Raw genomic sequence first — 45,353 nt, forward strand, 5'->3', positions numbered from 1 at the left:
GTACGAGCGTGAGCAGGCCGCTTGGAGCCGTCTGACCTCGACCATCTCCATGGGCGCCACCATCGGCACCCTGGTCGGCGGCCTGTCCGGCGGCGCGGTGGGTTGTGTCCTCGGCGGTATCGCCGGCGGCACCCTGGCCGCGGGCACCATCGGTGGCCTGTTCGGTCCGTTCATTCCGGCGGCCGCTGTCGGCTGCCTGGTGGGCATCGCCGCCGTCGGCGCGCTTGGCACCATCACCGGCCAGATCCTGATCACCGCCCCGGTGGCCATCGCGGCGGCGATCCAGTACTTCACCACCATCAACCAGCCCTCCCTGAAGCAGGCCCCCGCGAAGTAATTTCGTCGGTCGAGAAGGCAACGCCGGGGGTGGTTCGTCGCGAGACGAGCCGCCCCCGAGCGGGTTCCGCGTATGGAACCGAAGTACAGGCGCAGCGGTCCATCGGAAGGGACGCCGTAAAGCTCTGACTGTGAGAGTGGGACGGCTGCGCCATTTTCGGGGCGAAATCCGTTGGCGCGAAATCTAATCCGTGCGGCGGAAGTCGCCCGGTCTCCAGGTGCCCTCGAACGCGGCTCGACGTGGACCGTAGACGCGCAGGTAGGCGAACCAACCCCGGCCGGGTACGGTCTGGAGCCAACGGTGGTGCGCGTGGTCGGGGGCGGCGGGGCCGAAATGCAGGCGCAGCGGTTGGTGGGTCGGCACGCCATTGAGTTCGAATTGTGAGCGCAGTGCCGCGATGCCCGTCTCCGTTCGCACCTGTGACCTGGTGGCGGCGTCGTAGATGGTGATCGACCAGAAGAGTTCGGCGGGCACCGGCTGGGGGATCTCCACGGTATAGGAGGCGCCGCCGTCGAGATAGTCGCCCTCCGCGTCGCGCACACCGAGCCAGTACAGCGATCCGGTTCCGGCCCGGCGGCCGAACATGGCCGGGGAGGCGATGATCGCCTGGGCGAACCAACGGTCGCGGGCTTCGAGATCGATACCGGACGCGGTGCGGAAGTCGCCGTTGTCCTCCACGAGCCCCACCCATTCCCACCGGCGGTCCGGCCAGGCGAGCCGATCCGGGCGGGCGCTGGCGAAGGCCGAGACGAGCATGGCGTCACGGCCGGTGCGCGCGGCGTCGGTGAGCAGTGCCGCCAGACGGTCCTCGGGGGCGAATGGCGTTCCGCGGCCGATGCCGAGATCGGTGAGCAGACCGTACATCGGCGCGAATTCCTCGACGACCGGCTCCGATTCGAGCACGGTGTGCAGCACCCGCCAGAATTCGAGCCCGTCCTCCCAGTCCAGACAACTCCAGTCCATCTCGGATCGGGTGGCGTCGACGAAATCGAGTGCGGTGCCGAGCGCGCCGAGTGGATGTATGCGCACTCGGCGCAGTGCCGCCAGCCCGTTGTCGAGGCCGCCGATGGGCAGTGCGCGCAAGGCGAGCAAGACCTTGTGGGAACCCGATCGAGCGAGGTGGGCGTCGGCGGGCAACTCGCCGTCGTATTCGGGCGGGACTATGACGTATGTGCCGCCGGAGCCGCCGTCCGGGCCGGGAATGCCGAGATCGGTGACCCAGCGTTGGTGGTGGTCGTCGACGAGCCCGAGGTAGGGCCCTTTGGGCAGGCCGATGACCATGGGGCCGCCCGAGAGGTCCAGGACGGCCGCTCCGTAGGGGGTGTCGGAGTTGAGGGTGAAGCCCACGTGCCGCGGCCCGGTGGCGGCGATACCCATCGAGGCGTTGTCGGGCATACCCGCCGCCCGGTTGCCGTGGAAGATGCCCTCCATCGAGACCGTCGGATACCAGAACCGGTAGGCGAGAACGGCGCGCTGGAAATCGGTGTCCGCGCGTGCCCGCCGCGCTGCTTCCGGCGTCGGATATCCGTCGTGGAACGGGTATCGGGTGTCGGTGGATATGCCCGTGGTCATCGGCGGCCCTTCCGTGGCGTATGCGGGAGGTCGCCGAGTACATTCGCATCGTGGCGGCCGGTCCGCGTCATCCGAATCGGGTGATCGTGGTGAATGCACCGGGGCGAGGGGATCAGGGGTGCTCGGGAAAGCTCCTCGCCCCGGTGCGATTCCAGCGCGTCGGCGGTCGACGTATGCGTGCCGTCCGCCGGTGGCTTGATTCGGACGAACATGATCGAGTGTACGAAACCGATCGGTCTGCGCGGTCGATTCGCCAGAAGTTCGCGGAAGACACCCGGGTGGTCGCGGTGGTGCCCGAATTGTCCGATGCTTAGAGTCGGCTGAGAAGGCGGCGCCGCGGACACTCCGGGACGCGGCGAGTCGTTGACATCGGTAGGACGGCCGCCCGGCCGACATCGAAGGAGTTGGTCATGAGCCTCATCGCAACGGTGATCGGCTACGCCCTGACGCTGTTCATCATCGTGCTGATCGCGCGGATGATCCTGGACTGGGCCGTACTGCTCGGACGCACCACGACGCCCTGGGTGCTGCGCGCCCGCGACCTCGCGCAACGGGTCACCGAACCCGTCATCGCACCGGTGCGCAAGGTGCTGCCGCCGGTGCGCGCGGGCGGGCTCGCCATCGACCTGGCGTTCACGATCGTGTTCATCCTTGCGCTGGTGCTACGGTCGATCGCCTTCAGCCTCTGAGGCCGGATCGGGCGGCGCCCGCCGTTCAGACGGGCAGGCCCTTGGCCGCCAGCGGCTCGCCGACGATGAGTTCGGCCCCGGCGATGAGTTCGCCCAGCACCGGGGTGGCCGCCGACATGGCCGCGCTGTCGCGGTGCGAGGCGAAGGCGTCCTCGTCGGCGTAGATCTCCGAGATCCAGAACAGTTCGGGATCGTCCTTGGAGCGGTTCAGTACGTACAGCAGCGTGCCCGGTTCGCCTGCGACCTGCTCGAATACCGGGCCGAAGGCGGCCACGAGTTCATCGGCTCGCCCTTGCTTCGCTTTGACCCGGGAGACCAAGGCAACCTGCGGCATTCACGCGCTCCTTCGAAAGGTGCTGACGGGATGTCGGATTCGCGCTCCGACCGACCGCGACAGACTAGCACCGGAGAAGTACGCGTCCACCTCGGGCGGAAGTCCCGTGTCCGGCGCGGATTCGCGGGTGGGGCAACCTGTTTCAGTCCGGCGGATCGTTGCGCGGCACGCGGCCGTCGATATCGGTGAATCCGTACTCGTCGGCGAGATCGGCCACCCGCCACGAGGTTCCGGTACGGGTCCGACGCGCGGGGTCGGTGGCGAGGGCGACCACCGCGCGGCCCGGGAAGTGTGGACTCTCGGCCGCGTTCAGGTCGAAGGTGCCTTCGCCCGGTAGGCGGACCAGTCTCCGTCCCTCGGCATCGGCGGGCACCATCGCGAGCAGTTCGGTGTTCACGATGCCCGGCCACAGCGAGACCACCGTGACCTCGGTGTCGGTGAGGTCGCGGGACAGATCGGCGGTGAGCCGGTCCAGCGCGCACTTGGCCACCCCGTACACCGCGTTGTGCATATAGCGCCGCGCGCCCGGTGAGGAGACATTGACCAGCAGGCCGCTCGACTCGATCAGCAGCGGTGCGGCGAATACCGCGGCGGCGTAATGGGACCGGACGCCGACGTCGAAGGTTTCGTCCCAGGCGGCGGGTGGCACCTCCCAGAACGGTTTGCCGAGCCACCGTGCGGCCGCTGGCGCGTTGTAGACATTGTTGACCAGGACATCGAGGCGGCCGTATTCGTCGCGCACGCGCTCGAACAGTCGCGCGACCGCGTCGTCGTCGCGGTGATCGCAGACGAAGGGGATGCCGGTGCCGCCGAGTTCGTCGATCTCGGCGGCGGTGCCGTGCACGGTTCCGGGCAGGCGACCGGGGGTGACCGTGCGACCGGTCACGAATACCGTGGCCCCCGCCGCTCCCAATTCCAGGGCGATGCCCTTGCCGATTCCGCGGCTCGCGCCGGTCACGACGGCGACGCTGCCGCCAAGTTCCTGAGGTATTCCGCTCACGACTTCGGGACATTACCGTGAAATAGGAACACGTTCTAAAGTTTTGGAGGCGCTCGTGGAAATGACGCATCGGTTCGTGAGGTCCGGCGGGGTGCGGATGCACATCGCCGAACAGGGCGAGGGATATCCGGTGGTCTTCTGCCACGGCTTCCCGCACACCTGGTACATATGGCACCGCCAACTGTCTGCCGTTGCCGCCGCCGGATACCGGGCAATCGCTCCCGACCTGCGCGGATACGGTCGTACCGAGACCGCCGACGAGCCGGATGCCTACACCAATCGCGCCGTCGTCGGCGACCTGCTGGCGCTGCTCGACGATATCGGCGCCGAGCGCGCCGTATTCGTCGGCCTCGATTTCGGCGCGGCCCTGGTGTGGGAGTTGGCGCTGCGGGCGCCCGAACGTCTCGGGGGAGTCGTCGTACTCAACAATCCGTACGCGCCGCGTCCGCCGCGCGCCCCCTCACAACTGTGGGCCAAAGCGGCGCAACGCCACTTCCTGCACCTGGACTACTTCCAGCGGCCCGGACCCGCCGATGTCGAACTCGACGCGAATCCGCGCGAATTCCTGGCCCGGGTCTATTACGCGCTCAGCGGCGAATACCACTATCTCGACACCTGGAGTCACCCGGCCGAGGGCACCGGATATCTCGACGTGCTGCCCCAGGCGCCCGCCCTGCCGTGGAGCTGGCTCACCGCCGCCGAACTCGACGTGCTCGCGGCGGAATTCGACCGCACCGGATTCACCGGCGGACTCGCTTGGTACCGGGCGCTGGATCGCAACTGGGAACTCACCGCCGCCTACGCCGATGCGAAGGTCACGGTGCCCGCGTATTTCCTCCACGGCGAACACGACACCGATATGGAAGGCTTCAGCGGACGTGATCCGCTCGGTGTGCTCCGCGCCTACCTCACCGACCTGCGCGGGGTCACCGAAATCGCCGGGGCCGGACATCTCGTGCAACTGGAACGCACCGAACAGGTCAACGCCCTGCTCATCGAGCACCTGCGCGATCTGGTCTAGCGGTAGTCGCGCGCCGGCTCCGTATAGTCCGACCACCGCGGCAGCGGCCGGTATTCGAGATAGGCGTCGAGCCGGTCGAGCAGGTACTGCCACCGCGGGCCGAGGATGGCGGCCTGTGGACGGCTCAGATGGCGGCGCACGAGTTCTACCGTGGTGACCACGCCGACCTGGCCGAGCCGCATCTCCAGCAGCGACCCGTCGAGGTGCAGCACCAGTTCGTGCGGGGCCAGACAGTGCTCGACCCGCACCGCCACGGGCCCGTTCACCGGACCGTCGAGCAGATCCACGGACAGATTGCCATTGCCGCCGCGCACCGTGCCGAGCCAGCGTCCGAGCTGGCCGCGATCGGTGCACGCCGACCAGACATCGAGTACCGGCTTACGGTAGGACCGTTGGTAGTGCAGCAGGACCCGCTCACCGCCCGCGGTGTCGTCGTGTTCGGGGCGGACCTCGCCGAGTGTGGACATCGTGGTCATGTCGCATCCTTCCGCCGCTGGTCAGGAATTGTCCTCCACTGTATTTCCACCTTCGCGCCGACCGAATCCGAATCGCCGTAGGAAAGGACGGCGGGTGTCCGGTCGCGCGGCGTCGCCCGGTGCGGTGTCGGTCTCCCGGGTGTCCGTCCGCTCGATGTCGCCGAGAACGGGATCGAGGGCGGTCGGCGCGGCGTCGGAGCGGGCGGTGTCGCCGCGGGCGGGATCGGGCCGCGGCGTCGCGCGGGGTTCTCGATCGAGCAGCGCGCGGGCGGCGGCTTCGATCGCGGCTTCGTCCATGAGCACGGTCGCGGCGGCGGGGCCGAGCGGGACGAAACTGTCCGCGCTGGTGACGCGGGTGATCATCCCGTCGAATCCGGCGTCGACGAGTGCGGCGAGCACCGAATCCGAGACCGCGCCGCTGTGTCTGGTCTCGTCGGCGACGAGCACCCGTCCGGTCGCGCGCGCGTGCCGAAGCAGGTCGGCGACGGGGAGCGGGTTGAGCCAGCGCAGATCGAGCACGCGCGTTCCCACGCCATCGGCCGCGAGCCGATCGGCCACGCGCATACTCATCGGCACGCCGTTGCCGAAACTCACCACGGTCAGATCCTCGCCGTCGCCGTACACTCGTGCCCGACCGACCTCGATATGGTCGACCCCCGACGCGGGCGCGCACCACGCACCGTCGCCCGGATGCAGGTCGCGCGTGTGGTAGAGCGCGATCGGCTCGAGGAACACACAGACCCGGCCGTCGACCCGCGCCGCCGACACGCAGGTCCGCAACATGGCCGCGGCATCGTCCGCGCGCGCGGGCACCGCGACGATCACCCCGGGGATATCCCGCAGTGCCGCAACGGAATTGTCATTGTGGAAGTGCCCACCGAAACCCTTCTGGTACGCGAGGCCCGCGACGCGCACCACCATCGGGTTGCGATAGCGCCCGGACGAGAAGAACGACAGCGTGGCCGCCTCCCCGCGAATCTGGTCGAGCGCATTGTGTACGTAGGCCAGATACTGGATTTCCGGAATCGGCACGAACCCCGCGAGCCCCGCTCCGAGCGCCGTCCCCAGAATGCTCTGCTCATCGAGCAAGGTATCGAATACCCGACGCGCTCCGAACCGCTTCCGCAGCCCCTTGGTCACGCCGTACACCCCGCCCTTGCGCCCGACGTCCTCCCCGAAGACCAGGACGTCGGCATCACGCGCCAGAAGTTCGGCGAGCGTGTGATCGACCGCCTGCGCCAATGTCATGGGTTCGCTCGCGCCGCGGAGGTTCGGCTCGGCCTTGTCGGCGCCGCGCGTCGCCGATTCCGAGCGAGAAGCCGGTGGCACCGCTTCGGGGCGTGCGCACGGGCGCAGCACGTCGGCGCGAACGGCGTCGGGGTGCGCGGGTGCGAGCGTGGCGGTCACGGCGGCGGCGGAATCCTGAGTCGGTGCGCCGAGGACGGATTCGGTCGCGTCGGCCACCGCGCGGGCGATGTCGTCGTAGCGTCGCACGACGTCGCTCACGGTGGTGATGCCGGAGGCGACGAGCAGCCGCGCGGTGGCCGTGACCGGGTCGCGGGCGAGGTCCGCCGCTATCCGGGCGGGCGCGCGGTAGGCGGATTCGACATCGGAGCCCGCGTGGCCGAGCAGGCGCACGGTGCGAAGGCGGAGGAAGGCGGGTCGGCGGTTCGCGCGGACCCAGTCGGCGGCGCGAGCGGATTCGGTGAGGGCGTCGAGCGGGTCGCAGCCGTCGGCGTCGAAGTAGCGCAGCCCGGGGCGGTTGCCGTAGGCGGCCTCGATCCAGTCGGGCGGGGTGGGGACGCTGATGCCTATGCCATTGTCCTCGCACACGAACAGCACCGGCACCGCGATGCCCTGGTGGGCGGTGTGCACGGCGGTATTGATCGCGCCCGCGGCGGTGCTGTGATTGGCCGAGGCGTCACCGAAACTGCACAGCACCACCGAATCCGGGGGCCAGGTACTCGTAATCCCCAGTCGCGCCGCACGTTCGAGTGCGAAGGCGAGTCCGACCGCGCGCGGCAGATGCGAGGCGATGGTCGAGGTCTGCGGAATGACGTGCGCCGGCGCGCTGCCGAAAACCTTGTGCCTGCCACCGGATATCGGGTCCGCGGCCGCGGCGACCACGCCGAGCAATACCGCGCGTATCGGATCGAGTCCGCCCACCCGCCGTGTGCGGTGCACGAAGAACGCGCCCGAACGATAGTGCAGCAGTGCGGGATCGGTGACCCGCAGCGCCGCCGACAATGCCGCGTTGCCCTCGTGCCCGGACGATCCGATGCTGTAGTACCCCTTCCGCTGTTCCCCGAGTCGCCACGCCGCCAGGTCGAGATGCCGACTGGTCACCTGCGCCTCGAACAATTCCAGCAGCGTCGCCCCCGACAAGCCCGGCGCCACATCCTCCCGCCGCGAGCGCGGCGCGAGTACGGAAAGCGCCGACACCTCCGCCCGCCACCGTCGATCGAGCTCACCGTGCAGATCGATCACCCCACACCCCTTCGTGACACATTCCCGGACGCAGCGCCCGACCACGGCACACGAGGTCGAATGGTATCCGGCGAGTCGTGACCGATACCGCCGACGCGCGTGACTCCGCGGGTCGTCCGCTGCCTCGATCCGATGTCGACACTCGCGCGTCCGATTCCTCGCGCACCGCCCGCGCCGCCGCGTCCGTGGTCCGAGGACCGGTCGCCGGATGCGCAACCCTCCTCGGGGCCTACCGCTACTTCAGGGCGGAGGCGGCCGGTTCATCGAGCAGCCAGGTGGTCGACTCGGTGCCGACGGCGCCCGCGGCGGGTATATCGACGGCCGCCGCGCCGCCGAGGGCCGCCGCCACCGCGTCGGCCTTGGCCGCGCCGCCGACGACCAGTACCACGTGGCGGGTTCGGCGGATGGCGGGGATGGTCAGCGTGACACGGACCGGGGGCGGTTTGGGGGAGTCGGTGATCGCCACCACCAGTTCGTGTGCTTCCCGGACCGCGTCGGTGTCCGGGAACAGCGAATTGACATGTCCCTCGCCGCCCATGCCGAGCAGATGCAGGTCGAAGACGCCCGCGGTGGCCAGGTGGGCGTGGACGGCGGCCGAGTACTGCGCTGCCGCCACGGTCGGATCGGGATACTCGCCGTCGGAGGTGGCCACGGCGCGCACGCGGGCCGGGTCGACCGGCACGTGGTCGAGCAGGGCCCGGCGCGCCTGCAACTCGTTGCGCTCGGGATCGCCCGCGGGGACGAAACGTTCGTCGCCCCAGAAGATGTCGAGCGCCGACCAGTCGATATCACCGGGACTCTCGCGCACCAGTTCCAGCAGCCCGATCCCTGTTCCGCCACCGGTCAGCACCACCGAGGCCGATCCGCGCGCGGCCTGCGCCGCCGTCACGACCTCGACGAATCGGGTGGCCGCGGCGGCGACCAGCGCCTCGGTGTCGGGATGGACCTCGACGGTGTCGGCGCGGAACTCGCTGGTGATCCGGCGCACCTGATCGCCGTACTCCTGCCCCGGTGTCTCACTCATAGGTGACCCTCTCGATTCCGGCGAGTGCCTCGGCGTAGATCTCGTCGGCGTCGAGCCGCCGCAGTTCCTCGGCCAGGCAGTCGCGAGTTTCCCTGCGCGCCAGCGCGATCCGCTGATCGGGATCGCCGGTGCGGGTGAGCGTCGCGGTGCGCCCGGTCTGCGGCCGCTCGATGGCGATGGACACCGACGGGCGGTGCAACCGCACCGTGAGCGCCCCGGAACGGCGGCGCACGGGACAGTCGAGCCGGGCGGCCAGCCAGCCCGCCAGCATGTCGAGGGCGGGCTCGTTGCGCAGACCCGACACCGTGACCGACTCGACGGGCTCGAACGGCGGTTCGTCCATGGCCGCGGCCAGCAGTGCCCGCCAATAGGTGATGCGGCTCCAGGCCAGATCGGTGTCGCCGGGGGCGTAGGAGCCGAAACGCTTCTTGATGGTCGCCTGCGGATCCGCCGCGAAGGTCGCGTCGGTGATCCGCCGGGTCGCCAGTTTGCCCACCGAATCCTTGGACGGGAACTCCGGTGCGCCGCGCGGCCACCATGCCACCACGGGCGTATCCGGCAGCAGGAACGGGATGACCACACTGCTCTCGTGGTTGATCAACTCGCCGAGCAACCGCAGCACGATCACCTCGGCCGCGCCCGCGTCGCCGCCGACGCGGATCTGGGCGTCGAGTCTGGTGCTCGCCGAACGGTCGCCGCGGGCGAGAACCACCACGCGACATGGATGTTCGCGGCTCGCGTCGTTGGCCGCGTCGATGGCGTCCTCCGCCTCGGAACTGTCGAGGGTGCACACCACCAGGGTGAGCACCCGCCCCATGGCGATGACCCCATTGCTCTCGCGCAGTTGGAGCAGGCGTTTGGTGACGGCGCCGGTGGTGGTGTCGGGCATGTCGACGATCACGGGCGCCGCCATTCCCGGCCCGTGCGTTCGAGCATCTCGTCGGCCGATTCCGGCCCCCAGGTGCCCGCCTCGTACGACTGCGGCCTGCCCTCGGTTGCCCAGTGCGCCAGCACCGGATCGAGGATGCTCCAGGACAATTCGACCTCCGCGTTCACCGGGAACAGCGACGGCTCGCCGAGCAGCATGTCCAGGATCAGACGTTCGTATGCCTCGGGCGATGACTCGGTGAACGATTCGCCGTAGCTGAAATCCATGTTCACATCGCGTACTTCCATACTCGATCCGGGAACCTTGGAACCGAATCGCATGGTGATGCCCTCATCCGGCTGTACTCGGATGACCAGTGCGTTCTGGCCGAGATCCTCGGTCATGGTCTGGTCGAAGGGCAGATGCGGCGCACGCTTGAACACCACCGCGATCTCGGTCACCCTGCGGCCGAGGCGTTTTCCGGTGCGCAGGTAGAACGGCACGCCCGCCCAGCGCCGGGTGTCGACCTCGAGTGTGATCGCGGCGTAGGTCTCGGTCGTGGACTGCGGATCGAAACCCTCTTCCTCGAGCAGGCCGACCACGTGTTCGCCGCCCTGCCAACCCTGCGCGTACTGTCCGCGCGCGGTGGTCTCGTCCAGCGGTTCCACCAGTTTCGTCGCCGAGAGCACCTTGATCTTCTCGGTCTGCAACTGTTTGGGCTGGAAGCTGATCGGCTCCTCCATGGCGGTGAGCGCGAGCAGTTGCAGCAGATGGTTCTGGATCACGTCGCGGGCCGCGCCGATGCCGTCGTAATAGCCCGCGCGCCCGCCCAATCCGATGTCCTCGGCCATGGTGATCTGGACGTGGTCGACGTAGTTGGCGTTCCAGATCGGGTCGAACAGCTGGTTGGCGAAGCGCAGCGCCAGGATGTTCTGCACCGTCTCCTTGCCGAGATAGTGGTCGATGCGGAAGACGGTCTCCTCCGGGAACACCCGGTTCACCAGCGTGTTGAGTTCGACGGCGCTTTCCAGATCGTGGCCGAACGGCTTCTCGATGACCACCCGCCGCCACGGGGCGCGGCCCCGCGAATCGGTGTTCTGCGGCTTGGCCAGCTCGTGTGCGGAGAGCTGATCGAGTACGAGCGGGAACATATCCGGCGGAATCGACAGGTAGAAGGCGTGATTGCCGCCGGTGCCGCGTTCTTTGTCCAGTGCGGCGAGTGTGTCGGAGAGTCTGTCGAAGGCGGCGTCGTCGTCGAAACTGCCCTGCACGAACCGGATGCCCTCGGCCAGATGGTCCCAGACCTCCTGGCGGAAGGGTGTGCGCGCGTTCGCCTTCACGGCATCGAGGACGACCTGGGCGAAATCCTCGTCGGCGTAGTCGCGGCGGGCGAATCCGACCAGACCGAAACCGGGGGGCAGCAGCCCCCGGTTGGCCAGATCGTAGATGGCCGGCATCAGTTTCTTACGGGACAGATCGCCGGTGACCCCGAAGATCACCATGCCGCACGGTCCCGCGATGCGCGGAACCCGCTTGTCCCGCTCATCGCGCAGTGGATTGCCGGAGACCTCTGCTGTGCCGGCCATCGGTCAGTTGCTTCCGCTTCCGGCCGCGCGCAATTCCGCCGCCGTCGCCGTCAGCAGTTCCTCCCATGACTTCTCGAACTTCTCCACACCCTCGCGTTCGAGCACCGCGAACACGTCGTCGAGGTCGATGCCGACCGCGCTGAGCTTGTCGAACAGCTCCCGCGATTCGGCCGCGGTGCCGCTGAGGGTGTCCCCGTGCACCTCGCCGTGGTCGGCGACGGCTTCGAGGGTCTTCTCCGGCAGCGTGTTCACCGTGTTCCTCGCGACCAGTTCGGTGACATAGAGGGTGTCGGGGTAGTCGGGATTCTTGACCCCGGTCGAAGCCCACAGCGGCCGTTGGCGATTCGCGCCCGCGGAGGCGAGGTTGTCGTAGGTCGAGGTGTGCGCGCCGCCGTCGAACACGTCCTGGTACTCCGCGTAGGCGAGGCGGGCGTTGGCGACACCGGCCTTGCCGCGCAGCTCCAGCGCCTCCGGCGTGCCGATGGCCTCGAGCCGCTTGTCGATCTCGGTGTCGACGCGGGAGACGAAGAACGAGGCCACCGAGTGGATGCGCGCGGGATCGTGGCCCGCGATCTTCGCCCTGCGGATGCCGTCGAGATAGGCGCCCATGACCGCGCGGTAGCGCGCCACCGAGAAGATCAGCGTGACATTGACGCTGATGCCCTCGGCCAGCACCGCCGTGATGGCGGGCAGGCCCTCCTCGGTGGCCGGGATCTTGATGAACAGGTTCGGCCGGTCGACGATCTTCCACAGCTCGACCGCCTGCGCGGCGGTCTTGTCCGCGTCGAAGGCCAGACGCGGGTCGACCTCGATGGAGACGCGGCCGTCCACGCCGTCGGTCGCCTCGAAGACCGGCGCGAAGACGTCACAGGCGGCGCGCACGTCGTCGGTGGTGATGGTGCGCACCGCGGCGTCGGCGTCCGCGCCGCGCGCGGCGAGGTCCTTGACTTGTCCGTCGTAGGCGTGGCCCTTGCTCAGCGCGCCCTGGAAGATCGTCGGATTCGTGGTGACGCCGACGACGCCGCGGGTGGCGATGAGTTCGGCCAGGTTGCCCGACTGTATGCGGTCGCGCGACAGATCGTCGAGCCAGACCGACACGCCCTCCGCGGACAGCGAGGCGATGTTGGGGTTCTGCGTCATGGCGGTTATCCCTTCACGTTTTCGAGCGTGCGCGCCGCCGCGGCGACAACGGCTTCGGCGGTGATCCCGAACTCGCGGAACAAGGTCTTGAAGTCGGCGGAGGCGCCGAAATGCTCGATCGACACGATCTCGCCCGCGTCACCCGCGAACCGGTGCCACGGCATGCCGATGCCGGCTTCGACAGTGACCCGAGCGCGCACCGACGGGGGCAGCACCTCGTCCCGATAGGCCTTGTCCTGCGCGTCGAACCACTCGACACACGGCATCGACACCACGCGGGTTCCGATGCCCTGCTCCTCCAGCGTAGTGCGGGCCGCCACGGCGAGTTGGAGCTCGGAACCGGTAGCGATCAGGATCACGTGCGGCGTGCCGGTGGATGCCTCGGCCAGTACGTATCCGCCGCGCTTGACGCCCTCGTAGCTGGTGCCCTCGAGCACCGGCACGTCCTGGCGGGTCAGCGCCAGCGCCGACGGTCCGTCCTGATGCGGCGCGTCCGAGGGCACGAAATGCGATGTGCGCTCGCTGGAATCGCGTTCCAGTATGGTGCGCCAGGCGTAGGTGGTCTCGTTGGCGTCGCCGGGACGGACCACGTTCAGGCCGGGGATGGCGCGCAGCGCGGCCAGGTGCTCGATCGGCTGGTGGGTCGGGCCGTCCTCGCCGAGGCCGATGGAGTCGTGGGTCCAGACGTAGATCGCGGGCACCCGCATGAGCGAGGCGAGTCGCACGGCCGGGCGCATGTAATCGGAGAACACCAGGAAGGTGCCGCCGTATGGGCGAGTCGGGCCGTGCAGGGCGATGCCGTTGAGGATCGAGCCCATAGCGTGCTCGCGCACGCCGAAGTGCAGGGTGCGGCCGTACGGGTTCGCCTTCCACATGCCGGTGGAGATCGTCTCCGGGCCGAAGCTGCCCGCGTCGGGCATGGTGGTGTTGTTGGATTCGGCGAGGTCGGCCGAACCGCCCCACAGCTCGGGCAGCACCGGCGCGAGCGCGGCCAGCACCTTGCCCGACGCCTTCCGGGTCGAGGTGCCCTTCGGATCCGGTGCGTGGACAGGCAGATTCGCGGTCCAGCCCGCGGGCAGGTCGCGGGCGACCAGCCGGTCGAACAGCGCCTTGTTGGCCGGATTGGCCTGCGCCCATGCGTCGAAGCCCTGCTGCCAATCGCGGTGGGCCCGCTGTCCGCGGGTGATCGCCTCGCGGGTGTGCGCGATGACGGCCGGGTCGACCTCGAAGCTCTGTTCGGGATCGAAGCCGAGCGCCTTCTTGGTGGCGGCCACCTCGTCGGCGCCGAGCGCGGCGCCGTGCGCCGCACCGGTGTTCATCTTGGTGGGGGCCGGATAGCCGATGATGGTGCGCAGCACGATGAGCGAGGGCTTGCCGGTCTCGGCCTTGGCCGCGGCGATGGCCGCCTCGATGGCCACCACGTCCTCGCCGCCCTCGACCACCTGCACGTGCCAGTCGTATGCGCGGTAGCGCGCGGCCACGTCCTCGGTGAAGGCGATGGTGGTGTCGTCCTCGATGGAGATCTTGTTGTCGTCGTAGACCACCACGAGGTTGCCGAGCTGCTGGGTGCCCGCGAGCGAGGACGCCTCGGCGGTGACGCCCTCCTCCATGTCACCGTCGGAAGCGATGACGTAGATGAAGTGGTCGAACGGGCTCGTGCCGGGCGCGGCGTCAGGATCGAACAGACCCCGTTCGCGGCGCGCGGCCATCGCCATGCCGACCGCCGACGCCAGACCCTGGCCAAGCGGACCGGTGGTGATCTCGACGCCGTCGGTGTGGCGGTACTCCGGGTGACCGGGGGTCAGCGAACCCCACTTGCGCAGGGTCTTCAGATCCTCGAGTTCGAGTCCGAAGCCCGCCAGATACAGCTGGATGTACTGGGTCACGCTGGAATGACCGCACGACAGCACGAAGCGGTCGCGGCCGACCCAGTGCGGATCGCTCGGATCGTGGCGCATCGTGCGCTGGTAGAGGGAATAGGCCAGCGGTGCGAGACTCATCGCGGTGCCAGGGTGACCGTTGCCCGCGTTCTGCACCGCGTCTGCGGCGAGTACGCGCACGGTGTCGACGGCCTTGGTGTCCAGATCCGTCCAGTCGTCCGGGTGGTTCGGCTGAGTGAGTGCGCGGATGTCGTCTGTGACTGACACGACCGAGGTTCTCCTGACATGGTCGACGGCGGTGTGTTCGGGCGGCTGGTGATTCGACCGCGAGACTTCCGGCGGCTGCGCGGCGCGTGCCGGATGTCACCACCACCCTAGATGTGCCCGCTGAGCGGGATCGCGGTAACCCGGCTTACACGGACCGTGTCGCCGTGACCGGACCGGGCGGCGTGGCGAAAGTGTCCGACTCGTGGCCGTTCGGTGACCGGATGCGGTCGATTTCGGTGGACGGCGGCCGGGGGCGAGGCGCGGCGCGCCCGCGCCGAGGGTCTACCATCCTCTGTAGTAGTAGCGGCGATGCACGGCGTGCGAGGAGAGACAGTGCGGATTGGGCAACTGCCGGGGGGCCACGGCGCGCAGGGCTCCTCCGCGATGGCGCAGGCCGATCGCCTACCGGGCGACGGATTCCTCACCCGGCTGTTGCGCGCACCGCTGGCCTACATCGCCCTGACCAAACCGCGGGTCATCGAGCTGTTGCTGGTGGCGACGATCCCCACGATGCTGCTGGCCGATCGCGGCGCGGTCGACATCCGCCTCATCCTGGCCACCCTGTTCGGCGGTTGGATGGGCGCGGCCAGCGCCAACACCCTCAACTGCGTGGCCGACGCCGATATCGACAAGGTCATGAAGCGCACCGCCAAGCGGCCGCTGGCCCGCGCGGCGGTGCCCACCTCGCACGCGGCGGTCTTCGGCATCGTGCTCGGTCTGGCCTCCTTCGCCTGGTTGTGGTGGCAGGCGAATCTGCTCAGCGGCGTACTCGTGGTCACGACCATCCTGTTCTACGTCTTCGTCTACACCCTCGGCCTGAAGCGCCGGACCTCGCAGAACGTGGTGTGGGGCGGTGCGGCCGGATGTATGCCCGCCCTCGTCGGCTGGTCGGCGGTGACCGGCACCATCGGCTGGCCGGCGATCGCACTGTTCGGCGTGATCTTCTTCTGGACACCGCCGCACACCTGGGCGCTGGCCATGCGCTACAAGGAGGACTACCGCGCGGCCGGGGTGCCGATGCTGCCGGTGGTGGCCACTGAGCAGACGGTGACCAAGCAGATCGTCGTCTACACCTGGCTCACCGTGCTCACCACGCTCGCGCTGGTACCCGCGACCGGCGTCGTCTACGCCGCGGTCGCGCTGGTGGCGGGCGCGTGGTTCCTGCTCATGGCCCATCAGCTCTACGCCGGGGTGCGTCGCGGCGAATCGGTGAAGCCGCTGCGGCTGTTCCTCCAGTCGAACAACTACCTGGCCGTGGTGTTCTGCGGTCTCGCGGTCGATTCGGTGCTCGGCTGGGACACCGTCGGCAGCTTCTTCGGCTGAGCGCGAACCGGTTGGCGGCGAAGGGATTGCGCCATCCGCCGCCGTCGGCGCGTCTCGCGCCGATCATTCCTCGACACGAGGTGATCGTTCGCCGTGACGGAGAACCGGCGGAACTCGCCGACGCCGAGGGATCGACGCGCTGCCCCGTTTCGGCTACCGCCCGTCGCGCCCGCTAGTGCCGCGAATCCGCCGAGCGCTCGGGCAGCAGCACCAGCGACCCGGTCGTCGCGCGCGCCTCGAGGTCGGTGTGCGCGCGGGCGGCCTCGGCAAGGGGATAGGTGGCGCCGATGCGCACGTACAGCGTGCCCTCGGCGACCGCCGAGAGGATATCGCCCGCGCGCCATAGCAATTCGTCCCGGTCGCGGGTGTAATGGGCCAGTGTCGGCCTCGTCACGAACAACGATCCGGCGGCATTGAGCCGTTGCAGGTCGAACGGCGGCACCGGTCCGCCCGCCGCCCCGAACAGTGCCAGCATGCCGCGCACCCGTAGCGCGGCCAGACTCGCCTCGAAGGTCGGCGCGCCCACGCCGTCGTATACCGCCGCGACCCCGACGCCGTCGGTGAGCGCGCGCACCCGCTCGGCCAGATCGTCGCCGTAGCGCAGCACTTCGGCAGCGCCCGCCGCCCGCGAGAGCCGTTCCTTCTCATCGGTGGACACGGTCGTGAGGACCCGCACGCCGCGCGCGGCGGCCCACTGGGTCAGTAGCAGGCCGACCCCGCCCGCGCCCGCGTGCACCAGGATCGTCTCGCCGGATGCGGGGCGGTACACCGACTCCAGCAGATAGTGCGCCGTCATGCCCTGGAGCAACGACGAGGCCGCGACCGGTGTGGGCACCGCGTCGGGCACCGGCACCGCGACCGCGGCGTCGACGGCGACCCGTTGGGCGTAGCTGCCCGCCGCCGCGGCCCAGGCGACCCGGTCACCGACCGAGAATTCCGTCACATTCGCGCCGACCTCGGCGACCACGCCCGCGCCCTCCGCGCCCGGAATGTAGGGCAGCGGACCGGGATACCGTCCGGTGCGGACATAGGTGTCGATGTAGTTGATACCGATGGCCTCGGTGTCGACGAGCAGCTGATCGGGCCCGATCGAGGGTTGCGGAACCTCCGCGGGGACGAGGACCTCGGGACCGCCGTGTTCGCTTACCTGGATGGCGCGCATGGGTTCAGTTCTACACCCGGGGGTCTCGACTCTCGCCTACCCGTCGGTAAACTCGGCGGAATGAGCGTTGAAGCTGCCGCACGGGCCGATATCCGGCTGTCGTCCGCCGTCGTGGATTCGGTCAAGGGATTCGTCACCGAGCACGGCGGGTCCGCGACCGCGGTTCTCCAGCCGATCGGCCGGATGGGTGTGCGCGTCACCCTGGTCGGCGGCGACGGCGTCCTCGGCGATCGGGTCGTCGACGATCTGGCGAGTGCGAAGAAGTTGGTCGCGATGGTCGACGGCCTGAGCGAGACCGAGGAATGGGATCGCGAGCTGACCTCGGTGGTCACCCCGCGCCGCGGGCACTGGGCGCGAATGGCGGGCTGGGTGGCCCGGCAGCGCCGTTTTCCCAAGGCGCGCAACGAGAAGTAGTCCGGCGGCCCCGCCGCTCGCGGGGCCTCAGCCGCGGCCGTCGGCCGGGTCGAGCAGTTCGCCGATGCCCCAGTGCAGGATGCGCGCCGCGACGGCCAGATAGGTCAGCACCGCCATCGCGGTGAGCAGTGTGCCGTAGTCGGCCGCCCAGCACGCCACGCGATCGGATTCGCTCACCCCCGCGAGCACCATGATCGACCCGAGCAGGATCGCCAGTGCGGCCAGCGGGGTCATATTCGGCTGGGGTGGGCGGTTCGTCATCGGACGGCCTTCCTGCTCATACGAGATCGCGCGACCCGTCCGTCGCGGTCTCATCAATGAATCGCAATACGTCACCGTTTCGTTACCGGCCACGAAAGACGGCCGGGTTCTTCGTGATGTCCGCGCACGCGGTGATAGGTGTCACCATCCTCTGATAGTTGCTTACTGCAAGCAATAAGAATAAAGTTGTGTTCTGCAAGTAAGTAATCTCGTGTGGGGAGTGACCGATGGCGGTGTCGCCCGATACGGCCCAGGACCTCATCAAGGAGCTCTATCTGATGGGGCGGGCCATGCGCTTCGTCCTGCTGCATCCCGAAGAGGGACAGCTGCTTCCGGGTGGCGTCGGCGTACTCGGCACCTTGGAGACCAAGGGGCCGTGCCGTCAGGTGGATCTGGCGGTCGACCTCTGCATCAGCCCGTCGGCGCTGAGCCGCCACGTCACCGAACTGGTCGCCGAGGGCTACATCAGCCGTCACGCCGACCCGGTCGACGGACGCGCGAGCCTGATCCACATCACCGGGGAGGGCGTCGAATTGCTGCGCCGCGTTCGCAATTCACGGGCACGGGGACTGCAATCGGCGCTGGCCGACTGGAGCGAGGACGACGCCGAACACGCCTACCTCGCGATTCAGCGGCTCAGAACCGCCCTCACCGCCCACGCACACCAGTCCGTACCGGCGCATCGCTCCGATGCGCGACAGAGTCAGGAAGACAGAGTCAGGAAGTAGATGTCCAGTTCAGTCGAGACGGTGACACCGCGTGATCCGTTCGCGATGACTCACCGCGAGATACTCGAGGCGATGACCGGACTGCTGGCGGCGCTGTTCACGGCGTTGCTGAGCACCACGATCGTCGCGACCGCATTGCCGACCATCATCGGCGACCTGCACGGGTCCCAGACCGCTTACGCCTGGGTCATCACCACGGCGCTGCTTGCCAACGCTGCCTCCACGCCGATCTGGGGCAAGTTCGCCGACCTGTTCAACAAGAAGACGCTGGTCCAGTCGGCCATCGTCATCTTCGTCATCGGCTCCGTCGTCGCGGGCTTCGCGCACACGGTGTCGCTGCTGCTGGTGGCCCGCGTCATCCAGGGCATCGGCATGGGCGGTCTGACCGCGCTGGTCGTGGCCATCATCGGCTCGATCGTGGCGCCCCGTGAACGCGGCCGCTACTCCGGTTACATGGGCGCGGTGATGGCGGTGTCCATGTCCGGCGGTCCGATCCTCGGCGGCGTCATCGTCGACAGCCCGCTCGGATGGCGCTGGTGCTTCTTCGTCTGCGTGCCGCTGGCGGTCATCGCCCTGCTGCTGTTGCAGCGGACGCTGCGACTGCCCACCGAACGCAAGGCGGGCGTATCCATCGACTGGCTCGGCGCGGCGCTGCTCACCGCAGGCGTCTCGGTCCTGCTGATCTGGGTGTCCTTCGCGGGCAAAGCGGGCCACTACGACTGGATCTCGCGCGAGTCGGCGCTCTACGTCGGCGCGGGCGTGGCGCTGCTGGCGGCCACGCTGTGGGTGGAGGCCAGGGCCGCGTCACCGATCATCCCGCTGCCCATCGTCACCGAGCGCACCACGGGTCTTGCGATCATCGCCTCGATCGCGGTCGGTGTCGGCATGTTCGGCGCGACCACCTTCCTGGGCCAGTACTTCCAGACCGCGCGCGGCTATTCGCCGACGGCGGCCGGTGTGCTGACCATTCCACTGGTCGCGGGCATGCTGACCGGTTCGGTCGGGTCGGGACAGCTGATCACCCGTTTCGGCAAGTGGAAGGGATTCGTCGTGACCGGCGGCGCGCTGCTCGTGATCGGATTCGGCCTGCTCTCCACCATCGACCACGCCACCGATCTGTGGCTGGTCGGCGCCTACATCACCGTGGTCGGCCTCGGCGTCGGCATGATGATGCAGAACCTGGTCCTGGCCGTGCAGAACACCGTGAGCGTGCACAATATCGGCGCGGCGTCGAGCAGTGTCGCGTTCTTCCGTACCTTCGGCGGCGCGATCGGCGTCTCGGTACTGGGTTCGGTGCTGGCCACCCGGGTGGGCGAACTGTCCGCCCAGGGCTTCGCGAAGCTCGGCATCCGTACCGACGCCTCCGGCGGCAGCAATCTCGACCTCGGATCGCTGCCCGCGCCGATCGCGGCGGTGGTACGAGCCTCCTACGGTGACGCGACCGGCCGGATCTTCCTGATCGCGGCGGGCGCGACGGTCGTGGCCCTGCTGGCGACGTTGCTGCTGCCGAACAAGCCGCTGCGGCGCACCATCGACATCGATCCGGCCGAGGATCCGATGCGCGCGGCCGAGACCGAGGACTCGGTGGCCGATGCGCCAGCCGAATCCCGAAAGATCGAATCTCGAAAGACCGAGGCCGTCGGCGCTTCCCGGTAGCCTCCGACAGTCGAGCCGACCGCCGCCCACCCCCGAGGTGGGTGGCGGGTCGGCGTTCGCGGCGGGTGCAGGCGGCCCGGGACGCGTACAGTCCGAACCGATCATTGTCGGACCGGATCGGAGAGTCGATGAGCAACCCCGCGGACGCCGAGGACATCACGACCGCCGAGGTCGATGGAGGCCATCTCGCCGTGCCCGCGGGCACCGGCCCGTTCCCGGGGGTGGTCGTCCTGCACGACGCATTCGGGCTGACGGGCGAATTGCGCCGTGTCTGCGACCATCTCGCGGCGAACGGCTATCTCGCTCTCGGGCCGCGGCTCTACAAGCGGGGACTGTGCGTGCAGCAGGTGTTCCGTGGCCTGCTGCGCGACGATGGACCGGTCTTCGACCAGATCCAGCGCGCCCGTGACACACTCGCCGCCCGCGCCGACTGCACCGGACGGGTCGGTGTCATGGGCTTCTGCATGGGCGGCCGATTCGCGCTGGTCACCGGCGGGCGCGGCATGTTCGACGTGGCCTCGGTCAACTACGGGATGCTGTTCCCGGGCAAGGACGTCGACCCGCTGCTCACCGATCCGTGCCCGGTCGTCGCCAGCTACGGCGACGCCGACCGCTACATTCCCACCGCCGACGCCGAGCGCTACCGGGACGCGCTGGCGCGCAAGAACGTTCCCACCGACTTCCGCGTCTATCCCGACACCTCGCACTCGTTCTTCCAGAACTATTCCGGTGTGCCCGGTCTCTACATGAAGATCGCAGGCACGCCGTACGTGCCCGAGGTGGCCGCCGACGCGTGGCGGCGCATCTTCGACTTCTACGCCCGATACCTGCGCGCGCCGGCCTGAGCGCGGCTCAGGCCGGCTGTGCCGCGGCCGTGCGCGGACTCGCGCTCACGGTCTCCCGGGTGCGCAGGCTCGCCCAGAGCGCGGCGGTCGCCGCGGTGCAGGCGGCGGCCCCCGCGACGTGGCACACGACCAGGACGGCGGGGACATCGGTGAAGTACTGGACCACGCCGATGAGCGCCTGGGCGCAGACCAACGCCAGCACGGTGAACAGCCGGTTCCTGATCGCGGGGGTGACGCCGACCGCGAACAGCCCGAAGGCCAGCCCGATCAGCAGGGCCAGATAGCCGACCAGCAGTTGCGAGTGCAGGTGGACCAGCGTGACGATCTCGACCTCGAGCCTGGCCACCGGACGGTCGATACTCTTGTCGCCTGCGTGCGGACCCGCGGCGGTGACCAGCGTGCCCGCCACCAGCACGGCGGCCAGGGCGACGCCGCTGAGCGCGGTGAGCCATCGCAGCGGGGCGGGGGCCCCGACGGTGGCGATGCCGTCGTCGGGTTCGCCCACCTTCGCGTAGAGCACGGTGGCCAGCCACACCATGAGCATCGACGCCACTAGGTGCACCGCGACGGTCCACCACAGCAGTCCGGTGCGCACCGTGATACCGCCGATGACCGCCTGTACCACGGTGCCGCCGGGCATGAGCCAGGCGTAGACGAGCACTTCCCGGCGGCGGCGCGCTCGCAGCACCGCGAGCACGATGAGTCCGGCGCACAGGGTGACCACGAAGGTCAGCAGGCGATTGCCGAATTCGACGGCCTGGTGCACCACCGCGACCTCCGACACCCCGACGGGGGTGAAGCTGCCCGGAAAGCACTGCGGCCAGGTGGGGCAGCCGAGTCCCGAGGCGGTCACGCGCACGATCGAACCGGTGACCGCGATACCCGCCTGGCTGAGGATCACCGCGAGCGCGATCGCCCGCTGCACCCGCGACGAGGGCAGAGGGAGTCGATCGACCAGTCCGAGGAAGGCGCGATACAGCACCCGACGATGGTAGCCCCCGGCGGTCGGGCCGCCGCAGCCGGTCTACTACAAAGTGTCGTTTGACGCGCGGTCAGTGGAAACGGAAGTACCGCACGCCCAGTACGGCGCACACCGCGCCCCACACGGTCAGCACGATCAGCCCCAGCCAGTCCGCGACGCCGCGCATGGCGTCCTCGAGGGTCACCGCCAGCGCGCCCGAGGGGACGAGCCGGGCCGCGACGTCCACCGCGGCGGGCAGATCGTCGGAGGCGAAGACGATGCTGGCGATGCCGAGCATGACGAACCAGAGAATGTTCGCCAGCGCGAGCACCACCTCGGCCTTGAGGGTGCCGCCGAGCAGCAGACCCATGGTCGCGAAGGTGAAGGTGCCGAGCGCGATCACCAGTGCGCCGAGCAGCAGGCCGCCGATGCCCGGTCGCCAGCCGAGCACGACGCCGATGGCGCCGAGCACGACAGCCTGGAGCGCCACCACGATCAGCACCGCGGCGCTCTTGCCCGCGATCACCCCCCACCGCGGAAGCGCCGTGGCGCCCAGCCGCTTCAGCGCGCCGTAGCGGCGGTCGAAACCGACGGCGATGGCCTGACCGGTGAACGCCGTCGACATGACCGCCACCATCATGACCGCGGGCACGATCTTGTCCACCCGGGTGTCGCCGAGATCGCCGAAGGGCAGCAGGCTCAACCCGACCAGCAGCGTGATCGGAATGAACAGGGTGAGCAGGAGTTGTTCGCCATTGCGCAGCAACAGGATCAGCTCGAGCCGGGTCTGCGCGAGCAGCATCGCGGCGCGCGGGGCCGGACGCGGCGCGGGAGCGAAGGTGCCCGCGTCGAAGCGGTTGGCGCTCGGGTCGACATGTGTCATCCGCGCAGATCCCGTCCGGTGAGTTCCAAGAAGACGTCCTCGAGCCGCCGCTGATCGATGCGGATATCGGTGGCGAGCACATTGAGCCGGGCGCACCACGCGGTCACCGTCGCCAGCACCTGCGGATCGATCTCACCCTCCACCAGATACGCCCCCGGTGCGGTCTCGCGTGGCGCGAACCCTTCCGGCAGCGCCGTTCTCAGCAGTTCGAGATCCAGTTTGGGCGGCGCGGAGAACCGCAGCTGCCCGGCCGCGCCGTGCGCGGTGACTTCCGCGGGACTGCCCGCGGCCACGATCCGCCCGTGATCGATGATGACCAGCTGGTCGGCGAGTTGTTCGGCCTCGTCCATGAGGTGGGTGGTCAGCACGACCGTGACCCCGTCGCGGCGCAGCGCGTCGATGAGCTCCCACACGATGAGCCGGGCCTGGGCGTCCAGGCCCGCGGTCGGCTCGTCGAGGAAGACGATCTCGGGTCGCCCGACCAGTGCGCACGCCAGCGCCAGACGCTGCTGCTGACCGCCGGACAGTCTGCGGTAGGGGGTGCGCCGGTTGTCCTGGAGTCCGAGGGTGCGCAGCAGCCACTCGGGGTCGAGCGGATCGGCCGAATAGGCGGCGACGAGTTCGAGCATCTCGCCCGCCCGTGCGCCCGGATAGGCGCCGCCGCCCTGCAACATGACGCCGATGCGCGGGCGCAGGCGCGCGGAGTCGGCGATCGGATCGAGGCCGAGCACACGCACCGAGCCAGCGTCGGGGGTGACGAAACCCTCGCACATCTCGACGGTCGTCGTCTTGCCCGCGCCGTTGGGGCCGAGCAGCGCGAACACCTGCGCCTGTTCGACATCGAAGGACAGGCCGTCGACCGCGGTGGTCTCGCCGTAACGCTTGACGACGCCGTCGACGCGAACGGCGGGTCGGTGGGCTGCGGTCACGATGTCACACCGTAAGCGGTCGACCGATGTGACCTGGAAGACACCCCTGTCGGATCACTCGGTGGCTGCGCGCTCGGCGGCGGCGGGCGCGACCGGGACGGGCGCCGCGGGGTCCGCGGCGGTGCGATTCGATCGCCACGGCAGCGATTTTCGGGTCGCCAGGATCATGAGCAGGCAGGTGACGATGGTGATGGCGGCGGCGTAGATGAGCACGAAGGGCGTGATCTCACTGCCCGAGGGCATGAGCAACACGCTGACCACCGCGGAGGCCACCGTCGCGGGTACGCGGAAGGCGGGTCGGTTGGCCCACGCGGCGAGCGGGACGATGCCCCACAGCAGATACCACGGCTGCACGACCGGGAACAGCAGCACCACCGCGCCGAAAGCCATGCCGAGCGCGCCGATCGGATGCAGGCGCCCGCTCCAGGTGGCGATGAGGAACCGAAGCACGACCAGGGCCGCGGCCGCCGCCGCGATGGGGCGGGTGATGCTCAGCAGTGCGGTGGTGTGATCGCCGAGACCGAGCAGCACACCGCCGAAACCGGTGATGACGCCGAGCAGCGTGGGCAGCGACATCCAGCTGCGTACGGCATTGGCGGTGGTCAAGGTGCCGACCCAGCCGAAGCCGAGTCCGCTGCCGACGCAGACGGCGACCATGACCATGGCGGTGACACTGCCGAGCAGCACCGCTGCGGCGACGATCGCCCGCCAATTGCCGCCCCAACGCCTGCTCAGCGCCATCCAGACGAAGGCCAGCGCGAGCATGGCCGGGATCTTGACCATCGCCGCCAGGGCGATCAGCGTCGCCCCGGCCAGGAACAGTCCGAGCGTAGGTCCGCGCAGCGGACCGGGCCGCGCGATGGCAGCCAGCGCGAATTCGAGGCCGACCAGCATGAGCCCGATCATCATGGCCTCGTTGTGCACGCCCGAGACCAGATGGAAGATCACCAGCGGATTGGCCGCGCCGAGCCACAGCGCCGCGACGGGGGAGACGCGGCAGCGCTGCGCCAGCCGGGGCAGTGCCCACACGACGCAGGCAACGCCGATGAGGGCCAGTACCCGGTGCAGCAGCACGCCCGCCAACATGTTGTCGCCGGTGAGTTCGGCGATGCCCTTGCCGAACCAGATCGACAGCGGCCCGTAGGGCGCGGGGGTGTTCTGCCAGATATTGGGGACACTGCGGGTGAGCACGTGGTCCTGCCCGAGCCCCTGCACCGGACCGACCACGTAGGGGTCGAGGCCGCGCGCGGCGATCTCGCCCTGTGCCAGATAGGAATAGACGTCCTGGCTGAACATGGGCGGCGCGACCGAGAGCGGAATGATCCACAGCAGTAGCGTGCGGTCCAGCTGTGAACGGCTCAGCCTGCGCACACGATTGGATTGCAGGCCGAGCGCGAACCGGCCGAGCAGCAGCCAGGCCAGCATGAGCACGACGGTGCCGAGCATGGTCACCGCCAGTCCCGAACTGTGCACGCGGGCGGGCAGGCCGATGATGGCCTTGCCGTAGGTGGGGTTCTGGAGCGTGGGCTGCGCGCCGAGGCCGAGCGCGCCGATCGCCATCATCACCGAACCGGTCGCGCCGAGCAGCCGGACCCGGCGCCACTGCGCGGTCTCCTGCTCGTTGAGTCCGGCGGCCTCGGGCTCGTTGGCGTGCAGCGCCTCGCTGACGGTGTGGTCGGGCGGGACGTCGAGTCCGATGACGCGACGCCCGCGGGCGGCCGCGGCGACGAACGGCGCGGAGTTGCGCAGCCGGATCAGGGGATTCGTGGTGGCGGGACGGTCGTCGTCGACACCTGCACCACCCTGTTCGCCGGACATCACCGAGTCAGCGTAGCCGATGCCGCGAGACCATCCGGGCTGGAAGGAACGCCGTCGGAGACCGGTTGACCCGGCCGCGCGACGGGTTCGGCCGAGGGCGTGCGGTCCGCTCCGAGCGCACGGTTCGGCCCGCCGGAGTGTGCTGTGCGTCACGTCCGGGGAGGCCGTGCGGCGCGCCGGTCCGCGGTGTCGGGCCGTTTCGCGCGGTCACGCGCCCGCGGGCGGGCGCGCCGCGGGTCGGGGGAGGGTTGTCGGTCAGGGCACCCTTATTAGATTTCGGGAACGAATTCCGCCACACTGATGTTGTGAAAACCGTGGGTTTGCGGAGTGATGACGAACGGGCCGGTCGTGCGACCGGGCCCGTGTCGTCGGCCGCACCCGCGACCGCCGAAGGGCGTACCAGGGCCGCCATCGTCCAGCTGCTGCTGGAGGAGGGGCCCATCACCGCCAATGCCATCGGGGCCCGGCTCGGTCTCGCCCCCGCGGGTGTACGGCGTCATCTCGACGCGCTCATCGATTCCGGGCAGGCGCGGGCGGCGCGCTCGGCGCCGTGGCAGCAGAAGGGTCGCGGTCGCCCGGCCAAGCAATACCAGCTGACCGCCAAGGGGCGCGGCCGTCTCGGCCACGCCTACGACGATCTGGCGGGCGCCGCCATCCGGCAACTCGGCGAGATCGGCGGCGAACAGGCCATCACCGACTTCGCGCGCAGACGGGCGCGCACCATCGTGGCCGGCATCGACGCGGTGGGATCCGATGAGGCGGTCGAGCACACCACCGAACGGACGACGGCCAAGGCCGAGGAGATCGCCGCGGCGTTCACCGACGCGGGCTTCGCCGCCACCACCCGCAAGGTCGGCGCGGGCGTGCAGATCTGCCAACATCACTGTCCGGTCGCCCACGTCGCCGAGGAATTCCCGCAATTGTGCGACGCGGAACTCGAGGTCTTCCGCGAGCTGCTTGGCATCCATGTCCAGCGGCTGGCCACCATCGCCAATGGCGACTGCGCGTGCACGACCCACGTGCCGCTGGTGGCGCTGTCCGCCGCGAAGCCCGGAACCGCCAAGCCGAGAACCGCGAAGTCGAGAACACCGAGGCCCGCCGCCGGACGAGCCTCGACCCCGCAACCTTCGACCGCAACCGCCGCACAGCCCGCGGCGGAACGCACGAACGACTCCGGAAGGAGTGCCGAATGACAACGACCGCCGCTGCGACGAGCCGCGAATACGGTGAAGCAGGTCGCGAATCCGCAACCGATCAGGTGCGGCCACTGACCCAGGAAGAGGCCATCGCCTCACTGGGCACATACGGTTACGGCTGGGCCGATTCGGATGAGGCGGGCGCCGCCGCGCAGCGAGGTCTGTCCGAGGCCGTCGTCCGCGACATCTCGGGGAAGAAGAGCGAGCCCGAGTGGATGCTCGAACAGCGGCTCAAGGCCCTGCGCATCTTCGACCGCAAGCCCATGCCCAACTGGGGTTCCAACCTCGAGGGCATAGACTTCGACAACATCAAGTACTTCGTGCGCTCCACCGAGAAGCAGGCCGCTTCCTGGGAGGAACTGCCCGAGGACATCAAGAACACCTACGACAAGCTCGGCATCCCGGAGGCGGAGAAGCAGCGACTGGTCGCCGGTGTCGCCGCGCAGTACGAGTCCGAGGTCGTCTACCACCAGATCCGCGAGGACCTCGAGGCGCAGGGTGTGATCTTCCTCGACACCGACACCGGCCTTCGCGAACATCCCGAGATCTTCCGGCGGTACTTCGGTTCGGTGATCCCGGCCGGTGACAACAAGTTCTCCGCGCTGAACACCGCGGTGTGGTCGGGCGGTTCGTTCATCTACGTTCCGCCGGGCGTGCACGTCGACATCCCGTTGCAGGCCTACTTCCGCATCAACACCGAGAACATGGGCCAGTTCGAGCGGACCCTCATCATCGTCGACGAGGACGCCTACGTGCACTACGTCGAGGGCTGCACGGCGCCGATCTACAAGTCGGACTCGCTGCACTCCGCGGTGGTCGAGATCATCGTGCGCAAGGGCGGGCGCTGCCGCTACACCACCATCCAGAACTGGTCGAACAACGTCTACAACCTGGTCACCAAGCGGGCCAAGGCCGAGGCGGGCGCGACGATGGAATGGATCGACGGCAATATCGGCTCCAAGGTCACGATGAAGTACCCCGCGGTCTGGATGACCGGCGAGTACGCCAAGGGCGAGGTGCTCTCGGTGGCCTTCGCCGGCGCGGGCCAGCACCAGGACACCGGCGCGAAGATGCTGCACCTGGCGCCGCACACCTCCTCGACCATCGTGTCGAAGTCGGTGGCGCGCGGCGGCGGCCGGGCTTCCTACCGCGGTCTGGTGCAGGTCAACAAGGGTTCGCACGGGTCGAAGTCCACGGTGAAATGCGATGCGCTGCTGGTCGACACGGTCAGCCGCTCCGACACCTACCCGTACGTCGACATCCGCGAGGACGACGTGACGATGGGCCACGAGGCGACCGTCTCGAAGGTCTCGGAGGATCAGCTGTTCTATCTGATGAGCCGCGGACTCACCGAGGACGAGGCGATGGCGATGGTGGTGCGCGGCTTCGTCGAGCCCATCGCCAAGGAACTGCCGATGGAATACGCGCTGGAACTGAACCGGCTCATCGAGCTGCAAATGGAAGGAGCCGTCGGCTGATGGCTACTGGTGTTGTCGGCGCGGTAGCGGGGGAGAACCCGGTCGGGCCGATCCAGAATCCGGGTGCCGGAGCCGCGGTCAACAAGGGCGAGGTGTTCACCGCCTTCGACGTGAACGCCTTCGAGGTGCCCTCGGGCCGCGACGAGCAGTGGCGTTTCACTCCGCTGCGTCGGCTGCGCGGCCTGCACGATGGCAGCGCCACCCGTGACGGCGCGGTCACGGTCGAGGTCGGCGCGGTCGACGGCGTGCGGGTGGAGACCGTCGAGCGCACCGACGTTCGACTCGGCCGGGCCGGTGTGCCCGCCGATCGGGTCGCGGCCCAGGCGTATTCGGGTTTCGAGTCGGCCACCGTGATCACGGTCGGCTCGGAGACCGAGGTCGACGAGCCGGTCATCGTCACGGTCATCGGTCCCGGTGAAGAGAAGACCGCCTACGGCCATGTGCAGATCGAACTCGGCAATTTCGCGGTCGCCACCGTGGTCATCGACCAGCGGGGCAGCGGAACCTACGCGGAGAATGTCGAATTCGTGCTCGGTGACAGTGCCAAGCTGACCGTCGTCGCCGTGCAGGACTGGGCCGACGATGCCGTCAACGTGACCGCGCACCACGCGAAACTCGGTCGTGACGCGACGCTGCGCCATATCGCCGTCACCCTCGGCGGGGACTTGGTGCGACTGACCGGCACGGTGAAATACGACGGTCCCGGCGGTGACGCCGAACTGCTCGGCCTGTACTTCGCCGACGCGGGCCAGCATTTCGAACAGCGACTGCTCGTCGATCACTCGCAGCCGAACTGCAAGTCCAACGTGTTGTACAAGGGCGCGTTGCAAGGCGATCCGCATTCACCCAAGGGCGATGCCCGCACCGTGTGGGTCGGCGATGTGCTGATCCGCGCCGCGGCCGAGGGCACCGACACCTTCGAGGTGAACCGCAATCTGGTGCTCACCGACGGCGCCCGCGCCGATTCGGTGCCGAACCTGGAAATCGAGACCGGTGAGATCGCCGGGGCCGGACATGCCAGCGCCACCGGACGTTTCGACGACGAGCAGCTGTTCTACCTGCGCGCCCGCGGCATCCCGGAGGATGTGGCGCGTCGGCTGGTGGTACGCGGCTTCTTCCACGAGATCATCCAGAAGATCGCGATTCCCGAGATCAGGCAGCGGCTGGAGACGGCCATCGAGGTCGAACTCGCCGCCATCGGCGTCTGATCCGCAACCCATACTCCCGCAAAGGAATTCCAATTCGATGACCACCTTGGAAATCAAGGACCTGCACGTCGAGGTCGCCAACCCGGACGAGTCCGGCGCGCCCATCAAGATCCTCAACGGCGTCGACCTCATCGTGAAATCCGGTGAGACACACGCCATCATGGGTCCGAACGGCTCCGGCAAGTCCACGCTGTCCTACGCGATCGCAGGGCATCCCAAGTACACGGTGACCAAGGGCTCGATCACCCTCGACGGCGAGGACGTCCTCGCGATGTCGGTCGACGAGCGCGCGCGGGCCGGGCTGTTCCTTGCCATGCAGTACCCGGTCGAGGTTCCTGGCGTCTCGATGTCGAATTTCCTGCGCACCGCCGCCACCGCGGTGCGCGGCGAGGCCCCCAAGCTGCGCACCTGGGTCAAGGAGGTGAAGGAGTCGATGAACGAACTCGAGATCGACGCCGCCTTCGCCGAGCGCAGCGTGAACGAGGGTTTCTCCGGCGGTGAGAAGAAGCGTCACGAGATCCTGCAACTGGGTCTGCTGAAGCCGAAGATCGCCATCCTGGACGAGACCGACTCGGGTCTGGACGTGGACGCGCTGCGCATCGTCTCCGAGGGCGTGAACCGCTACCGGGAGCGCGAGAACGGCGGCGTGCTGCTCATCACCCACTACACCCGCATCCTGCGCTACATCCAGCCGCAGTTCGTGCACGTCTTCGTCGGCGGGCGCATCGTCGCCGAGGGCGGTCCGGAACTCGCCGAGGAGCTCGACGCGAACGGCTACGTCCGTTTCACGCAGACCTCGCCCACCCCGGCGGCTTCGAGCGCCGCCCCACTCACCGCAACCGCTGGAGCCTGACATGACAGCAGCGCCGGTCACACCCCGCACCCTCGACGTGGCCGAGGTACGGGCCGACTTCCCGATCCTGAGCCGCACGGTCCGGGACGGGAAACCGTTGGTGTACCTGGACTCCGGCGCGACCTCGCAGCGTCCCACCGAGGTGCTCGAGGCCGAGCGGGCCTTCCTGGTCACCAGCAATTCCGCGGTGCACCGCGGCGCGCATCAGCTCGCGGAAGAGGCGACCGACGCCTACGAGGCGGCGCGCGCGGTCATCGCCGGATTCGTGGGCGTGCGAGCCGATGAGATCGTGTTCACCAAGAACGCGACCGAATCGCTGAACCTGGTGACCTACTCCTTCGCCGACGACCGCTTCCCGTACCACCTGGGTCCGGGCGACGAGATCGTCATCACCGAACTCGAGCACCACGCGAATCTCGTTCCGTGGCAGGAGTTGGCCCGTCGCACGGGCGCGACCTTGAAATGGTACGGGGTTACCGATCAGGGGCGCATCGATCTCGATTCGCTGGAACTGTCCGAGGCGACCAAGGTCGTCGCGTTCACCCACCTGTCGAATGTGACCGGTGCGGTCGCCCCGGTGACCGAACTGGTGCGTCGCGCCAAGGAAGTCGGCGCGCTGGTCGTGCTCGACGCCTGCCAGTCGGTGCCGCACATGCCGGTGGATTTCGGCGAACTGGGCGTCGACTACGCCGCGTTCTCAGGACACAAGATGCTCGGCCCGTCCGGGGTCGGCGTCCTGTTCGGCCGCCGCGAACTGCTCGCGCAGACACCGCCGTTCATCACCGGCGGTTCCATGATCGAGTCCGTGTACATGGACCACAGCACCTACGCGCCGCCGCCGCAGCGGTTCGAGGCGGGCGTGCCGATGACCTCGCAGGTGATCGGATTGGCCGCGGCCGTGCGCTATCTCGACGCGATCGGCATGGACGCGGTGGCCGCGCACGAGCACGCCCTCACCACGGCGGCGCTGGAAGGGCTCGGCGCGCTGCCCGGCGTGCGGATCATCGGACCGACCGAGAACGTGGACCGCGGCGGCGCGGTGTCGTTCGTCGTCGATGGCATCCACGCGCACGATGTGGGCCAGATCCTCGATGATCAGGGCGTCGCCATTCGGGTCGGACACCATTGCGCTTGGCCGCTGCACCGCCGTTTCGGCATCGCGGCGAGCGCGCGCGCCTCCTTCGCGGTCTACAACACGCTGGACGAGGTCGACGCGCTCGTGGCGGCCGTGCGGAAGGCGCAGGACTTCTTCGGAGTTGCATAAGACATGCGCATGGAGCAGATGTACCAGGAAGTGATCCTGGACCACTACAAACATCCCCACCATCGCGGGCTGCGGGAACCGTACGGCGCCGAGGTGCACCACGTGAACCCGACCTGCGGCGACGAGGTGACCCTGCGCGTGCGGATCGGCGAGAACGGCGATGTCGCCGACGTGTCCTACGACGGGCAGGGCTGTTCGATCAGCCAGGCCGCGACATCGATCCTGGCCGATCAGGTCATCGGCCTGCCGGTGCCGCAGGCGCTGAAGGTGGTCGACTCCTACAACGAGATGATCTCCAGTCGCGGCACCGTCGAAGGTGACGAGGACGTGATCGGCGACGGCATCGCCCTGGCGGGGGTGTCGAAGTATCCCGCGCGAGTCAAATGCGCGCTGTTGGGATGGATGGCGTTCAAGGACGCCGTGGTACGGATAGCCGCGACCCAGCAGAATACTGCGCAGGACGGCATACCCACGATCGGCACGAATGGGGCGACGGCATGAGCGATATCGAGACGACGGCGACGGAGACCCAGCCACTCGAGGCCGGTGAGCAGGTCGAACTCTCGGCCGAACAGCTCAAACAGCTCGAGGACATCGAGGAGGCCATGCGCGACGTGGTCGATCCGGAACTCGGCATCAACGTGGTCGATCTCGGCCTGGTGTACGGCATCACGGTCGAGAACGAGATCGCCAAACTGGATATGACGCTGACCTCGGCGGCCTGCCCGCTCACCGATGTCATCGAGGATCAGTCCCGCAACGCGCTGGTGCGCAGCGGCCTGGTGGAGGATCTGGAGATCACCTGGGTCTGGATGCCGCCGTGGGGTCCCGACAAGATCACCGAGGACGGCCGCGAACAGTTGCGTGCGCTCGGTTTCACCGTCTAGCGCGCTCGTCCCGACCGCGCCTGTCGCTCGAGGGAATTGCTGGACATTTTCGGTGCGACGGCTCAAGATCGTCCCGTTGTCGTTTCGAAGCGGGGAGATATCTCGTGTCCGTGTTGCGCAAAGGGGCCCTCGCGGTCGCCGTGACGTCGATCGCCGCCGCCGGGGTCGGCGCCGGAATCGCCGACGCGGCGGGCTCGTATTACGGAACCCTGGCGGTGTCGAGGTCCACCGGCAAGGTGGTGGCCGCGGTCGACCACCCGACCCGGGTCAAGGCCGACGCCGAGGCCATTCGGGAATGCGCGGTCTACGATTGCGAGCTCGTGCAGCGCTTCGTGGACGGCTGCGCGGCCATCGCGCGCGGGGCCGACGGCAAATACGGCTGGGCCGCGGCGGCGACACGCACCGAGGCCGAGCAGATCGCGATCGCCTCGCTCGGCGAATCCACGCCGCCGTTTCCTGATCTCGGCAGCGCGCAGCCGCGTCCGGCCGAAATCGCGATTTCGGCCTGCACCGCGAACGCGAACTGATCGGTCCGCGTGCCTACGGAAAATGAGCGTGTAGCAAGATGATTCGGCGACGAGTCTTGCAGGCCGAATACTCGGATCACCGCCGATGAATTCGGGGCATTCCCTTCATGTCGTTGATATTCGACTGCGGTCCAGGTGATTTGGAAATTCCGGTCGTATGGGCCAGTATTCGACCCGCAAACCGCTTTTATCACGTGGGGAGAAAACTGAATGTCTCTGTCGGGCAAGGCTGCCGTCGGCCTCGTCGCGTCCGCCGCGATCGTGGCCCTCGGTTCGGGGATCGCCAATGCCGCCCAGGACTATTACGGCTCGCTCGCGCTCGGGATCACCTCGAACGCGATCATCGTCGGATCGGGTACCAACTATCCCGATCAGGAGGGCGCCGACGTGCGCGCGATGCGCGAATGCGGCGTCTCGAACTGCCAGATCATCGTGCAGTTCCGCAATGCATGCGGTGCGGTCGCCGTCCGCGGTGACGAGGTCGCCTGGGCGGGCGGCTACACCAGGGTCGAAGCCGAGCAGGCCGCGATGGCCAATCTCGGCCCCGACCCGTCGCCGCTGCTGGTGAGCCTGGGCAGCGCCTCGCCTGCCCGCGGCCACATCATGGCCTCGGAGTGCGCGGGCTGATCGGATTCGAACGAAGGGCGCGGACCGTCGCGGTCCGCGCCCTTTTCGTCGGCCGGATCTCAGCGAGGTCGGGTTGCCCGATTGTCGCCGACCAGGCGACCGCGGCGGATCAGCGCACGTTTGGCGCCCGGCGCGACCGGGGGTAGCGCGGGCTCGTCCTCGGCGGCGCGGTCGGCCGGATTCGAGCGGACGAACAGGGTCACGGCGGCGCCGGGAGTGAATCCGCACTCGGTCATCAGCGCCGCCGACGCGGTATTTCCGCTCTCGACATCGGTGACGATGCGCCGCGCGCCCCGGGCGAACAGCGCCTCGGTGCAGGCCCGGACCAATCGCCGGGCGATGCCGTGGCCGCGCATCTCCGGTGCGACCGCGATCCATTCCAGGTAGGCCCAGTCCTCGCGCAATTCGAACTCCATCGAGCCGAGCACGAAACCGACGACCCGGTCCGAGTCCAGCGCGACCCAGCAGGCGCCGTCGGGACTGTCCAGATGTTCGGCCACCGAGGTGAGCGACCACGAGGTATAGGGCTTGGCGGTGACGTCGAAGACCTCGTGACCGAGTTCGAGTACCTGGCGCAGATGCCCTAGACCCATCGGAACTATCGCGGTGGCGGAGTCCATAGCGCCAGTTTGCCAGGAATACGCCCCGGTCGGAGGCACGATCGCGGGACACGGGCGGGCGAAGCTGCTGTAACAGGTTGCCGAACCGTAATCTTGTTGCCGATCATGGTGACGTGTGGCTATCCGACGGTGTGATCTCGCTCCGACCGATCACGGTGGCCGACGCGCGGATCTACTCCGCCGCCGACGCCGGTGCGACGGTCGACTGGCTCGACGGCGCGGACCCGACCCCCGGCGGCGTCGCGGCACATTTCGAACGCTGTGCCGCCGACTGGGCGACGCGGGGAGCGGCCAGGGTGTTCGCGGTCACCGCGCGACCGGCGGAGGGTCTGGTGGGCACACTGGGCGTGCACACCGGGCAGCCGTTCCTGTCGGTAGGGCAGGCCGACCTCGCCTACGGGCTGTACCCGCGGTGGCGGCGGCCCATGATGGCCATTCGCGCGGTGGTACTCGGCTGTCGATACCTGGCCGCATCGGAACTGGCCGATGAGGCGGTGCTGCGGATCGATCCGGCCGACCGTGCCGCGGTCGTGGTGGCGCACCGGGCCGGATTCCACTTCTTCCGCACCAGCGACGATACGGAGACCGGACGGCTGGACTGGTACTACCAGGCGGTCTAGCCGAACGGATTCAGGCGCCCTTGCGGGCGCTCGACCTGCCCGTGGCCTTCTTGGCCGTCGATTTCGCCGCGGACTTCGCCGTGGCCTTGGTGGACTTCGTCGCCTTGGCAGCCGTGCTCTTGGCGGCAGTGCTCGTGGTCGCCGTGCTCTTGGCGGCAGTGGCCTTGCCGTCCTTCTTGGGCGCGGTCTTCTTCGGTTCGGCCTTCTTCGCACCCGTCGCGGATTTCGCGCCGTCCTCGCCCGCGGCCCGGCGTCCGCTCGCCTCCAAACTGCGTTGCAGCGCGGCCACCAGGTCGACCACTTCCGCGTCCATCGCGGCGGGCGCGGCCTCCTCGTGCCGGGCGATGGTGCCGCTGCCGCTGGCGATCGCCTCATCGAGTACGCGTTTCAACTCGATCTGGTACTCGTCGGTGTACAGGTCGGGATCGAACTCGTCGGACATGGACTCGACCAGGGTCTCGGCCATCTTGATCTCCTGCGGCCGCGGTTCGGCGACCCCGTCCAGCGATTCGAAATCGACGGCGCGCACCTCGTCGGGCCACAGCAGGGTTTGCAGCACCAGCACCCCGTCGCGGACCCGCAGTGCCGCCAGCCGCGTCTTCTGCCGCAGCGTGAAATGCACCAGGGCGGTCCGGTCGACCTGCTCGAGCGTCGTCGCGAGCAGGACGTACGCCTTGGGGGTGTTCGAGTCCGGTTCCAGGTAATAGCTGCGGTCGAACAGGATGGGATCGATCTGCTCCGACGGCACGAATTGCAGCACCGGGATCTCGTGCTTCTCGGCTACCGGCAGTTTGGCGAAATCCTCGTCGGTCAGGACGACCTTGTCGCCTTCGGGAGATTCGTATGCCTTGTCGATGTCGGCGTATTGCACGGATTTCCCGCAGACCGTGCACACCCGGTCGTACTTGATCCGGCCGCCGTCGGCGGCGTGCACTTGGTGGAACCGGATATCGTGGTCCTCGGTGGCGGTATACACCTTCACCGGGACGTTGACCAGCCCGAACGCAATCGAGCCCTTCCAGATAGCTCGCATGTCCTCCATGATGGCGGACGGAATTCGAATCCGCGAGCATCGCCGAAATGGCGGCGGTGTCACGCGGGCGAGACGAACGAATTCTCGCGCGAGATCAGCGGCGCGGCGGAAGGCCGACCGTGGCGAGGGCGAGCGTGCGGCGCAGCCGGGGCGGCAGCGCGGCGAACAGCTTGTTCATCGCGACGAGCGTGCCCGACAGATCGTCGCGGCCACCGAGGTAGGCGCGCTGCGCGGCCGAGGGCAGGTCGAAGAAGGTCTCGAAGAAGTCGGGCAGGTCGGCGGGCGGCAGGGCGAGCAGGGCGCGCAGTCCCGCGGCGCGCAGCGCGGCGACGGCCCGGATGCGGGCCATCGGCGGCGCGATCCCCGCCGCGAGTGGATCGGCCGCGGCAAGCGCCGCCGCCAGGCTGTAACCCGTTGCGGGATGTGTGAATCCGCCCGCCGCGCCGAATCGGGTCGCCCCCGCGCGACCGCCCTCGATGGGAAAGCGCACCTGTTCGACCGCCGCGCCGTCGAATACGATTCCGCGCGAACGTAATCGGTACAGCAGCCGGGTGCGCAGCACGGCGATGTCGAGTGCGGGGCGCCCGGCCAGGCAGGTCTCCTCGACCAGCATCCGGCCGCCGCCGACCGGCACCGCGTACAGGAACGACGGTGGCGCACCGGAATCCGCGCCGTTGTCGCCGCGCCAGTCCATGAACGCGGGCTCGACGCCGTCGGCGCGCCGCGGGTCGAGGACGAGTCCGTAGGCGGTTTGCTCGGCCCGGTTCGGCGCGCGCCGGAGTCCGCGGGCATCGATCACCCGCTCGGCGGTGAGGACCGCGCCCGACGCGCAGGTCACCGTATGCGCGCCGAGTCGCGCCGCGCGGTCGGCGCGGATATCGGCGCCGTCCACCGCGAGGGTCTCCCGCAGCCGATCGGTGTCGAAGACGACGTAGCGGCGGTCGAGTTCGTGACGGCCGCGCGCCCAGGCCGCCGGGCGGTCGACGGTGGCCGCGATCGCGCCCGGATCGAGCCAGTGCGGTAGTTCGTCTGCCCACGCGGCATAGGTGGCCGTCCAGCGCCGACGCGGCGCGGGATCGATGAGGGTGACCGCGAGGCCGCGAGCCAGGCACCGGTGCGCGAGTGCGCGCCCGGCGGGTCCGGCCCCGCAGATCACGATGTCGGCACTCATCCGCGCCGCCGATCGCGGCGGGCCGGGAACGGGCTCTCGCCGCGACGGGTTCGGTCGCCCCTTCGGCCCGCGAGCACACGCGCCCGTACGGACGGCCGTCGGGCTCCGGCCGTCGCGACGCCGGAGGGCGCGTGCCGGGTCGATGAACGTCGATATGCCGATCCGTACATCGAACGAACCGTCAGATGCCGCCGGTGGACAGCAGTCCGCCGTCGACGCGGACGGTCTCGCCGGTGATCCACGCGGCGTGGTCGGAGGCGAGGAACACGATCAGCCTGGCCACGTCCTCTGGGGAGCCGAGGCGGCCGAGCGGATAGGCCGCGGCGGCCTTCTCCTCGTCGGCGGAATAGAGCGCGTCGGCGAAGCGCGTCTTGACCACGCCCGGCGCGACCGCGTTGACCCGTATCCCGGGTCCGAGCTGCCAGGCCAGTTCCTCGGTGAGGCGGATGAGCGCTGCCTTGGAGGCGCCGTAGGCGGCGATGACCCCGGTCGAGCGCAGTCCGGCCACGCTCGCGACATTGACCACGGCACCGCCGTGCTCGCCCATCCACGCCCGGTAGGCGGACTGGATGTAGCCGAGTGCCGCGACGACGTTGACGTCGAAGATCCTGCGGACGGCGTCGAGGTCGGCGTCCATGAGCGGACCGTAGACCGGGTTGATGCCGGTGTTGTTGACCAGGATGTCGAGCGAGCCGAATTCGGCGACCGCCCGCCGCACCGCCGCGTCGCGGCTCTCGGCGTCACCGGAATTGCCCGCCACCGCGGCGACCCGGCCCCGGCCGAGTGCCCGCAGCTCCTCGGCGGTCTGTTCCAGCGGTTCGAGTTTGCGCGCGGTGATCAGGACGTCGACGCCCCGGCTGGTCAACTCGGCGGCCACGGCCTTGCCGATGCCGCGGCTCGCGCCGCTGACGAGTGCGGTCTTGCCCTCCAGATCGGTGCTCATGTGCAGGCAGAGTACTTCAGTCGTCTACGGCTGATCGCGATCGTTCGGTCGGCGAGTCCGCCGGTATGGCGTCGACGACCCGGTCGGTCGTCGCCCGTAACGCGCGATTTGCTCGGCCGTGACCGGACTTTCGGGCCGGAATGGGGCGTTAGTATCACGCCATCGAACGCCCCGAGGCGGGTGAGCGGCACCGGCCGCGCGCGGGGCACGGCGGGAGGTGGATGCGATGCGCGACAGTCGGTGGTGGCGTGCGGCGGTGGCCGCGGCGTGCGGTGTCGGGGTCCTGTCGGGTTCCTCGGTGACCGCGCTCGCCGTACCGGACGATCCGGTGGTGTGGCTGTGCAGACCGGACCGCGCCGACGACCCGTGCGATGCCACAACCGCCACCACCGTGCGCGCGGTGGGTCGGCCGGACGTCGAACAGACCCCGCCCGCGCCGTCCGATCCGGGGGTCGACTGCTTCTACGTCTACCCCACGGTCTCGACCGAGCCGACGCCCAACGCCGATACCGCCGTCACCCCGGAGGTTCGGGTGGTGGCCGAACAGCAGGCGGCGCGCTTCTCCCAGGTGTGCCGGGTCTACGCGCCGGTCTACCGGCAGCGGACCCTGCTCGGCCTCGCCGCCGAGTCCGTGACACCGCCCGAGCGGAGCGCCGAGATGTCGCGCATCGCCTACGACGATGTCCTGCGGGCGTGGCGGGCGTTCCTGGCCGAACGCGACAGCCGTCGGCCCGTGGTGCTGATCGGGCACTCCCAGGGCGCCCGCGTACTGCGCAGGCTGATCCGCGAGGAGGTCGACCCGAGTCCGCGCCTGCGCGCGGCCGTGCTGTCGGCCATCCTGCTCGGCGGCAATGTGGTGGTTCCGAGGAATGCCGACGTCGGCGGTGATTTCCGCAATCTGCCGCTGTGCCGGGAGGAGAATCGGTTCGGCTGTGTGCTGGCGTGGCAGACCTTCGACGAGCCACCGCCGCCGAACAGCCGGTTCGGGCGCGCGCCCACGACCCCGGACGCCATTCCGCAGCCGTACGGACCCGACTTCGAGATCGCGTGCACGAACCCGACCTCGTTGGCGCGCAACGAATCCCGGACTGCCGCGACCGTGCTTCGGGCCGGTCCGGTGCCGAGTCCGCTCGGGTTGGAGATGTCGCTGCGCGACGGTCCGGGGGCCGCGCTCGCCCCGACCCCGTGGCTGGTGCCCGCCGAGACCTACCGCGTGCAGTGCGTCCACGTCGCCGACGCGTCGGTGCTCATGGTCGCCCCCGGTCCGTACAGCCCGGATCTGCCCGCCGTGCCCGCCGCGGAATGGGGCCTGCATCTGGCCGATGTGGAGATCGCGCTCGGCGACCTGATCCGAATCGTCGGCGCCCAGACCGCCGCCTATCGCGCCGTCCACCCCTGAACCGGACCGGTCGCGCGGAGTAATCGCCGTCACACGGGCCGGTCCGGGCGGGGAAGTGGGTGCGGCGGGCGGGTAAAATCGGTGGTTCCCGTGTGCATCGCCATGCACGATCGTTACCGCCACCGCCCTATCCGTGAGGAGCCCGTCTGTGATCACCGCGACCGACCTGGAGGTCCGGGCCGGAGTCCGCACGCTGCTGTCGGCCCCAGGGTCCGCGCTGCGTGTCCAGGCGGGCGACCGGATCGGCCTGGTCGGACGCAACGGCGCGGGCAAGACCACCACGCTGCGCATACTCGCGGGCGAAGGCGAGCCGTACGCCGGAAAGATCGTGCGTTCCACCGAGATCGGTTATCTGCCGCAGGATCCGCGCGAGGGCGATCTTGACGTGCTGGCCCGCGACAGAGTGCTCTCGGCGCGCGGTCTGGACAGCCTCATCCGGGATATGGAGAAGCAGCAGGCGCTCATGGCCGAGGTGGCCGACGACGCCGAACGTGAACGCGCGATCCGCAAATACGGCAGGCTGGAGGAGCGGTTCTCCGCGCTCGGCGGGTACGTCGCCGAGAGCGAGGCATCCCGTATCTGCCACAGCCTCGGACTGCCCGATCGGGTACTCGGGCAGGCCCTGCGCACCCTCTCGGGCGGCCAGCGGCGTCGAATCGAACTGGCGCGCATCCTGTTCTCGGCCTCCGACGGCAGCGGCGGCCGATCCGATCGCATCCTGCTGCTCGACGAGCCGACCAACCATCTCGATGCCGACTCCATCACCTGGTTGCGCGGTTTCCTCCAGAGCCACGAGGGCGGTCTCATCGTGATCAGCCACGATGTGGAACTGCTCGACGCCGTGGTCAACAAGGTGTGGTTCCTCGACGCGGTGCGCGGTGAGGCCGACATCTACAACATGGGCTGGAAGAAATATCTCGACGCCCGAGCCACCGACGAACAGCGCCGCGTGCGCGAGCGGGCCAATGCCGAGAAGAAGGCGAGCGCACTCAAGGCGCAAGCGGCGAAACTCGGCGCCAAGGCCACGAAAGCCACTGCGGCGCAGAACATGGCCAAGCGGGCCGATCGACTCCTCGCCGAACTCGATGACGTGCGGGTGGCCGACCGGGTCGCCCGGATCAAGTTCCCCGAGCCCGCGCCCTGCGGCAAGACCCCGCTGATGGCCGAGAACCTGACCAAGCTCTACGGCTCGCTCGAGATCTTCACCGGCGTGAACCTCGCCATCGACCGCGGCAGCCGCGTGGTGATCCTCGGTCTCAACGGCGCGGGCAAGACCACGCTGCTGCGGCTGCTCGCGGGTGTGGAACAGCCCACCGCGGGCGATCTGGTGCCCGGTCACGGACTCAAGGTGGGTTACTTCGCCCAGGAGCACGACACGCTCGACGACAACGCCACCGTGTGGGAGAACATCCGCCACGCCGCGCCGGACGCGGGGGAGCAGGATCTGCGCGGCCTGCTCGGCGCGTTCATGTTCTCCGGTCCGCAACTGGAACAGCCCGCGGGCACGCTGTCCGGCGGTGAGAAGACCCGTCTCGCACTGGCCGGTCTGGTTTCCTCGGCGGCCAATGTGCTGCTCCTCGACGAACCGACCAACAACCTGGACCCGATCTCGCGCGAACAGGTCCTCGACGCGCTGCGCACCTACGCGGGCGCGGTGGTGCTGGTGACCCACGATCCGGGCGCGGCGGAGGCGTTGGCGCCCGAGCGCGTCATTTTACTTCCGGACGGCACCGAGGATCACTGGTCCGCCGAATATCTGGAACTTATTCAGCTCGCGTGATTCTCATCACAACGCACCGTTGATCACGGCCCCTCGAATGCTTAGCCTGGATAGACGCGCTGCTCGGCGACTCGGAGGAAGCCATGAGCGACAGGCCCACACAAGGCAAGGCCACATTGGGTAAGGGCACCCGCGTCACGGGGAAATCACGTGACCGCCTACAGACCCAGTTGAAGAAGCAGTACGAGGCGGGCGCCAGCATTCGCTCGCTGGCACGCTCGACGGGCCGATCGTACGGTTTCATTCACAATGTGCTGGTCGAATCACATGTGCAGCTACGCAGCAGGGGCGGCGCCAATCGCCGCAAGAGCCAATAGCCGCCGGAGCGGGCATACCGACCGCGTCTGATCCGCGGCGCCCCTGCGGTTCTCGTCAATAACCGGGGACGGTCCCGTCCCCGCGCACCAGGAGATTGCCCAGGCTGCGGAACATCGGTAGCCCCGTCTCGAGCTCCAGATACCCGAACTGCCCCTGCGGTTCGACCTCGAGGAAGTAGTACTCGCCGTCCAGGCCGAGCCGCAGGTCCAGTACGCCGAAATGCAGTCCGAGCGCGCCCATCAGGGTGGCGAGGGATTTGCTGACCGAGGCGGGCAGATGTTCCGGTGCGCACGCGCCGCGGGTCGACCGCGGTCGACCCATACCGGTGCGGGTGTCGACGCGCACGGCCCATTCGATGCCGTCCACCCAGACCACCCGCAGATCGCAGACAGCGGCGATGTAGTCCTGGAATGTGGTCGGCGAGAAGCGGATATCGGCGAGTCTGTCGAATTCGGAGCGTCGGATGATGCCGGCCGCGCCGAATTCCGTGCGGTCGGTTCCGCTGCGCTTGTAAACCACGGGGCCGGGCCGTGATTCGGCGAAACTGCGGGCCTCGTCGGGATCGTTGGTGATCAGCGTCTCCGGCACCGCGCAGCCCGCGCGCGATGCGGTCTCCAACTGCACGATCCGGCGTCCGGCCGTGCGGTCGGCACCCGGATCGTTGACCCATGCCGCGGGGATGGACCACAGCAGACCCTCGAGGAAATCGTCGCATTCGGACTGCCGGTAGGTGATATCGGCGGCGGGCGCGCCCGCGGGCGGACGGCAGATGTGCGGTCGTCGCCACCACACCGATCGCACGTCGTCGAGTCCGGTGATATGTGACATCGCGCGCGCCGTGCCGAACCTGTGCAGCCGGAAACTGCCGGATTCACCGGGGAAGTCGCGCAGATCCAGGCGAATCGGGTTGAGTCCGTGATGTTCTCGCAGGCTCGCGGCGAGCGCGGTGGCGTGCGGGTCGTCGGATTCCGAGACGATCAGCACCGAGCCCGGTAGTCGCGCCGCCATGCGCCGATCCGTTCAGCGGTGGACGGCGACCGGGGCCGCGGCGCCGGGGCGGTGGGTGACGGCCATGTGCTGCACTCCGATCTGCTCGGGATTTGCCGGAACCCCGAACGTGCCCCGGATCATAACCCGCGCGATGGTCCGTCCGTCGCGGATCGGAGAATTTCCGTCCGCGGCGGACGGCGCGCGGGAGCTGTAACCGGTTGTGCGGAAATATTTTCGGTGCGGACGGGCGCCACGGCGTGGATCGGACGTTCCGCAAACAAAACGTACGGTATGTATTGCCGGAAAGTGGCAGAGGCCGCTAGGGCGGAGCGGTCCGGTGCGTGCGGTGTGGGCGCGGCAGCGGCCGCCGGGGCGGCGACGAGTCGCGCGCGCCGGGCGCGCGGCGCGAGGGTCAGCGCCGCTGCGCATCGCGTTCGGCCCACCAGGTCGGGGCGTCGACGAAATGGTTGTCGAACTCGTCCTGTGCCGCACTCAGGTCGGCGAGGGTGGCCGTACCGCGATTGATGCGGTCGAGCAGGCGAAAGTACTCGAACCGCTCGACGCCGGGCATGAGCGCGATCAGAATGCGCGCTGTGCTGTCGGCGGTCGCGCCGAATGCGTGCGGCATGTTCCGCGGCACCACCACCGAACCACCCTCGGCGACCGTGATGATGCGGTCGCCCGCCAGGAGTTGCAATTCGCCCTCGGCGATGTAGAACAGCTCGTCCGAGCGGGTGTGGTAATGCGGCATCGCGCCGTCGGCGCCGCGAGCGAGGGTGACCTCGAGGGTGCTGACCGACCCGCCGGTCTCGTCGGCGTCGATCAGCAGACGCATGCGTGCCTGATCGGATCCGAGCGTCTCGGCGGCGTCGGGGTGTCGGATGGCGACGGCGCGGGTTTCGTGCGAGGTCGTTTCGTGCGAGGTCATGGCCTTCTCCCGAGGAGTTAGTTAGTCTTCGAATAATTCGATGCCTAACTATATACCGGCGAATAGAATCCTGTCCATGAACACTGGAGAACAAGCCGACGCGCGGGACGCGGTCGACGCGATCGTCACGCAGTGGCGCCGGGAGCGCCCCGATCTCGATGTCGAGGCGATGGCGATAATCGGACGGCTCGGCCGGTTGGCGCTGTTCGTCCAGAAGCGCGTCGAGGAGATATTCCACGCGCGCGGACTGCAACGCGGCGAATTCGACGTACTCGCGGCCCTGCGGCGCTCGGGAGCGCCCTTCCAGCTCAATCCCTCGGTGCTCGCCGACACGCTCATGCTGTCGCGCGCGGGCATGACCGGACGCCTCGACCGACTCGAATCGGCGGGTCTGGTGTGCCGCACCGCCGACACCGGCGATCGCAGGGCGATCCGAGTCGCGCTCACCGACGCGGGGCGCGCACTCGTGGACGAGGTCGTCACCGATCACACCGCCAACGAGACGCGCATGCTCTCCGTACTCGACGCGCGCGACCGACGTGAATTCGACCGCATAGTCCGCGTACTCCTGGCGAGCCTCGACCCGGAACACGGGTCGCGGGCCGGTGGGATCGAGTAGTCGCTACGCGGGCGCACATCCCGCGCCGGCCGCACTCTGAGCTACGTCGCCGCAGTTCGCGGCGACGATTTCGGAGGGGAGGATTCTCGATGATCGACATCATCACATTCCGCGGCACCGGAGAACCCCGCAATGCCGACGGCACACCCGGCGGCATACTCAGCGATGTCACCCGCCTGATCGACCGGGACCGCTTCACAATCTTCGAACCGAATTGGCCCGCGTCCGTGGGGCCGACGCCGGATCTGTGGGGACCGTCGCTGAACACCTCGGTGCGCGAGGGAGTCGCCGCGGGAGTGCGCGCCATCCAGGACTCACCGAATGTCTGTGGGCTGCTGAGCTATTCGCTGGGCAGCATCTGCGCGAGCGAGATACTCGAAGGCGTTCGAGCCGGAACCTATCTCAACGCCGACGGATCGCCGCTGGAGATCGCGTTCTCGGTGGCGATCGCCGATCCCGTACGGAAGGCGGGTGACTCGGTCGGGAATCTCTGTCCGCCTTCGACCTTCGGATTGCACGGACAGCACGGCCCGTGGCCGGAGGATATCCCGGTGCGGGAGTACGCGAATCCGGGGGACATCATCACCGCTTCGACCGCCGACTCCCCGTTGCGCATCTTCGATGCGGGAATCTCGCCGTTCTCATTCATCGAGGGAGCTCGCATCGGGAACGTGAGTCCCTTGATCTTCGCCGAATTGCTGCGGTTTCTCATGGATGATCCGGTGGTCAATCTGAATCGGTACACGCGGGCGGTGCAGGGGGTGATCGGGTATCTGACGCCGTGGCCGGATGGGCAGCATGTGCTGTACTCGGGGCACGATATGCCGGGGACCGGAAAGCTGTGGACTACACACGCGGCTGAATACATCAACTGTCACTGGTGAGTTGCGGTGGTCGAGCGCTGGTTGATGACGGTGGTCGTGGTGCTTCGAGCGGTCGCTCGGGAGCCGTCATGGGCGAGCGATCGTGACTGTGGGGCGTGGGCGGGTCGTTGGTGAGTCTCGGCAGTGGTGGTCGGACGGTAGCCGGTGAGCCTGTGGGTGCGGTGGTTGGGGAGGTGTGCCGGCGGGTGGGGACGTGAGCCGGCGGGTGGGGACGTGAGCCGGCGGGTGGGGACGTGAGTGAGCCGGTGGGTGGCGCACGTGAAAGTTGATGGTGAGCCGTTTGAAGAAGCGCGGGCTGTGTTTATTGGCCGCGACTCCGTCGCGGCGGGTTCGCGGCCCCTTGTGTC

At 68.8% G+C, this 45,353-nt stretch carries 44 protein-coding genes and 1 pseudogene; 23 read left to right on the forward strand and 22 right to left on the reverse strand.

Annotation, left to right across the window (positions count from 1 at the left end):
• Positions 1–337, forward strand: a pseudogene (locus tag APZ21_RS34700) (hypothetical protein); the annotation flags it as partial.
• A 183-nt stretch (positions 338–520) separates the two neighbouring features.
• Here APZ21_RS34700 and APZ21_RS09915 read toward each other — a convergent pair.
• On the reverse strand, positions 521–1,909 hold the full coding sequence (locus APZ21_RS09915) for a DUF1214 domain-containing protein (RefSeq protein ID WP_054812966.1): 1,389 nt from the start codon (positions 1,907–1,909) through the stop codon (positions 521–523).
• A gap of 410 nt (positions 1,910–2,319) precedes the next feature.
• Between APZ21_RS09915 and APZ21_RS09925 the strand changes: the two genes are divergently transcribed.
• Positions 2,320–2,598 (forward strand): YggT family protein, encoded by a 279-nt coding sequence (locus APZ21_RS09925; protein ID WP_054812968.1) that lies wholly within the window; start codon positions 2,320–2,322, stop codon positions 2,596–2,598.
• A gap of 25 nt (positions 2,599–2,623) precedes the next feature.
• Here APZ21_RS09925 and APZ21_RS09930 read toward each other — a convergent pair whose 3' ends face one another.
• Both APZ21_RS09930 and APZ21_RS09935 read right to left on the reverse strand, forming a co-directional pair.
• The gene (locus APZ21_RS09930) at positions 2,624–2,932 is read right to left on the reverse strand and encodes a putative quinol monooxygenase (RefSeq protein WP_054812969.1); all 309 of its coding nucleotides are present in this window, start codon (positions 2,930–2,932) and stop codon (positions 2,624–2,626) included.
• A 142-nt stretch (positions 2,933–3,074) separates the two neighbouring features.
• The gene (locus tag APZ21_RS09935) at positions 3,075–3,932 is read right to left on the reverse strand and encodes an SDR family NAD(P)-dependent oxidoreductase (RefSeq protein WP_054812970.1); all 858 of its coding nucleotides are present in this window, start codon (positions 3,930–3,932) and stop codon (positions 3,075–3,077) included.
• A gap of 61 nt (positions 3,933–3,993) precedes the next feature.
• Here APZ21_RS09935 and APZ21_RS09940 point away from each other — a divergent pair, with 61 nt between their 5' ends.
• A complete protein-coding gene (locus APZ21_RS09940) occupies positions 3,994–4,953 on the forward strand; it encodes an alpha/beta fold hydrolase (protein WP_054813000.1) in 960 nt (319 codons plus the stop codon).
• On the opposite strand, the gene APZ21_RS09945 is transcribed toward APZ21_RS09940, so the two are convergent.
• The 7 genes from APZ21_RS09945 to tkt form a co-directional block, all read right to left on the reverse strand.
• Positions 4,950–5,429, reverse strand: a complete 480-nt coding sequence (locus tag APZ21_RS09945) for an SRPBCC family protein (RefSeq protein WP_054812971.1) — start codon at positions 5,427–5,429, stop codon at positions 4,950–4,952. The two genes, APZ21_RS09940 and APZ21_RS09945, sit on opposite strands and share 4 nt — an antisense overlap.
• Positions 5,430–5,450: 21 nt before the next feature.
• Positions 5,451–7,907: a thiamine pyrophosphate-dependent enzyme gene (locus APZ21_RS09950; protein ID WP_156370947.1), complete on the reverse strand. Its 2,457-nt coding sequence runs from the start codon at positions 7,905–7,907 to the stop codon at positions 5,451–5,453.
• Positions 7,908–8,151: 244 nt separating this feature from the next.
• Positions 8,152–8,940: a 6-phosphogluconolactonase gene (pgl, locus tag APZ21_RS09955; protein ID WP_082392974.1), complete on the reverse strand. Its 789-nt coding sequence runs from the start codon at positions 8,938–8,940 to the stop codon at positions 8,152–8,154.
• A complete protein-coding gene (opcA, locus tag APZ21_RS09960) occupies positions 8,933–9,841 on the reverse strand; it encodes a glucose-6-phosphate dehydrogenase assembly protein OpcA (RefSeq protein ID WP_054813002.1) in 909 nt (302 codons plus the stop codon). The genes pgl and opcA overlap by 8 nt, the downstream gene beginning before the upstream one ends.
• Positions 9,838–11,394 carry a glucose-6-phosphate dehydrogenase gene (gene zwf, locus APZ21_RS09965; protein WP_054812972.1) on the reverse strand — a complete coding sequence of 519 codons (1,557 nt, stop codon included), beginning with the start codon at positions 11,392–11,394 and terminating at the stop codon, positions 9,838–9,840. The genes opcA and zwf overlap by 4 nt, the downstream gene beginning before the upstream one ends.
• A 3-nt stretch (positions 11,395–11,397) precedes the next feature.
• Positions 11,398–12,534, reverse strand: coding sequence for a transaldolase (tal, locus tag APZ21_RS09970; RefSeq protein ID WP_054812973.1), 1,137 nt, complete (start codon positions 12,532–12,534; stop codon positions 11,398–11,400).
• Between the two features lie 5 nt (positions 12,535–12,539).
• Positions 12,540–14,681, reverse strand: a complete 2,142-nt coding sequence (gene tkt, locus APZ21_RS09975) for a transketolase (RefSeq protein ID WP_054812974.1) — start codon at positions 14,679–14,681, stop codon at positions 12,540–12,542.
• A gap of 333 nt (positions 14,682–15,014) precedes the next feature.
• On the opposite strand from tkt, the gene APZ21_RS09980 reads away from it, so the two are divergent.
• Positions 15,015–16,004, forward strand: a complete 990-nt coding sequence (locus APZ21_RS09980; RefSeq protein ID WP_054813003.1) for a heme o synthase — start codon at positions 15,015–15,017, stop codon at positions 16,002–16,004.
• Between the two features lie 172 nt (positions 16,005–16,176).
• Here the strand turns inward: APZ21_RS09980 and APZ21_RS09985 are convergent, their stop codons facing one another.
• Positions 16,177–17,166 (reverse strand): quinone oxidoreductase family protein, encoded by a 990-nt coding sequence (locus tag APZ21_RS09985; RefSeq protein ID WP_054812975.1) that lies wholly within the window; start codon positions 17,164–17,166, stop codon positions 16,177–16,179.
• Between the two features lie 60 nt (positions 17,167–17,226).
• On the opposite strand from APZ21_RS09985, the gene APZ21_RS09990 reads away from it, so the two are divergent.
• Positions 17,227–17,580 carry a hypothetical protein gene (locus tag APZ21_RS09990; protein WP_054812976.1) on the forward strand — a complete coding sequence of 118 codons (354 nt, stop codon included), beginning with the start codon at positions 17,227–17,229 and terminating at the stop codon, positions 17,578–17,580.
• Between the two features lie 27 nt (positions 17,581–17,607).
• On the opposite strand, the gene APZ21_RS09995 is transcribed toward APZ21_RS09990, so the two are convergent.
• Positions 17,608–17,841 carry a hypothetical protein gene (locus APZ21_RS09995; protein WP_156370943.1) on the reverse strand — a complete coding sequence of 78 codons (234 nt, stop codon included), beginning with the start codon at positions 17,839–17,841 and terminating at the stop codon, positions 17,608–17,610.
• 227 nt (positions 17,842–18,068) lie between these two features.
• On the opposite strand from APZ21_RS09995, the gene APZ21_RS10000 reads away from it, so the two are divergent.
• From APZ21_RS10000 to APZ21_RS10010, 3 genes are all read left to right on the forward strand, one after another.
• Entirely contained in the window at positions 18,069–18,569 is a 501-nt protein-coding gene (locus APZ21_RS10000) for a MarR family winged helix-turn-helix transcriptional regulator (RefSeq protein ID WP_054812978.1), read from the forward strand.
• Complete coding sequence (locus APZ21_RS10005) at positions 18,570–20,225, forward strand: MDR family MFS transporter (protein WP_082392975.1); 1,656 nt, start codon at positions 18,570–18,572, stop codon at positions 20,223–20,225. It abuts the gene before it with no gap.
• Between the two features lie 128 nt (positions 20,226–20,353).
• Positions 20,354–21,070 (forward strand): dienelactone hydrolase family protein, encoded by a 717-nt coding sequence (locus APZ21_RS10010; protein ID WP_054813004.1) that lies wholly within the window; start codon positions 20,354–20,356, stop codon positions 21,068–21,070.
• A 7-nt stretch (positions 21,071–21,077) separates the two neighbouring features.
• On the opposite strand, the gene APZ21_RS10015 is transcribed toward APZ21_RS10010, so the two are convergent.
• From APZ21_RS10015 to mptB, 4 genes are all read right to left on the reverse strand, one after another.
• Positions 21,078–22,052, reverse strand: a complete 975-nt coding sequence (locus APZ21_RS10015; RefSeq protein ID WP_054812979.1) for a COX15/CtaA family protein — start codon at positions 22,050–22,052, stop codon at positions 21,078–21,080.
• A 70-nt stretch (positions 22,053–22,122) separates the two neighbouring features.
• Positions 22,123–22,914 carry an ABC transporter permease gene (locus APZ21_RS10020; protein ID WP_054812980.1) on the reverse strand — a complete coding sequence of 264 codons (792 nt, stop codon included), beginning with the start codon at positions 22,912–22,914 and terminating at the stop codon, positions 22,123–22,125.
• A complete protein-coding gene (locus tag APZ21_RS10025) occupies positions 22,911–23,843 on the reverse strand; it encodes an ABC transporter ATP-binding protein (protein WP_054812981.1) in 933 nt (310 codons plus the stop codon). Before APZ21_RS10025 ends, APZ21_RS10020 begins: the two co-directional genes overlap by 4 nt.
• A gap of 54 nt (positions 23,844–23,897) precedes the next feature.
• Complete coding sequence (mptB, locus tag APZ21_RS10030) at positions 23,898–25,661, reverse strand: polyprenol phosphomannose-dependent alpha 1,6 mannosyltransferase MptB (protein ID WP_169812056.1); 1,764 nt, start codon at positions 25,659–25,661, stop codon at positions 23,898–23,900.
• Positions 25,662–25,966: 305 nt separating this feature from the next.
• On the opposite strand from mptB, the gene APZ21_RS10035 reads away from it, so the two are divergent.
• The 9 genes from APZ21_RS10035 (at position 25,967) to APZ21_RS10075 (ending at position 33,701) form a co-directional block, all read left to right on the forward strand.
• Entirely contained in the window at positions 25,967–26,854 is an 888-nt protein-coding gene (locus APZ21_RS10035) for a helix-turn-helix transcriptional regulator (protein ID WP_054812982.1), read from the forward strand.
• Positions 26,851–28,335 carry a Fe-S cluster assembly protein SufB gene (gene sufB / locus APZ21_RS10040; RefSeq protein ID WP_054812983.1) on the forward strand — a complete coding sequence of 495 codons (1,485 nt, stop codon included), beginning with the start codon at positions 26,851–26,853 and terminating at the stop codon, positions 28,333–28,335. The genes APZ21_RS10035 and sufB overlap by 4 nt, the downstream gene beginning before the upstream one ends.
• Complete coding sequence (gene sufD, locus APZ21_RS10045) at positions 28,335–29,543, forward strand: Fe-S cluster assembly protein SufD (RefSeq protein ID WP_054812984.1); 1,209 nt, start codon at positions 28,335–28,337, stop codon at positions 29,541–29,543. Before sufB ends, sufD begins: the two co-directional genes overlap by 1 nt.
• Positions 29,544–29,580: 37 nt before the next feature.
• Entirely contained in the window at positions 29,581–30,396 is an 816-nt protein-coding gene (gene sufC / locus APZ21_RS10050) for a Fe-S cluster assembly ATPase SufC (protein ID WP_054812985.1), read from the forward strand.
• A gap of 1 nt (position 30,397) precedes the next feature.
• The gene (locus APZ21_RS10055; RefSeq protein ID WP_054812986.1) at positions 30,398–31,660 is read left to right on the forward strand and encodes a cysteine desulfurase; all 1,263 of its coding nucleotides are present in this window, start codon (positions 30,398–30,400) and stop codon (positions 31,658–31,660) included.
• A 3-nt stretch (positions 31,661–31,663) separates the two neighbouring features.
• Positions 31,664–32,161 (forward strand): Fe-S cluster assembly sulfur transfer protein SufU, encoded by a 498-nt coding sequence (gene sufU / locus APZ21_RS10060; protein ID WP_054812987.1) that lies wholly within the window; start codon positions 31,664–31,666, stop codon positions 32,159–32,161.
• Complete coding sequence (locus APZ21_RS10065) at positions 32,158–32,547, forward strand: metal-sulfur cluster assembly factor (RefSeq protein WP_054812988.1); 390 nt, start codon at positions 32,158–32,160, stop codon at positions 32,545–32,547. Before sufU ends, APZ21_RS10065 begins: the two co-directional genes overlap by 4 nt.
• A 104-nt stretch (positions 32,548–32,651) precedes the next feature.
• On the forward strand, positions 32,652–33,074 hold the full coding sequence (locus tag APZ21_RS10070; protein WP_054812989.1) for a DUF4189 domain-containing protein: 423 nt from the start codon (positions 32,652–32,654) through the stop codon (positions 33,072–33,074).
• Between the two features lie 210 nt (positions 33,075–33,284).
• Positions 33,285–33,701 carry a DUF4189 domain-containing protein gene (locus tag APZ21_RS10075; protein ID WP_054812990.1) on the forward strand — a complete coding sequence of 139 codons (417 nt, stop codon included), beginning with the start codon at positions 33,285–33,287 and terminating at the stop codon, positions 33,699–33,701.
• Positions 33,702–33,760: 59 nt separating this feature from the next.
• Here the strand turns inward: APZ21_RS10075 and APZ21_RS10080 are convergent, their stop codons facing one another.
• The gene (locus tag APZ21_RS10080) at positions 33,761–34,321 is read right to left on the reverse strand and encodes a GNAT family N-acetyltransferase (protein WP_054812991.1); all 561 of its coding nucleotides are present in this window, start codon (positions 34,319–34,321) and stop codon (positions 33,761–33,763) included.
• Positions 34,322–34,434: 113 nt separating this feature from the next.
• Between APZ21_RS10080 and APZ21_RS10085 the strand changes: the two genes are divergently transcribed.
• Positions 34,435–34,941: a GNAT family N-acetyltransferase gene (locus tag APZ21_RS10085; RefSeq protein ID WP_054812992.1), complete on the forward strand. Its 507-nt coding sequence runs from the start codon at positions 34,435–34,437 to the stop codon at positions 34,939–34,941.
• Between the two features lie 10 nt (positions 34,942–34,951).
• Here the strand turns inward: APZ21_RS10085 and ku are convergent, their stop codons facing one another.
• From ku to APZ21_RS10100, 3 genes are all read right to left on the reverse strand, one after another.
• Positions 34,952–35,974: a non-homologous end joining protein Ku gene (gene ku, locus APZ21_RS10090; protein WP_054813005.1), complete on the reverse strand. Its 1,023-nt coding sequence runs from the start codon at positions 35,972–35,974 to the stop codon at positions 34,952–34,954.
• Positions 35,975–36,068: 94 nt separating this feature from the next.
• Complete coding sequence (locus APZ21_RS10095) at positions 36,069–37,145, reverse strand: lycopene cyclase family protein (RefSeq protein WP_054812993.1); 1,077 nt, start codon at positions 37,143–37,145, stop codon at positions 36,069–36,071.
• Positions 37,146–37,326: 181 nt separating this feature from the next.
• Positions 37,327–38,088 carry an SDR family oxidoreductase gene (locus tag APZ21_RS10100; protein ID WP_054812994.1) on the reverse strand — a complete coding sequence of 254 codons (762 nt, stop codon included), beginning with the start codon at positions 38,086–38,088 and terminating at the stop codon, positions 37,327–37,329.
• A gap of 226 nt (positions 38,089–38,314) precedes the next feature.
• Here APZ21_RS10100 and APZ21_RS10105 point away from each other — a divergent pair, with 226 nt between their 5' ends.
• The 3 genes from APZ21_RS10105 to APZ21_RS32860 all read left to right on the forward strand — a co-directional run bounded on the left by APZ21_RS10105 (position 38,315) and on the right by APZ21_RS32860 (position 41,584).
• Positions 38,315–39,487, forward strand: a complete 1,173-nt coding sequence (locus APZ21_RS10105) for a DUF3089 domain-containing protein (RefSeq protein ID WP_156370945.1) — start codon at positions 38,315–38,317, stop codon at positions 39,485–39,487.
• A 148-nt stretch (positions 39,488–39,635) separates the two neighbouring features.
• The gene (locus tag APZ21_RS10110) at positions 39,636–41,267 is read left to right on the forward strand and encodes an ABC-F family ATP-binding cassette domain-containing protein (protein ID WP_054812996.1); all 1,632 of its coding nucleotides are present in this window, start codon (positions 39,636–39,638) and stop codon (positions 41,265–41,267) included.
• Positions 41,268–41,350: 83 nt separating this feature from the next.
• Positions 41,351–41,584: a helix-turn-helix domain-containing protein gene (locus APZ21_RS32860; protein WP_082392976.1), complete on the forward strand. Its 234-nt coding sequence runs from the start codon at positions 41,351–41,353 to the stop codon at positions 41,582–41,584.
• 55 nt (positions 41,585–41,639) lie between these two features.
• Here APZ21_RS32860 and APZ21_RS10115 read toward each other — a convergent pair whose 3' ends face one another.
• On the reverse strand, positions 41,640–42,593 hold the full coding sequence (locus APZ21_RS10115) for an MvdC/MvdD family ATP grasp protein (RefSeq protein WP_054812997.1): 954 nt from the start codon (positions 42,591–42,593) through the stop codon (positions 41,640–41,642).
• Between the two features lie 394 nt (positions 42,594–42,987).
• The gene (locus tag APZ21_RS10120; RefSeq protein ID WP_204249077.1) at positions 42,988–43,410 is read right to left on the reverse strand and encodes a cupin domain-containing protein; all 423 of its coding nucleotides are present in this window, start codon (positions 43,408–43,410) and stop codon (positions 42,988–42,990) included.
• A 169-nt stretch (positions 43,411–43,579) separates the two neighbouring features.
• On the opposite strand from APZ21_RS10120, the gene APZ21_RS10125 reads away from it, so the two are divergent.
• Positions 43,580–44,122: a MarR family winged helix-turn-helix transcriptional regulator gene (locus tag APZ21_RS10125; protein ID WP_054812998.1), complete on the forward strand. Its 543-nt coding sequence runs from the start codon at positions 43,580–43,582 to the stop codon at positions 44,120–44,122.
• An 89-nt stretch (positions 44,123–44,211) separates the two neighbouring features.
• Positions 44,212–45,006, forward strand: a complete 795-nt coding sequence (locus APZ21_RS10130) for a hypothetical protein (RefSeq protein WP_054812999.1) — start codon at positions 44,212–44,214, stop codon at positions 45,004–45,006.
• Positions 45,007–45,353 lie beyond the last annotated feature (347 nt).

The sequence above is a fragment of the Nocardia arizonensis genome, from assembly GCF_001310275.1.
In the GTDB taxonomy this organism is placed as follows: Bacteria; Actinomycetota; Actinomycetes; order Mycobacteriales; family Mycobacteriaceae; genus Nocardia; species Nocardia arizonensis.

Bases quoted from the DNA above. Each gene is read 5' to 3' on its own strand.
- APZ21_RS09915 (WP_054812966.1), bottom strand. From the start codon at position 1,909: ATGACCACGGGCATATCCACCGACACCCGATACCCGTTCCACGACGGA.
- APZ21_RS09925 (WP_054812968.1), top strand. From the start codon at position 2,320: ATGAGCCTCATCGCAACGGTGATCGGCTACGCCCTGACGCTGTTCATC.
- APZ21_RS09930 (WP_054812969.1), bottom strand. From the start codon at position 2,932: ATGCCGCAGGTTGCCTTGGTCTCCCGGGTCAAAGCGAAGCAAGGGCGA.
- APZ21_RS09940 (WP_054813000.1), top strand. From the start codon at position 3,994: ATGACGCATCGGTTCGTGAGGTCCGGCGGGGTGCGGATGCACATCGCC.
- APZ21_RS09945 (WP_054812971.1), bottom strand. From the start codon at position 5,429: ATGACCACGATGTCCACACTCGGCGAGGTCCGCCCCGAACACGACGAC.
- pgl (WP_082392974.1), bottom strand. From the start codon at position 8,940: ATGAGTGAGACACCGGGGCAGGAGTACGGCGATCAGGTGCGCCGGATC.
- zwf (WP_054812972.1), bottom strand. From the start codon at position 11,394: ATGGCCGGCACAGCAGAGGTCTCCGGCAATCCACTGCGCGATGAGCGG.
- tal (WP_054812973.1), bottom strand. From the start codon at position 12,534: ATGACGCAGAACCCCAACATCGCCTCGCTGTCCGCGGAGGGCGTGTCG.
- APZ21_RS09985 (WP_054812975.1), bottom strand. From the start codon at position 17,166: ATGCGCGCCATCCAGGTAAGCGAACACGGCGGTCCCGAGGTCCTCGTC.
- APZ21_RS09990 (WP_054812976.1), top strand. From the start codon at position 17,227: ATGAGCGTTGAAGCTGCCGCACGGGCCGATATCCGGCTGTCGTCCGCC.
- APZ21_RS09995 (WP_156370943.1), bottom strand. From the start codon at position 17,841: ATGACGAACCGCCCACCCCAGCCGAATATGACCCCGCTGGCCGCACTG.
- APZ21_RS10000 (WP_054812978.1), top strand. From the start codon at position 18,069: ATGGCGGTGTCGCCCGATACGGCCCAGGACCTCATCAAGGAGCTCTAT.
- APZ21_RS10005 (WP_082392975.1), top strand. From the start codon at position 18,570: ATGTCCAGTTCAGTCGAGACGGTGACACCGCGTGATCCGTTCGCGATG.
- APZ21_RS10010 (WP_054813004.1), top strand. From the start codon at position 20,354: ATGAGCAACCCCGCGGACGCCGAGGACATCACGACCGCCGAGGTCGAT.
- APZ21_RS10020 (WP_054812980.1), bottom strand. From the start codon at position 22,914: ATGACACATGTCGACCCGAGCGCCAACCGCTTCGACGCGGGCACCTTC.
- mptB (WP_169812056.1), bottom strand. From the start codon at position 25,661: ATGTCCGGCGAACAGGGTGGTGCAGGTGTCGACGACGACCGTCCCGCC.
- sufB (WP_054812983.1), top strand. From the start codon at position 26,851: ATGACAACGACCGCCGCTGCGACGAGCCGCGAATACGGTGAAGCAGGT.
- sufD (WP_054812984.1), top strand. From the start codon at position 28,335: ATGGCTACTGGTGTTGTCGGCGCGGTAGCGGGGGAGAACCCGGTCGGG.
- sufC (WP_054812985.1), top strand. From the start codon at position 29,581: ATGACCACCTTGGAAATCAAGGACCTGCACGTCGAGGTCGCCAACCCG.
- APZ21_RS10055 (WP_054812986.1), top strand. From the start codon at position 30,398: ATGACAGCAGCGCCGGTCACACCCCGCACCCTCGACGTGGCCGAGGTA.
- sufU (WP_054812987.1), top strand. From the start codon at position 31,664: ATGCGCATGGAGCAGATGTACCAGGAAGTGATCCTGGACCACTACAAA.
- APZ21_RS10065 (WP_054812988.1), top strand. From the start codon at position 32,158: ATGAGCGATATCGAGACGACGGCGACGGAGACCCAGCCACTCGAGGCC.
- APZ21_RS10075 (WP_054812990.1), top strand. From the start codon at position 33,285: ATGTCTCTGTCGGGCAAGGCTGCCGTCGGCCTCGTCGCGTCCGCCGCG.
- APZ21_RS10080 (WP_054812991.1), bottom strand. From the start codon at position 34,321: ATGGACTCCGCCACCGCGATAGTTCCGATGGGTCTAGGGCATCTGCGC.
- ku (WP_054813005.1), bottom strand. From the start codon at position 35,974: ATGCGAGCTATCTGGAAGGGCTCGATTGCGTTCGGGCTGGTCAACGTC.
- APZ21_RS10095 (WP_054812993.1), bottom strand. From the start codon at position 37,145: ATGAGTGCCGACATCGTGATCTGCGGGGCCGGACCCGCCGGGCGCGCA.
- APZ21_RS10100 (WP_054812994.1), bottom strand. From the start codon at position 38,088: ATGAGCACCGATCTGGAGGGCAAGACCGCACTCGTCAGCGGCGCGAGC.
- APZ21_RS10105 (WP_156370945.1), top strand. From the start codon at position 38,315: ATGCGCGACAGTCGGTGGTGGCGTGCGGCGGTGGCCGCGGCGTGCGGT.
- APZ21_RS32860 (WP_082392976.1), top strand. From the start codon at position 41,351: ATGAGCGACAGGCCCACACAAGGCAAGGCCACATTGGGTAAGGGCACC.
- APZ21_RS10115 (WP_054812997.1), bottom strand. From the start codon at position 42,593: ATGGCGGCGCGACTACCGGGCTCGGTGCTGATCGTCTCGGAATCCGAC.
- APZ21_RS10120 (WP_204249077.1), bottom strand. From the start codon at position 43,410: ATGCGTCTGCTGATCGACGCCGACGAGACCGGCGGGTCGGTCAGCACC.
- APZ21_RS10125 (WP_054812998.1), top strand. From the start codon at position 43,580: ATGAACACTGGAGAACAAGCCGACGCGCGGGACGCGGTCGACGCGATC.
- APZ21_RS10130 (WP_054812999.1), top strand. From the start codon at position 44,212: ATGATCGACATCATCACATTCCGCGGCACCGGAGAACCCCGCAATGCC.